At 29.1% G+C, this 57,671-nt stretch carries 38 protein-coding genes and 3 tRNA genes (2 of these 41 only partly in view); 23 read left to right on the forward strand and 18 right to left on the reverse strand.

The window, feature by feature from the left end; genetic code table 11:
* A protein-coding gene (locus KI686_RS08905; RefSeq protein ID WP_237588925.1) for an AAA domain-containing protein crosses the window boundary here: on the reverse strand, nt 1-696 show its start. Its footprint begins 2,280 nt before the window's first position; 696 of the gene's 2,976 nt are visible here — the first part of the coding sequence; its start codon is at nt 694-696; its stop codon lies off the left edge, out of view.
* Between the two features lie 408 nt (nt 697-1,104).
* Between KI686_RS08905 and KI686_RS08910 the strand changes: the two genes are divergently transcribed.
* The 5 genes from KI686_RS08910 (at nt 1,105) to KI686_RS16840 (ending at nt 5,354) form a co-directional block, all read left to right on the forward strand.
* The gene (locus KI686_RS08910) at nt 1,105-3,408 is read left to right on the forward strand and encodes an Lcl domain-containing protein (protein ID WP_237588926.1); all 2,304 of its coding nucleotides are present in this window, start codon (nt 1,105-1,107) and stop codon (nt 3,406-3,408) included.
* Nucleotides 3,409-3,528: 120 nt separating this feature from the next.
* Complete coding sequence (locus KI686_RS08915; protein WP_237588927.1) at nt 3,529-3,960, forward strand: thioredoxin family protein; 432 nt, start codon at nt 3,529-3,531, stop codon at nt 3,958-3,960.
* Nucleotides 3,961-4,121: 161 nt separating this feature from the next.
* Nucleotides 4,122-4,727 (forward strand): hypothetical protein, encoded by a 606-nt coding sequence (locus KI686_RS08920; RefSeq protein WP_237588928.1) that lies wholly within the window; start codon nt 4,122-4,124, stop codon nt 4,725-4,727.
* Between the two features lie 153 nt (nt 4,728-4,880).
* Nucleotides 4,881-5,033 carry an SRPBCC family protein gene (locus KI686_RS16835; protein WP_306665752.1) on the forward strand — a complete coding sequence of 51 codons (153 nt, stop codon included), beginning with the start codon at nt 4,881-4,883 and terminating at the stop codon, nt 5,031-5,033.
* A 93-nt stretch (nt 5,034-5,126) separates the two neighbouring features.
* Nucleotides 5,127-5,354, forward strand: coding sequence for an SRPBCC family protein (locus tag KI686_RS16840; RefSeq protein ID WP_306665753.1), 228 nt, complete (start codon nt 5,127-5,129; stop codon nt 5,352-5,354).
* A gap of 73 nt (nt 5,355-5,427) precedes the next feature.
* Here the strand turns inward: KI686_RS16840 and KI686_RS08930 are convergent.
* The 4 genes from KI686_RS08930 to KI686_RS08945 all read right to left on the reverse strand — a co-directional run bounded on the left by KI686_RS08930 (nt 5,428) and on the right by KI686_RS08945 (nt 7,868).
* A tRNA-Arg gene (locus tag KI686_RS08930) sits at nt 5,428-5,501 on the reverse strand.
* A gap of 30 nt (nt 5,502-5,531) precedes the next feature.
* Nucleotides 5,532-5,606 (reverse strand) — tRNA-Pro (locus tag KI686_RS08935).
* A 14-nt stretch (nt 5,607-5,620) separates the two neighbouring features.
* Nucleotides 5,621-5,704 (reverse strand) — tRNA-Ser (locus KI686_RS08940).
* Between the two features lie 100 nt (nt 5,705-5,804).
* Nucleotides 5,805-7,868 carry an HD family phosphohydrolase gene (locus tag KI686_RS08945; RefSeq protein ID WP_237588929.1) on the reverse strand — a complete coding sequence of 688 codons (2,064 nt, stop codon included), beginning with the start codon at nt 7,866-7,868 and terminating at the stop codon, nt 5,805-5,807.
* A 134-nt stretch (nt 7,869-8,002) separates the two neighbouring features.
* Between KI686_RS08945 and KI686_RS08950 the strand changes: the two genes are divergently transcribed.
* Nucleotides 8,003-9,178: an acetyl-CoA C-acyltransferase gene (locus tag KI686_RS08950; RefSeq protein WP_237588930.1), complete on the forward strand. Its 1,176-nt coding sequence runs from the start codon at nt 8,003-8,005 to the stop codon at nt 9,176-9,178.
* 26 nt (nt 9,179-9,204) lie between these two features.
* Nucleotides 9,205-9,975, forward strand: a complete 771-nt coding sequence (locus KI686_RS08955) for a C40 family peptidase (protein WP_237588931.1) — start codon at nt 9,205-9,207, stop codon at nt 9,973-9,975.
* A 65-nt stretch (nt 9,976-10,040) separates the two neighbouring features.
* Here KI686_RS08955 and KI686_RS08960 read toward each other — a convergent pair whose 3' ends face one another.
* On the reverse strand, nt 10,041-11,285 hold the full coding sequence (locus KI686_RS08960) for a tetratricopeptide repeat protein (RefSeq protein ID WP_237588932.1): 1,245 nt from the start codon (nt 11,283-11,285) through the stop codon (nt 10,041-10,043).
* Nucleotides 11,286-11,310: 25 nt separating this feature from the next.
* Nucleotides 11,311-13,815 (reverse strand): DNA gyrase subunit A, encoded by a 2,505-nt coding sequence (gene gyrA, locus KI686_RS08965; protein WP_237588933.1) that lies wholly within the window; start codon nt 13,813-13,815, stop codon nt 11,311-11,313.
* A gap of 273 nt (nt 13,816-14,088) precedes the next feature.
* On the opposite strand from gyrA, the gene KI686_RS08970 reads away from it, so the two are divergent.
* The 11 genes from KI686_RS08970 to KI686_RS09020 all read left to right on the forward strand — a co-directional run bounded on the left by KI686_RS08970 (nt 14,089) and on the right by KI686_RS09020 (nt 35,136).
* Nucleotides 14,089-16,656, forward strand: a complete 2,568-nt coding sequence (locus KI686_RS08970) for an ATP-dependent Clp protease ATP-binding subunit (protein ID WP_237588934.1) — start codon at nt 14,089-14,091, stop codon at nt 16,654-16,656.
* Between the two features lie 114 nt (nt 16,657-16,770).
* Nucleotides 16,771-17,907 carry a DmpA family aminopeptidase gene (locus KI686_RS08975; RefSeq protein ID WP_237588935.1) on the forward strand — a complete coding sequence of 379 codons (1,137 nt, stop codon included), beginning with the start codon at nt 16,771-16,773 and terminating at the stop codon, nt 17,905-17,907.
* A gap of 121 nt (nt 17,908-18,028) precedes the next feature.
* Nucleotides 18,029-21,844: a two-component regulator propeller domain-containing protein gene (locus KI686_RS08980; RefSeq protein WP_237588936.1), complete on the forward strand. Its 3,816-nt coding sequence runs from the start codon at nt 18,029-18,031 to the stop codon at nt 21,842-21,844.
* Nucleotides 21,845-22,021: 177 nt separating this feature from the next.
* The gene (locus KI686_RS08985; RefSeq protein WP_237588937.1) at nt 22,022-24,991 is read left to right on the forward strand and encodes a SusC/RagA family TonB-linked outer membrane protein; all 2,970 of its coding nucleotides are present in this window, start codon (nt 22,022-22,024) and stop codon (nt 24,989-24,991) included.
* Nucleotides 24,992-25,002: 11 nt separating this feature from the next.
* Entirely contained in the window at nt 25,003-26,748 is a 1,746-nt protein-coding gene (locus tag KI686_RS08990) for a RagB/SusD family nutrient uptake outer membrane protein (protein ID WP_237588938.1), read from the forward strand.
* 98 nt (nt 26,749-26,846) lie between these two features.
* The gene (locus KI686_RS08995) at nt 26,847-27,959 is read left to right on the forward strand and encodes an alkaline phosphatase (protein ID WP_237588939.1); all 1,113 of its coding nucleotides are present in this window, start codon (nt 26,847-26,849) and stop codon (nt 27,957-27,959) included.
* A gap of 6 nt (nt 27,960-27,965) precedes the next feature.
* Nucleotides 27,966-29,765: an alkaline phosphatase gene (locus tag KI686_RS09000; protein ID WP_237588940.1), complete on the forward strand. Its 1,800-nt coding sequence runs from the start codon at nt 27,966-27,968 to the stop codon at nt 29,763-29,765.
* 261 nt (nt 29,766-30,026) lie between these two features.
* On the forward strand, nt 30,027-31,562 hold the full coding sequence (locus KI686_RS09005) for a GH3 family acyl-acid amido synthetase (RefSeq protein ID WP_237588941.1): 1,536 nt from the start codon (nt 30,027-30,029) through the stop codon (nt 31,560-31,562).
* A 4-nt stretch (nt 31,563-31,566) separates the two neighbouring features.
* Complete coding sequence (locus KI686_RS09010) at nt 31,567-32,934, forward strand: NAD-dependent succinate-semialdehyde dehydrogenase (RefSeq protein WP_237588942.1); 1,368 nt, start codon at nt 31,567-31,569, stop codon at nt 32,932-32,934.
* Between the two features lie 167 nt (nt 32,935-33,101).
* Nucleotides 33,102-34,364, forward strand: coding sequence for a putative DNA modification/repair radical SAM protein (locus KI686_RS09015; RefSeq protein ID WP_237588943.1), 1,263 nt, complete (start codon nt 33,102-33,104; stop codon nt 34,362-34,364).
* A 1-nt stretch (nt 34,365) separates the two neighbouring features.
* The gene (locus tag KI686_RS09020; RefSeq protein ID WP_237588944.1) at nt 34,366-35,136 is read left to right on the forward strand and encodes a TIGR03915 family putative DNA repair protein; all 771 of its coding nucleotides are present in this window, start codon (nt 34,366-34,368) and stop codon (nt 35,134-35,136) included.
* Between the two features lie 5 nt (nt 35,137-35,141).
* On the opposite strand, the gene KI686_RS09025 is transcribed toward KI686_RS09020, so the two are convergent.
* Nucleotides 35,142-35,702, reverse strand: a complete 561-nt coding sequence (locus KI686_RS09025) for a hypothetical protein (protein WP_237588945.1) — start codon at nt 35,700-35,702, stop codon at nt 35,142-35,144.
* Between the two features lie 113 nt (nt 35,703-35,815).
* On the opposite strand from KI686_RS09025, the gene KI686_RS09030 reads away from it, so the two are divergent.
* Both KI686_RS09030 and KI686_RS09035 read left to right on the forward strand, forming a co-directional pair.
* Entirely contained in the window at nt 35,816-38,962 is a 3,147-nt protein-coding gene (locus tag KI686_RS09030) for a cytochrome c biogenesis protein CcsA (protein ID WP_237588946.1), read from the forward strand.
* A 127-nt stretch (nt 38,963-39,089) separates the two neighbouring features.
* The gene (locus tag KI686_RS09035; RefSeq protein WP_237588947.1) at nt 39,090-39,605 is read left to right on the forward strand and encodes a DUF2892 domain-containing protein; all 516 of its coding nucleotides are present in this window, start codon (nt 39,090-39,092) and stop codon (nt 39,603-39,605) included.
* A gap of 113 nt (nt 39,606-39,718) precedes the next feature.
* Here the strand turns inward: KI686_RS09035 and KI686_RS09040 are convergent, their stop codons facing one another.
* The 7 genes from KI686_RS09040 to porU all read right to left on the reverse strand — a co-directional run bounded on the left by KI686_RS09040 (nt 39,719) and on the right by porU (nt 49,696).
* Nucleotides 39,719-41,197, reverse strand: coding sequence for a LysM peptidoglycan-binding domain-containing protein (locus KI686_RS09040; protein WP_237588948.1), 1,479 nt, complete (start codon nt 41,195-41,197; stop codon nt 39,719-39,721).
* A gap of 137 nt (nt 41,198-41,334) precedes the next feature.
* A complete protein-coding gene (gene guaA, locus KI686_RS09045) occupies nt 41,335-42,870 on the reverse strand; it encodes a glutamine-hydrolyzing GMP synthase (protein WP_237588949.1) in 1,536 nt (511 codons plus the stop codon).
* Nucleotides 42,871-42,963: 93 nt separating this feature from the next.
* Nucleotides 42,964-44,028 carry a 3-oxoacyl-ACP synthase III family protein gene (locus tag KI686_RS09050; RefSeq protein ID WP_237588950.1) on the reverse strand — a complete coding sequence of 355 codons (1,065 nt, stop codon included), beginning with the start codon at nt 44,026-44,028 and terminating at the stop codon, nt 42,964-42,966.
* Nucleotides 44,029-44,171: 143 nt separating this feature from the next.
* Complete coding sequence (locus tag KI686_RS09055; protein WP_237588951.1) at nt 44,172-44,555, reverse strand: group III truncated hemoglobin; 384 nt, start codon at nt 44,553-44,555, stop codon at nt 44,172-44,174.
* 11 nt (nt 44,556-44,566) lie between these two features.
* The gene (gene cdd, locus KI686_RS09060) at nt 44,567-45,049 is read right to left on the reverse strand and encodes a cytidine deaminase (RefSeq protein WP_237588952.1); all 483 of its coding nucleotides are present in this window, start codon (nt 45,047-45,049) and stop codon (nt 44,567-44,569) included.
* Nucleotides 45,050-45,129: 80 nt separating this feature from the next.
* Nucleotides 45,130-46,266, reverse strand: a complete 1,137-nt coding sequence (gene porV, locus KI686_RS09065; protein WP_237588953.1) for a type IX secretion system outer membrane channel protein PorV — start codon at nt 46,264-46,266, stop codon at nt 45,130-45,132.
* Between the two features lie 40 nt (nt 46,267-46,306).
* On the reverse strand, nt 46,307-49,696 hold the full coding sequence (gene porU / locus KI686_RS09070) for a type IX secretion system sortase PorU (protein ID WP_237588954.1): 3,390 nt from the start codon (nt 49,694-49,696) through the stop codon (nt 46,307-46,309).
* Between the two features lie 202 nt (nt 49,697-49,898).
* Here porU and gldJ point away from each other — a divergent pair, with 202 nt between their 5' ends.
* Both gldJ and KI686_RS09080 read left to right on the forward strand, forming a co-directional pair.
* On the forward strand, nt 49,899-51,560 hold the full coding sequence (gene gldJ / locus KI686_RS09075) for a gliding motility lipoprotein GldJ (RefSeq protein ID WP_237588955.1): 1,662 nt from the start codon (nt 49,899-49,901) through the stop codon (nt 51,558-51,560).
* A 65-nt stretch (nt 51,561-51,625) separates the two neighbouring features.
* Entirely contained in the window at nt 51,626-52,882 is a 1,257-nt protein-coding gene (locus KI686_RS09080) for a UDP-N-acetylmuramoyl-tripeptide--D-alanyl-D-alanine ligase (protein WP_237588956.1), read from the forward strand.
* Here KI686_RS09080 and KI686_RS09085 read toward each other — a convergent pair.
* Entirely contained in the window at nt 52,875-53,726 is an 852-nt protein-coding gene (locus KI686_RS09085; protein WP_237588957.1) for an N-acetylglucosamine kinase, read from the reverse strand. The two genes, KI686_RS09080 and KI686_RS09085, sit on opposite strands and share 8 nt — an antisense overlap.
* 160 nt (nt 53,727-53,886) lie before the next feature.
* Here KI686_RS09085 and KI686_RS09090 point away from each other — a divergent pair, with 160 nt between their 5' ends.
* The gene (locus tag KI686_RS09090; RefSeq protein WP_237588958.1) at nt 53,887-54,624 is read left to right on the forward strand and encodes a tyrosine-protein phosphatase; all 738 of its coding nucleotides are present in this window, start codon (nt 53,887-53,889) and stop codon (nt 54,622-54,624) included.
* Nucleotides 54,625-54,675: 51 nt separating this feature from the next.
* Here the strand turns inward: KI686_RS09090 and KI686_RS09095 are convergent, their stop codons facing one another.
* Both KI686_RS09095 and KI686_RS09100 read right to left on the reverse strand, forming a co-directional pair.
* Nucleotides 54,676-57,045, reverse strand: coding sequence for a GumC family protein (locus tag KI686_RS09095; RefSeq protein ID WP_237588959.1), 2,370 nt, complete (start codon nt 57,043-57,045; stop codon nt 54,676-54,678).
* A 3-nt stretch (nt 57,046-57,048) separates the two neighbouring features.
* Nucleotides 57,049-57,671, reverse strand: the 3' portion of a protein-coding gene (locus tag KI686_RS09100; protein WP_237588960.1) for a polysaccharide biosynthesis/export family protein. The gene runs 178 nt beyond the window's last position; the window shows 623 of its 801 coding nt (coding positions 179-801); the start codon falls outside the window, past its right edge; it ends in the stop codon at nt 57,049-57,051.

Below are 57,671 nucleotides of genomic sequence, written 5' to 3' on the forward strand. Positions count from 1 at the left end.
TAGTTCTTCGGTTTCATTAATTAAATTTTCATACAAGAAAAGGATACTTTTTGCCGCAGATATCTTAGAACTTCTAGCAAAATAAGTAACTTTATGGTTGGTTGTGTAACTTTCTGTTTTATAATTACCTATATTTTGATAAGTAATTTCAGAAAAAATCATGTTTACATATTCCCAATAAGTATTCCATGCAATGCCTTCTTCATCTTCTGGTTCGGGTTTTTCTAAATCTCTGGCTTCTGAAATAGTTTCTATGGATGAAAAAATAAAACCATTTCCCACCTCTGCAATTGGATCTAAATAATTACGTACAATTAATGGAAATAATTCTCTAGGAGCAGATAATTGCCCAGAACGATTTACCCTTGCTGTTATCCAAAAGGGATAAATTATCTTTTCTTTAAAATTAAGATCATTGGTTTGATACTCTAACTGAAAAGGTGCAATTATAATTTCTGCATCAAACACTTTATGCCAATTAGGACTCTCTTTTTTACTAATCCCTTTTAATCTATTAATTCTTTTCTCTTCAACATCTAACATTTCTGTAGCATTTTTAGAGCTAATAGTTCCGGCACTTAAATCTGAATAATTTTGATGAAATAAGTTTTTAATTCTAGAAATGTCAACAGCCAAGTTTTCACTATCTGTTAAACTGTTTTTATAATAATTTAACCAGTTTTTTACGTTACTCATGTATTTTTAGAATTCTTTTCTTAGTAGTTTTTCAAAAAAAAATGAGTGCGAATATAGACTTTTAGATGTGCATTTATACGAATTTTAGTGGCTATCTTTTCTCTAAAATTAAGATTAAAATATTAGTTACTGAGAGTTAAGTTTTTAATCTTTAAAAAAAAAATCAGACTCTTAAAAAAAGTAATTTTAAACACCAATAACTAATAAAAAGTTTTAAAAATTAAAAAGCAAACATCAAAAGAAGGCTTGCACATTACTTTACTTATTTAAAGAAATAATAACGGACACAATAATACAAAGTAATAATCTTCTGAAAAATTATTGATTTTAGAAAAACTTCAAGGACTATTTCCCTACTAAAATTAAACCATTTAGAAAAAAAAATGTCAAACAAACAAAATATTTAAAATGAAAAAATCCTTTTTTTTAATAATAATTTGTTTTTGTTCACAACTTTTTTCTCAAAAAAATAACAATAATTTATCTGCTACAATAATTGGTTCGGGCTCACCTAAATTTAACATAGAACGTTCTGGTCCTTCTGTACTAATATCTTACAAGAACACTAAAATTTTGGTAGATATGGGTAATGGCACTCAAGCCAACTTAAACAAATTGAACCTAAGAATTAAAGACCTAGATGGATTACTTTTTACGCATCATCATTTAGATCATAACGAAGAGTTTGCCCCAATTTTTATTCAATCGCTACTTGGCGGTAACAAAACAACTATTGCTGGCCCAAAACAAACTACTTCAATTATTAACAACATCTTAGACATTTACAAAGAAGACATTAATTATAGACTATCAAAATCAGAAAGAACTTTAACGGATGTTAAATCTAATTTTACTGCTAAAAACCTAACAGAAAATACTTCTTTTTACATTGGAGATGTTAAAATTACTTGCACGCCAGTTAACCATACTATTGCTACACTTGCTTATCGTTTTGATGTAGGAAATGAATCTATAGTGATTTCAGGAGATTTAACTTATTCTAAATCTTTACCTACTTTGGCAAAAAATGCCGATTATTTAATTATAGATTCTGGTGGTGCTATAGAATTAGGTAAGAAAAGAAATACCAAAAGGAACAACACTAAAAACAGCCATAAAACAACCCAAAAAGCACATGTTAATTTAGCTGAAAGCTCTAAAATGGCTAAAGACGCAAATGTTAAAAATTTAGTTTTAACTCATTTCAATTTTACTAATGTTGATGAAAAAGCGACAACAACTGAAATCAATAAAAATTATTCTGGCACGATTATATATGGAGAAGATTTAATGGTTTTACCTCTTAAAGAAAATTACAAAACAAATAGTAATTCAGCTTTAAAATATAACTATCCAGTTGTAGATACTGGCGTAAAAGATTATTATTCTAACACCGAAAAAATAGAGAAGCCATCAGTTGGAGATTCTTTTTACGGACAAGACGCTAATTATAATGGTAATCAGCCTTCATACACCAACAATGGAGACGGTACAGTAACAGACAATGTTACAGGTTTGATGTGGGAACAAGATATGGGAACAAAAATGACACTTGAAGAAGCCATTCTAAAAGCAAAAAAATCTGAATTAGGAGGTTATAATGACTGGAGGGTCCCTACCATTAAAGAGCTTTATTCTCTTATACAATTCACAGGAAAAGTAAAAGGACCAAATGCCATAGAGATGTTTATTGATACAAATTATTTTAATCAACCGTTAGGGAATAGTAAAAAAGGGGAACGAGAAATTGATGCGCAAACATGGTCTTTAACAAAATATGTTGGCAAAACAATGAGAAATGATGAAACTATTTTTGGTGTAAATTTTGTTGATGGTAGAATAAAGGGTTACCCAAAATACAATCCAAAAACAGGCGTGAGTAATAAAATGTATTTCCGTTTAGTACGTGGAAATACCAATTATGGAAAAAATAATTTTATTGATAATAAAGATGGTACTATAACTGATTATGCTACAGGTTTAATGTGGCAAAAAACTGATGATGGTATTGGTAAAAATTGGGAAGAAGCTCTATCTTACTCCGAAAATCTAAAATTATCAGCCTATTCAGATTGGCGTTTGCCCAACGCAAAAGAACTTCAAAGTATTGTAGATTACACACGTTCCCCGCAAACAACCAATTCACCGGCAATAAATTCTATTTTTGAATCTACTCAAATCAAAGACCCCAAAGGAAATCTTGAACAAGATCCATTTTATTGGACCAGCACAACACATTTAGATGGAAAAAACCCTTATGCAAGTGCTGTTTATATTGCTTTTGGGGAAGCACAAGGACAAATGAATGGTAGATTAATGGATGTTCATGGTGCTGGCGCTCAAAGAAGCGATCCAAAAAGTGGAAATAAAATGGATTACCCTGAATATTTTGGTCCACAAGGCGATGTTAGATATGTTTATAACTATGTAAGATCTGTCAGAAATATTGATATCACTAAAAATATGGAGACTACACAACAATCAGTAAAAAAGACCAAACAAACACAGAAAAATCGACAAAAAAATAATAGTCAGCGTTCACAAAATACAGCTCCTTCTTTTGAAAAAATGCTAAAAAACATGGATGCAAATAACGATGGTAAAATCTCTAAAGCTGAAGTAAGAGGTAAATTAAAGGAAAACTTTGATAAACGAGATAAAAACAAAGATGGATATATTACAGAAGAAGAATTAACAAGAACTAATAAATAAAACTGTTTTATCTATTACTAATTCTCATTTACTTTCTAAAATCCTTGTGTATTTTTTATCTGTTTTTATTTACTAAATTAGTAGATCAAACATAACAACTAACCTATTACAAGTATAAAAATGAAAATACTAATAAATATAACATTATTACTATTTTTTATTCAAGTTGTAAATACTCAAGAAGTTCTAGTAACTAAAGAATGGAAGGAAGCAAAAGAATTGGCTAAAAAAGAAAATAAACAAATTTTAATAATTCTGACCGGAAGTGAATGGTGTATACCATGTAAAAAAATGGACAAAAAGGTAATTAAAAATCCTGAATTTGAAAACTATGCTGAACAAAACCTAGTTATATTTCTGATTGACCTTCCTGGTGGCGGACTTGTAATAAACAGTAAAGTTTATCAAGATTATGAAAAATTTAAAAACAAATACCAATCTAACACATTACCTTCTCTAATACTAACGAAAAGTGATGGAACAAAAATTAAAACCTTAAAAGGGAAAATGTATAGAATAGAAAATGTAATGAAACAATTAAAGCAAAAGTAAGATACCTATACTAACATTACATATTAATAATTAGCTAATACGAGCTCAATTATAAAAAACTATACCTGTTTTATATTAATAATTTATTTGCTAAATTATCTGCTCTAATACGCTATAAAACTTAAATAGAAAAACGTTTCAAACTCTAGCTAAACAAACTGATGAACTTCATAAAAAACCTCTTTGCAAAACAGAAAAAAAATGATATTGAAAACTTTATTGTTGTTACTTTAAACGACAAAATTATGCCTCTAGACAGAGGTGAAATCTACGAAGACCCTTTAGATGAATTTCTTAAGGCAAATGAAATTGGAGAAGTAACCGGAGGTGGAACAATGCAATTAAAATCTGGAGAACTTGAATACTCTGACTTAGAAATTAAACTAAATTCAATTGAGATTGATGAAAACAATATTCTGTTAATAATCAAAAAACTTGAGGAACTTGGAGCCCCTAAAGGGTCTAAGTTAGTAATAGAAAAAACCGACAAAGAAATAACATTCGGAAAAAAAGAAGGGTTAGGTTTATACATTGATGGCCAGAATTTAGAACCTGAAGTTTACAAAAACTCAGATATTAACTTTGTTATTTCTGAAATAAAAAGATTGACTAACGACAGTTCTGAAATCACAAAATATTGGGAAGGAGAAAGCGAAACTGCTCTTTATTATTATGGAAACTCTTATACAGAAATGAAGCAGTCTATTATAGAATTTATAAACTCTTACCCGTTATGTAAAGGTGCAAAAATTAAACAAATTGCATAAAGTCAATCTTCAAAACAACATTTAATTAATAGCTAGTTAAAACCAATTTACTGAAATTCTCTAAAATTTTATATTTGGAATTTTTTATTAAACTTCATAATTAAGCAGACAACAATTAACTGTACATAAAATTGCTAATACTTGCACTAAAAAATGCCGAGAATAGAAATTAAAACAGAAATAAAAGCTGACATAAATATAGTTTTCGACTTGTCTAGAAGTATTGATTTACATAAAATATCAACTAAGCATACAAATGAAAAAGCTATTGCAGGAAAAACAAATGGGTTAATAGAAATAGAGTAAAGTGTTACTTGGAAAGCAAAACATTTTGGTATTTATCAAAATCTGACTTCTAAAATTACAGAATATAAACGACCAAAATATTTTGTAGATGAAATGGTTAAAGGAGCCTTTTCTGAATTTAAACATGAACATTACTTTAATAAATCTAATAACGGAACTTTAACGACTGATTTTTTTGATTATAAATCTCCTTTAGGAATTTTAGGAAAATTAGCAGACAAACTATTTCTAAAAAAATATATGATTGAATTACTGACAGAACGAAACCGAATTATAAAAGAGTTTGCAGAATCCGAAAAATGGAAAGAAGTTATAAAATAAAAAATTTAGCCCCTATTTCACCCCCTTAAAAACAAAAAAGTCTTCAAAACCAAATGGTTAAGAAGACTTTAAGTGAGCCCTGAAGGATTCGAACCTTCGACCGCCTCCTTAGAAGGGAGGTGCTCTATCCAGCTGAGCTAAGAGCCCGTAATTTTTAAGTTGTTACGACCAACTGTGTCGGGGTGGCAGGATTCGAACCTGCGACCTCCTCGTCCCAAACGAGGCGCGATGACCGGGCTACGCTACACCCCGAATTAAGTATTTTGCGGAGAGACAGGGACTCGAACCCTGGCGACAGTTACCCGTCGACAGATTAGCAATCTGCTCCATTACCACTCTGGCACCTCTCCTTTTAATGAACTTAATACATTTCTTTAAATGCGAGTGCAAATGTAATACTAGAATTAGATTTTACCAAAATTTTTCTTACTTTTTTTTAATATTTTTTTTCTACTCTGGGTATTCAATTCTTAGATGATAAATATTCATCAATTTTTTCTTGATCACTTTTTTTATAATCTCTATTTCTCTAAACGTAATATCAGAATTTAAAAATTGATTATCAGCCATTTGCTTATCAATTATTTTATCAATTAAATCACTTATAGATTGTGCTGTTGGTTTTTGTAAACTTTTAGATGCTGCTTCTGCAGAATCGCACATCATTAAAATTGCTGTTTCTTTAGAGAAAGGAATTGGCCCTTGATATTGAAATTTTGTAATATCTACTTCTGCATCGGGGTTTTGTTCTTTTTCTCTTATATAAAAATAATAAGTAATGCTTGTACCGTGGTGTGTTCTAATAAAATCGATAATTCTGTCTGGCAAATTGTATTTCTTAGCCAACTCTACCCCTTTTATTACATGGTCTGTAATAATTTTAGAGCTATCTCTAGGTGGTAAATCATTATGAGGGTTTACACCTGTTGATTGATTTTCTGTAAAATACATTGGATTTAATATTTTACCTATATCATGGTACAAAGCACCTGTTCTTACCAACATAGAGTTGGCGCCTATTTCATTAGCTGCTGCTTCTGCTAAATTTGCCACTTGCATAGAGTGTTGAAACGTACCGGGTGCTTTTTCATTTAATTCTCTTAAAAGTTTTGTATTTGTGTTAGATAACTCTAATAAAGTAACATCAGAAACCAATCCAAATACTTTTTCATATATATAAATAATAATTATTGATAAAAAAGACAACAATCCATTGGCCGCAAAAAGCATAAAATACGTCCAATTTATTTGAGATACATTTCCTTCTTTAATAATTGAAAATGCAAAATAAGTTAGCATATAAATTAAGGTAATTTGCGCTACAGAGATAAACAAATTAGCTCTTTTATATAGTTCTGTAACGGTAAGAATAGTTACTATACCTGCTATAATTTGTAAATAAATAAACTCAAAACTATCAGGTACAATATACCCTAATAATAACACGGTTAAAACATGAGCAAAAAAGCCTAAACGTGCATCAAAAAAAGCTTTTAAAACTATGGGTAGTATTGTTAAAGGAACAATATATAAGTATTCTGAATTGTATTTTATAACCAATGTTTGTATAAAAATCATTGAGAATACATTAAAAAATATAAAAGTAACTTTGTTATTATTCTCAAATATTTCTAATCTATATTTTTTTAAAAATAATAAAAGTGATAAAAGTGCTAAAGCTACCAATATGGTGTACCCTAAAATAATCCAATTATAATTAGAGTTTGTCCAAACTTGCGATTCAGATTCACTTTTTAGAGAATTTAAAATTGCTAGTTTTTTACCTTCAACAATGTCTCCTTTTAAAATTATTAGTTTACCAACTTCTACTTTTCCTTTTGTGTAAGAAATATTTTTAATTTCATTTTCTATCATTCGATTTGTAAAATCTTCATCATAAAAAATATTTGGTTTTATAATTTCTGATAAAAGATTTAACATCAATCGACGTTCTAAAACGTTATTAATTTTATCTACATTATCTTTAATCATTTCTAAAACTTGGTATGGAGTTAGAAGGTTTTTAAAAATAACATCTTTTACCTCGTTTCCTTTTCTTATAGAAACTAAATCGTTAGTGTTTGTTATTTTATCTTCACTGATAGCTTGTAAAAAACCAGAGTTATAAATTTTATTAATTAAATTTTCTCCAAATTCTTTTAGATTTTCACGCTTGTTTACATTTAGCGTATCAGCATCTATTAGCTGTGCTAATTTAGTTTTGTAATTATTTTTTACAGCTAGCTCTACATCTAAATTCTGAGAGAAATACAATCTAGCATTTGCAGTAATTTCTTTCTTTTCTTTAACTATTTCTGCTTCCGTTTTCTGTATAGCAAAATCGAAAGGAGCGTATAAATTATCGTATTTCCATAACTGTCCATTACCATATTCATATTTAAACTGTCCTCCTTTAGGAAACAAATAAACAATTGCTATTGTGGTAATTAAAAATAAAATTACCTTATAAATAATAGCATTATTTTGGTATAATTTATTTACAAAATTGTTCATATTTTTACATCTTCTATATACAAACTTACCATAAAAATTTTAGGCGGAAAATTCAAATTGAATAATAAAACTTAAATTGATTAAAATTAGTTAATTTAGCACACAATTTTAGATTAAGCAAAAGCACAATATTTATGAAAGAAGTAGTTATTATCTCTGTTGCAAGAACTCCTATTGGAAGTTTTATGGGAAGTTTATCTACAATTTCTGCTCCTAAATTAGGAGCAATAGCCATAAAAGGCGCCCTAAAAAAAATCAATCTAAACCCTAATTTAGTTGATGAAGTTTTTATGGGAAATGTTGTTTCTGCAGGATTAGGACAAGCTCCTGCAAGGCAAGCTGCCATTTTTGCAGGAATACCAGATACAGTACCTTGTACAACTGTTAATAAAGTTTGTGCATCTGGTATGAAATCTATTATGTTAGCTGCACAATCTATTGCTTTAGGAGATGCCGAAATTGTAGTAGCTGGCGGAATGGAAAACATGAGTGCTATACCACATTATCAACATGCTAGAAAAGGCAATAAATTTGGGGCAATTACCCTAGAAGATGGTATGCAAAAAGATGGGCTTGCAGATGCTTATACCCATGATGCAATGGGTGTTTTTGCTGATATTTGTGCTACCGAATATAATTTTTCTAGAGAAGATCAAGATGATTTTGCCATACAATCTTATAGCCGTTCTGCAACGGCATGGAAAGAGGGTAAATATAATGATGAAGTTATTTCTGTAGAAATTCCTCAAAGACGTGGAGAACCCATTATTTTTTCTGAAGATGAGGAATATAAAAATGTTAAAATAGAAAAAATTCCAACTTTAAGACCTGCTTTTACAAAAGATGGTACTGTAACAGCTGCCAATGCATCAACAATAAACGATGGTGCTGCTGCCTTGGTTTTAATGTCTTTAGATAAAGCCAAAGAGTTAAACTTAACGCCTCTTGCTAAAATAAAAAGTTTTGCAGATGCTGCACACGAACCAAAATGGTTTACAACGGCACCTTCTAAAGCTTTACCAAAAGCTTTAGCAAAAGCGAATATATCTATAGATGATGTAGATTATTTTGAACTAAATGAAGCCTTTTCTGTGGTAGGTTTAGCAAACATGAAAATTTTAAACATTGCAAACAATAAGGTAAATGTAAATGGTGGCGCCGTTTCCCTTGGACATCCTCTTGGTGTTTCTGGAGCCAGAATTGTTATTGCATTAACTTCTATTTTAAAACAAAAAAATGCTAAAATTGGTGCAGCAGCAATTTGCAACGGTGGTGGCGGTGCAAGTGCTTTAATAATAGAAAGAATTTAATTACTAAAAAAACTCAATAGAACTTTATGCTTTATGGCATTTGTAATTTAAGTATTGTTGCTCTTAGAGTAACACCTTTAAACTCATCAGAAATGATAAGCCAAGTATTATTTGGCGAAACTTTTAAAGTTATAGAATCTGAAAAAGAATGGAGTAAAATTTGTTTAAGTTTTGATAATTGTGAAGGATATATAGACAATAAACAATTTGAATATATTACTGAAGAACTTTACACGAAAATAGTATCGTCTAAATCTTATTATTCTGCCGAAATAATAGATTTTATAACAAATAACAAAAGTGAGTTAACAACCATTCCTTTAGGATCTAACCTACCTTTTTACAACAACAATCAACTTAAAATAAATACTAAAAACTATATTTTTGAAGGAGCTGTTGCTTCTGAAAAAAAAACAAAAAGTGATATTTTAAAAACTGCTTTTAATTTTTTAAATACTCCTTTTTTATGGGGAGGAAAAACTCCTTTTGGTATAGATTGTTCTGGTTTTACACAAATGGTATACAAACTTTGTGGCCATAATCTTTTTAGAGACGTTAAACAACAATCTAATCAGGGAGAAGTTCTAAGTTTTATTGAAGAAAGTGAAGCTGGTGATTTAGCTTTTTTTGATAATGATGAAGGAGAAATTATACATGTAGGTATTTTATTAAATGACTACCACATTATTCATGCTCACGGTAAAGTAAGAATAGATACCTTAGACCATAGTGGTATTTTTAATGCAAATCTTCAAAAACATACACACAAGTTAAGAGTTATTAAAAAGATTATATAATAAAAAATCCGAAACAATTAAGTTTCGGATTTTCTATTACCTTATTATATATGTAAGGTTAAGATTTATTGATCTCTCATTTCTTTAAAAATTGGTCTTAAAGCATCTGCTTTTTCTTCCATTTCTAAAGTATCATAAAGATTTAAAAGAGTTCTAACAGTGTCTAAACTTCTACTTAAAGAATCTGCTTTTTCTAAATATGGAAGTGCTTTTCTATAAACTTCTTTTTGTTTTGCTTCTAATTCAGTATATTTTTTATTGTTAGATAAGTTTTGATTCATTTCATCTACAATCGCTTTTTCTTCACTTAAAATAGAAATTGCTAAGTTCATATATGCATCTGCATAATCTGGTTTTAACTCAATTGCTTTTTTATAAAAACTGATAGCTTCTTCTGATTTACCTTCATTTGCATTAACAACACCTAAATTAAAAAATAAACTTGGGTTTGTTGGGTCTAACTCTACAGCTTCTTCCATTAACTCTCCAAATTTATCCATCTTTTCTAGTTGAATATACATTTGAGCTTGGTTTAATAAAAGATTAATATCTTTTGGATCGTTTTTTCTAGCTTCTTCTAAAGCTTTAATTGCTAACTCAGGTTTTCCTTGATTAACATAAATATATCCCATATTTTTTATAATGTCTCCTTTTCTTGAAGGCGAAACTTTATCAGATGGAGTTGTATATTTACCAAATTTAATCATATTGTCTCTGTTAGATTTAGTACCTAAATCTTCTTCTTGACCAGTTTCTTTATTAACCGCTATATATTGTGTAGTAATACCTGTGTAACCAACATCTAATAATTCTTTATAGTAGTTTAAAGCAGAATCATAATCTTCATCTAAAGACGCACTAACTGCTGCGTTGTATAAAAATGTAGTATCTGCTGGGCTTAATTTATATGTTAATGCAAAGTTTCCTTTTGCATTTTTATAATCTTTATTGTTGTACTGTTCAATAGCCTTGTTAGAAACAGTTTGTACTAATTCTGCTAATTTTGGCTGTGCTTCTTTAGTATACTTTTGTTTACCTTCTGCTTTTTCAAACGCTACCAATGCATTATAAGCATCAGCTGCTTTTTCTACATTAGACTTACCATAAGAAACTCCTTTTAAATACAAATACTTTCCTTTGTATTTAGGATCCATAGAATCTTCTGATCCTTCTAAAGACTCAATAATAGCTTGTGCTTCTTTAAGCTCTCCTTTTTTAATTGCTTTTTCAGCGGCTTTTAATTCATCTTTTTGCGCATAAGTTGCTAATGAAAGCACACCAAATGTTAACGCCAATATTTGATTTTTCATTTTACTATTTATTAATATTTATTTATTATTCTTTATTATCATCTGAGTTGTTTTCAATTTCTGTGCCATTTTCTAATTCTTCATCAGCATTATCTTCATGAACCACTTTGGCAACAGCTGCAATACTATCATCTTCTTTAATATTTATTAAACGTACACCTTGTGTTGCACGCCCCATAACTCTTAAATCTTCTACAGCCATTCTAATAGTAAGACCAGATTTATTAATAATCATTAAATCGTTAGAATCATCTACGTTTTTAATAGCTACTAAATTTCCTGTCTTTTCAGAAATATTTAAGGTTTTTACACCTTTACCACCTCTATTTGTAATTCTATAGTCTTCTAATTTAGATCGTTTTCCATATCCTTTTTCCGAAACTACAAGAATATTACTTTCCATGTCATTTACAGCAACCATACCTATTACCTCATCATTATCATGTTGTAAAGAAATTCCTCTAACACCAGATGCAGTTCTACCCATAGGACGTGTTTTAGCTTCTTCGAAACGGATAGATTTACCAGAGGCTAGAGCTAACATTACTTGGCTATCTCCTGTTGTTAGTTTAGCTTCAAGTAACTCATCACCCTCTTTTATAGTAATAGCATTAATACCATTTGTTCTTGGACGAGAATATTGCTCTAAAGAAGTCTTTTTAACTTGACCTTTTTTGGTTGCCATGATTACATAATGACTATTAATGTAATCTTCATCTTTTAGATCTTGTGTTACTAAGAAAGCTTTTACTTTATCATCTTGTTCTATATTGATAAGGTTTTGCATTGCTCTACCTTTGGTGTTTTTACCACCTTCTGGTATTTCATAAACACGCATCCAAAATACTTTTCCTTTTTGGGTAAAGAACAACATGTATTGGTGATTTGTACCTACAAATAAATGTTCTAAGAAATCTTCATTTCTAGTAGTTGCTCCTTTTTGACCTCTACCTCCCCTATTTTGAACTTTATATTCATCAAGATTTGTACGCTTTAAATATCCTGCATTAGAGATTGTTACGACCACTTTTGTATCAGGAATCATGTCTTCTATACGCATGTCTCCACCAGCATATTCTATAACAGATCTACGCTCATCACCATATTTATCCTTTATCAATAATAACTCATCTGTAATTATTTGATAACGTCTTGGCTCATTGGCTAAAATATCTTTTAAATCTGCTATTGTTAACATGATTTCGTCGTATTCTGCACGTAATTTGTCTTGTTCTAGTCCAGTTAATTGACGCAAACGCATTTCTACAATTGCTTTGGCTTGTATTTCTGTTAACTCAAAACGTTCTATTAACTTTTCGCGAGCTTCATCTGCATTAGAAGATCCTCTAATAATAGCAATCACTTCGTCAATATTATCAGAAGCTATAATTAAACCTTCTAAAATATGTGCTCTTGCTTCTGCTTTTTTAAGTTCAAACTCGGTTCTTCTAACAATTACTTCATGTCTGTGCTCTACAAAATAATGAATTAATTGTTTTAAGTTTAATTGCTCTGGCTTACCATTTACTAAAGCAATATTATTTACACTAAATGAAGTTTGTAATTGTGTGTATTTAAATAATTTATTTAAAACAATATTAGGTATCGCATCTCGTTTTAAAATATACACAACACGCATTCCGTTTCTATCAGATTCATCACGAATATTGGCAATACCTTCTAGTTTTTTATCGTTAACAAGTTCTGCAGTTTTTTTAATCATTTCTGCCTTATTAACCTGATAAGGAATTTCTGTAACTACAATACACTCTCTTCCCTTAATCTCTTCTATAACAGCTTTAGCACGCATTACAATACGCCCACGACCTGTATGAAAAGCATCTCTAACACCATCATAACCATAGATAATTCCTCCTGTAGGAAAATCTGGAGCAGAAATATGTTGCATTAACTCATCTATTTCAATATCTCTATTTTGAATATAAGCAACTGTACCATTAATAACTTCTGTTAAGTTATGAGGTGCCATATTTGTAGCCATACCTACTGCAATACCTGAAGCTCCGTTAATTAATAACCCAGGAATTCTTGTTGGTAAAACTGTTGGTTCTTTAAGAGTATCATCAAAATTTAAAGTGTGATCTACAGTGTCTTTTTCAATATCAGCTAACATTTCTTCTGATATTTTTTGCATTCTAACCTCGGTATAACGCATTGCTGCTGGTGAATCTCCATCAACAGAACCAAAGTTCCCTTGACCATCAACCATCATATAACGTACACTCCAATCTTGAGCCATACGTACCATAGAATCGTATACAGAAGTATCTCCGTGTGGGTGATACTTACCTAAAACTTCTCCAACAATTCTTGCTGATTTTTTATAAGACCCAGTTGCTTTAATCCCTAATTCATGCATACCATACAAAACCCTTCTATGTACTGGTTTTAAACCATCTCTTACATCTGGTAATGCTCTTGAAACAATAACTGACATCGAATAATCGATGTATGCAGCTTTCATTTGCTCTTCAATGTTAATCGGAATTAACTTTTCTCCGTCTGCCATATATCTTTCTTATTAAAATTTAATCATTTTTTTAAAACAAGGCAAGATACTATTTCTCCCACTTTTTACAAAGGTTTAGGCTCTGTAATTAAGTTGAGTTATCAACATTTTTTCTCAATTTTTAACACTATTTTATTTGGCTGATTTCCAATAGTTTTCTACCTTAGTGTATTAGTCAAACTGTCAGTTTTTTACCATTGGCATCTTTTTTGTAATTAAGTACAAAAAAAAAGGACTAAATTTACAACACATCAATTATAGATAGAAAGAAATATGGACGATAATTTTTCACCAAAAGTTAGAGATGTTATAACTTTCAGTAAAGAAGAAGCGCTACGATTAGGGCATGAGTTTATTGGAACAGAACATCTTTTATTAGGCTTAATAAGAAAAGGAGAAGGCAAAGCAATAGAAATTTTAACAACATTTGATGTTGACTTAATACTATTACGTAAAAAATTAGAGCAACTAAACCCTGCGAATCCAACTTTTACAGAAAGTACTAATAAACCTAGCTTACGATTAACAAGACAAGCAGAAAAAGCACTAAAAACAACTTTTTTAGAAGCTAAATTATATCAAAGTGAATCTATAGATACAGCACATTTGTTGTTGTGCATTTTAAGAAATGAAAATGACCCTACAACAAAGCTAATTCACAAATACCATGTTAATTATGATGAGGCTAAAAGCCTTTACAAACAATTGCATGTAGATGATATTGACACAGAAGATTTACCTACAAACCCAATTGCAGAAACTCCTTCTGATGATGAATATCCATCAGAAAAACAAAATCCTTTTGGACAACCTCAAAAAGGAAAAACTGTAAAAAAATCTAAAACACCTGTATTAGATAATTTTGGTAGAGACTTAACAAATTTAGCCGAAAACGGAAAACTAGATCCTGTAGTTGGTAGACAAAAAGAAATTGAACGTGTTTCGCAAATATTAAGTAGAAGAAAGAAAAACAACCCAATGTTAATTGGAGAACCTGGTGTTGGTAAATCTGCAATTGCAGAAGGTTTGGCTTTAAGAATTGTAGAGCGTAAAGTTTCTAGAATTTTATTTGACAAAAGACTAGTTTCTTTAGACTTAGCTAGCTTAGTTGCGGGTACTAAATATAGAGGGCAATTTGAAGAACGTATGAAGGCTTTAATGAATGAGCTAGAAAAGAATGATGACATAATTCTTTTTATTGATGAAATTCATACAATTGTTGGTGCTGGTGGAGCAACTGGTTCTTTAGATGCTTCTAACATGTTAAAACCTGCTTTAGCAAGAGGCGAAATACAATGTATTGGTGCAACTACGTTAGATGAATTTAGAACTAACATAGAAAAAGACGGAGCATTAGAACGTCGTTTTCAAAAAGTAATTGTAGAGCCTACTTCTGTAGAAGAAACCATACAAATTTTACATAACATTAAAGCCAAATATGAAGAACATCACCATGTAAATTTTACAGATGATGCTATTAATGCTTGTGTAAATCTAACAAACCGTTATATGACTGATAGATACCTACCAGACAAAGCTATTGACGCTTTAGATGAAGCTGGTTCTAGAATTCATATTACAAATATTGTGGTTCCTCAGCAAGTTTTAGAGTTAGAAGCTCAATTAGAAATTATAAAAGAACGTAAAACAAAAGCAGTAAACGGCCAAAAGTATGAAGAGGCAGCTAAACTTCGTGATGACGAAAAAAATATGGAAGCTGCTTTAGATTCTGCTCAAAAACAATGGGAAGACGACTCTAAGTTAAATAGAGAAATTGTTACAGAAGACAATGTTGCAGAAGTTGTTTCTATGATGACAGGTATTCCTGTAAACAGAGTTGCAGAAGCAGAAAGCCATCGTTTACATGAGTTACCTGGCTTAATAAAAGGAAAAGTAATTGGCCAAGATGAGGCAGTTACTAAAGTTGTAAAAGCAATACAACGTAATAGAGTTGGTTTAAAAGATCCTAACAAACCTATTGGTTCTTTTATTTTCTTAGGTCAAACAGGTGTTGGTAAAACACAATTAGCTAAAATTTTAGCTAGAGAATTATTTGATTCTGATGATTCTTTAATTAGAATTGACATGAGTGAATATATGGAGAAGTTTGCTATTTCTCGTTTAATTGGTGCACCTCCTGGTTATGTTGGATATGAAGAGGGTGGACAATTAACAGAAAAAGTAAGAAGAAAACCTTATTCTGTAATCTTATTAGATGAGATAGAAAAAGCACATCCAGATGTGTTTAATATGTTATTGCAAGTTTTAGATGACGGACATATTACTGATAGTTTAGGACGAAAAATTGATTTTAGAAACACCATTATTATTATGACTTCTAACATTGGTGCTCGTCAATTAAAAGACTTTGGTGGTGGTGTTGGTTTTGGTACAGCTTCTAAAAAAGAACAAGCAGATGCACATGCAAAATCTGTAATTGAAGGCGCTCTAAAAAAATCTTTTGCACCTGAGTTTTTAAATAGAATAGATGATGTAATTGTATTTAATGCGCTAGAAAGAGAAGACATTCATTCTATTATAGATATTGAGTTAGATAAATTATTACATAGAATATCTAATTTAGGCTATACTTTAAACTTAAGCGAAAAAGCAAAAGATTATATTGCTGATAAAGGTTTTGATAAAAAATACGGTGCAAGACCTCTTAAAAGAGCTATTCAGAAATATATAGAAGATGCTTTGGCTGAAGAAATTGTGAACTCTAAATTAAATGAAGGAGATACCATTATTATGGATTTTGATGAAGAAAAAAACAGACTCACAATTAATATTACCAAAGGAGAAAAGAAGAAAGAAACTCGAACAGAAACAGAGTCTTAAAAATAAAAAATCCCAAACAAATTTGTTTGGGATTTTTTTTTACCTATCAACTAGCATTAGATATTATTTTATTTCTAAAAAAAACTAATTTCGCTAATATCAATTACAAACAAAATGAATCAGCACAAAATATTAGCCATATTATTTATCTTTATTTTTAACATTGTATTTTCTCAAAACAAAAGAGCTAGAGATTACGGAATTAAAATAGGAGTTTTAAAAACTGGTAAATTAAACGCCATTACAGATGTTAAAGGTGTAAAAGTTGGTCATACAACACTTATAAAAGGAGACAGTATTAGAACCGGAGTTACTGCAATACTTCCTCATTCTGGTAATATATTTCAATCTAAAGTTCCGGCCGCAATTTATTTAGGTAACGGTTTTGGTAAATTAGCTGGTTATAGCCAAGTAAAAGAATTAGGTAACATAGAAACGCCAATTATTTTAACAAATACACTAAGTGTACCAGAAGCTTCTAACGCACTTATTACTTACACGCTAAAACAAAAAGGAAATGAAAACATATTTTCTGTAAATCCTATTGTTGGTGAAACTAACGATGGATGGCTAAATGATATAAGAGGCAGACATGTAAATGAAAAACATGTTTTAGCTGCTATTAATAATGCTAAAGAAGGAACTGTAGAAGAAGGTAATGTTGGTGCAGGTACTGGTACAATTTGCTTTCAATATAAAGGAGGCATAGGAACATCTTCTAGAATAATACCCAAAAAATTTGGAGCTTATACAGTTGGTGTATTGGTACAAACTAATTACGGAGGTGTTTTACAAATAGATGGTGTGCCAATAGCTAAAGAATTAGACAATTATCCTAGAAGTTACACTTATGATGTTGATGGTTCTTGTATGATTGTTGTTATGACAGATGCACCTCTTAGCGCTAGAAATTTAGAAAGACTTGCAAAAAGAGCCATAATGGGTTTAGCCAAAACAGGTGGTATCGCTTCTAATGGTAGTGGCGATTATGTTATTGCAGTATCTACAGCAAAAGAAAATTTTATTCCATATCGTAATGAATCTATGTTTCTAGATAAAAAAGAATTAAAAAACGGTGCTATAACTCCACTCTTTTTAGCCGTAATAGAAGCAACAGAAGAAGCCATTATAAATTCTCTTTTTGCAGCCAAAACAATGACAGGTAGAGAAAATCACACAAAAGAATCATTACCTATTGATGATGTTATTAAAATTATGAAAAGAAATAACAGAATAGATACCTCAAAATAATTCCTCTTTTATCTTTTTAAAAACTTTACTTTTTTACTTAACTATTATTGTCTTTTAGTTAACACTCCATTTATGTTTAAGTAAACTTACTATTGTACGCTTGTAGGTTAAAAAACCCAGCATGACAAGAGTAACCTACATCGTTTTTTTTATATTAATACAAACATTTGGACAAGAAATTAAATTTGAAAACTTTACAGTAAACAACGGTCTTTCTAATAATTCTGTAAGAGATATAGAAAACGATATTAATGGTGGTTTATGGATTGCTACTTGGGATGGTTTAAATTATTTTGATGGTTACAAATTTACCATCTTTAAAAACGACATAGATAATAAAAACACCATTGCAGGTAATTTTATCACTAAAATAAAAAGGGATATAAAAGGCAGAATATGGATTATTACTGAGGATAAAAAAATTAGCAGATATATAGGTAATAAAAAATTTAAAAACTTCACTTTTAAAGAAAAGCCAACTGATATTTCTATTTCTAAAAACGGTAACATTTTAGTCTACACGTCAATTAATTGTTACGAATTTATTTCTGGTCAGTTTATAAAATCCGAAAAAACAAATGATGTTTCTGAAACAGCAACTTTAAAAAACATTCTCTTACTCAGGTATCCGCATCTTGTTATTAATGATGTTTTAAAAGACAAAACTGGTAATATTTGGTATGCAACTCTTAAAAATGGCTTATTTATCATTAAAAATAAATTAGACAAAACCAATAATTACCATATAGAAAACTACCTAAAAGACCCTTACTCTTCTACAAGCTTTAACAGCAACGAAATAGAAACTTTACACGAAGATCTTTTTGGCAACATTTGGCTGGGCGCAAAAGATGGCGGAATTTGTATGGCTTATTCTAATTCTGATAAAATTCTTTCTGTTTCACCTCATCCTTTAGAATCGCCAAACATTCCTAACGAAACATTACGAGCAATTACCAAAGGTTTAGATGGTAAACTTTGGCTAGGTTATTATACAAAAGGACTATATTCTTATAATTCTGAGTCTAAAAATTACAAGAAATTTATCATTAAAGAAGCCATTCATCAACCAGATTGGAAACGTATTCGCTCTTTATTTACTGCTTCTGATGGAACAATTTGGGTAGGAACTTATGCAGGTATTATTAAAATAATGAAAAATGGATCTTATATTTTATACAATGCAGATGATTATTTAAAATTACCTAATAATCGTAATTATTCTATTTATGAAGATGATAAAAAACAATTATGGATTGCTTGTTGGGGAGGTGTTGCTAAATTTAATTTAGACAACAATAAATTTGAAGCTTTTAATGGACAAGAATTACTAACAAAATATCATATAAGAGATTTAAAATTCTTAGATAATGAACTCATTTTAGCCACTGAAAACAATGGATTACAAATATTAAACATCAGTAAAGGAAAGCTACAAACAATTGAAGTACAAAAAGAACTTTCTAACTACCATAAAGAAGAAAAAATTGTAAACTCTAATAATAAAAAAGTAAAATTAATAGATTTAAAAAATGGAGAACTACAAACCATTAATACTCAAAAAGGTATTTTAAGCAATAGTACTTATGCTGTTTATAAAGATAAACACACTGGTTATTATTGGGTAGCAACTCTGGGCGGTTTAAGTGTTTTTGATAAAGAAAAAGGCATCATAAAAAACATTACAGAAAAAGAAGGCTTACCAAGTCAGCTAGTTTATGGTATTTTAACCAATAATAAAGAAGTTTGGGTTAGCACAACAAAAGGTATTGCTGTTATCAATAAAAATAATTTTGCTGTAAAAGCATTTTATCCAAAAGGTGGTTGGCAAGTTTCTGAGTTTTCTGAAGGTGCTTATTATCAAGACGCAAAAGGAGATTTATATTTTGGCGGAATTAATGGTTTAAATTATTTTAACCCTAACAACATTCAATTTAATAACACTAAAGCTAAACTTAAATTATTGGTAGATTATAATGAGAATTTTGATTCTAATATTGTAAAACAACACAATCAAAATCATATCGACATAGATTTAGTACCAATTTGTTTTCCTTTAAAAATTGAAAAAAAAATATATTACAAATTAGAAGGACACGATAATAATTGGATTTTATTAAACGTTAATAATGAAATAAGTTACAGTAATCTTACTTCTGGCAAGTATACTTTTTTAGCTAAAGAAGGTAAAAATGGCAAAACTGAACTTCTTTTTTCTTTACAAGTAAAAAAACCATTTTACCAAACTATTCTTTTTTACATCTTACTAACTACATTAATTTTAATTTGCGCAATTCTATTTATTTACGTTAAAAACAAAGCTGCTATTGCACAGCAAAAAAAGTTAGAAAATAAAATTATAGAGAGAACAAAAGTTATTGAAAATCAAAAAAAAGACTTACAAACCATTAATAATAAGTTAGATGAAAAAAATAAAGAAATTTTACTTCAAAAAGAAAAATTACTAGAACTACACAACAATTTAAAAAACGAAGATTTTGAAATAGAAAAATTTAAAACTTTTGTCTTATCAGAATTTCAAGATCCTATTTCTAAAATTATAAAAAAAACAAATTCTTTAGCTGATAGTTCAGAAAACAAAAAAGAGATTCTTCAAGAATCCAATAAATTAGTCACGCTAATTTCAGAATGGAACTACTTAAGTCACATCAAAAATATTGGTCCAATAAAAATATCTGCCGTTCATCTATTTCCGGTTTTAAAGAAAAGTATCAGTAAATTAGAAAAGTCTTTACATAATAATAAAGTTGATTTTAATTTTAACATTGACACCAATATTAATTGGGTAGAAATTGATGTTTTACGCTTTAGATTAATGTTGCAATACTTATTCAATGACATTAGTAAATACTCAGATAAAGGAAGCAAATTAGATGTAAATATTAATTATAAAAACTCTAAATTAATTATAGAAATTGCTTCTAATAGTAGTCTTTTAATAAACAACTGGTATAGTGTTTTACATTACAGCCCTTATTTTAAAGCCTTGCAAACATTATTGATTGATTTAAAAGGCGAGTTTAATAATAATGACTTAAAATCTAAATTTAAAATTGCTTTACAAATACCTGTTACTTCTATTGATACAAATAACAAGCAAATAGAAACCATTTCTTGGAAATATTTTAAAGAAGAAGAAAATTTATCTAACGATAAAAAAAATGTTTTAATTTTTAGTGATGAAGAAAATTTTACAACTGCAAATCAAATCTTAGAGCATAATAATTACAATTTAATTTTCGAAAACACTGCAAGTAATTTAAATTCTGCCACAAAACAGATTTCTTTTAATATCATTGTTTTATATCAAGTAAATTTTTCTAAAGAACTTTTACATTTTCTAAATAATTCTGATGAAATACAAAGAAAAAAGATTCCTTTAATATACATATCCGAAGACATCAATTACGAATTAAGAGAGCAGTCTATAGAATTTGGCATAGACACTTTAATACAGCTACCTGCAAGCGAATCTTTTATTCATAAAAAAATGGATTCACTTATCAATAAAAAACAAATTTCTACAGAAGAAAATCAATTTCAACAAAAAATATTTGACATTTTAACAAACAAAGATCAAGTATTAACTGCCAATGATAAATTACTAAAAAAGAGTTTAGAAATTATTAAAAGTGAAATACATAATGCTGCCTTTAATGTAGAAATGCTAGTAGACTTATTAGATATTTCTAGAGTAAAATGCTACAGATTATTTAAAGAAAACTTAAAACAATCTCCTTCTGATGTAATTATGTCTTTAAGACTTCAAAAAGCAGAGGTTTTACTAAAAGCTAACAAATTAAACATTTCAGAAATTAGTTTTGAGTGCGGTTATAACGATCCTAAATACTTTGGTAAAGCATTTAAAAAGCATTTTGGTAAAAGTCCTAAAGAATTTAAAGAACAATTTAATTAATTACTTTGTTACTATAGGATTTTCTTAATGTTAGCGAATTGTTACTGTAACAAAAGCACACCTAATCTGTTTCTTTTTTATACCAATTTGAACGTTTTATCCACCTTACAGAAACAAAAACACCACTAATAGGGTTTTTGGCAGACTACTTTTATGTCAACCAAAAACTTAAATTAAATGAAAAAATTTTACTTATTATTAGTACTTGCCATAAGTTGCTTATCTTATACTAATGCGCAAGTTCAAGTATCAGGAAACGTGATTTCTGATGCAGATGGCATACCAATACCTAATGTTTCTGTTGTTTTAAAAGGACAACCAAACAAAGGTACAACAACAGACTTTGATGGTAATTTTGTTATTGAATTAAACCAAGAAAAAGGTACTTTAATATTTTCATATTTAGGATACCAAACAAAAGAAGTTGCTTATTCTGGCAATCAAAATTTACAAATTAGTTTACAAGAAACAGCAAACTCTTTAGATGAAGTGGTAATTGTAGGTTATGGATCTCAAAAAAGATCTGATGTAACAGGTGCAATTTCATCTGTAAAAAGTGAAGATTTTAACAAAGGTGTAGTTGCAAATGCAGGACAATTATTACAAGGTAAAGTTGCCGGTGTAAATGTATCTTCTTCTAGTGGAGAGCCTGGTGCAACACAAGATGTTGTTATTAGAGGTGTTGGTAGTTTACGTTCTGGTACTACTCCACTTTACATTGTAGATGGTTTTGCTTTAGATAATTCTGGTAACGGCGTTGCTTCTAATCCTTTAAACTTTATAAATCCGCAAGATATAGAAAGTATAGAGGTTTTAAAAGATGCGTCTTCTGCCGCAATTTATGGTTCTAGAGCTGCAAATGGTGTAATTGTAATTACAACCAAAAAAGGAAAGAAAGGTAAAACAAAAATAAACTTAACTCTTTCTAGTGGTTTTTCTTCATTGGCTAATAAAGTTGATGTTTTTACTGCTGATGAATTTAGAGCAAATGTAAACGCTGTAAATGGTACTTTAATTGATGGAGGAGCGGCTACAGATTGGCAAGATGAGCTAACAAGAGCTGCTGTATCTAAAAACATCAACTTTTCTATGAGTGGTGGTACAGAAAACTCTTCTTATGCTGCCTCTATTGGAGTAGATGACCAAGAAGGTATTCTAAGAAACAGTAATTTAAAACGTTACTCTGGCCGTTTAAACTTAACTCAAAAAGCTATAAATGATAAATTAAATGTAACTTTTAATTTAACAGCTACTAAATTAGATAATACAAGACCAAACTCTAGCTCTGTAGTTGGTAAAATGTTAAGCTTAAATCCTACAGATTCTCCTTATGAAAATGGCGTTTTAAAAGGAAATTTAAGTAATGATATTTTAAATCCTTTTATAGAAGAAACTATTTATGGAGACTATACAAACAATAACAGAATTTTAGCAAATATTTCTCCTTCTTATCAAATTATAGATGGTTTAACTTACAAATTAAACGTTGGTGTAGATTATTCTATTACAGAAAGAGATGTACAATACATGCCTTATGCTACAGAAACGAATACAACTTTAGGTAGTGTAAATACAGCTACAACAAAAAACAGTAATACGCTTGTAGAAAACACGTTAACGTATAACTTATATAAAGAAAAAAGTAGTTTTACTTTCTTATTAGGGCATTCATATCAACAAACAGAAGTAAGTCAGAAACAATTTTATTTAGAAGGTTTTCCTGATAATGGTGTAGAGCCAAGATACCAATTAGAAACTGCAAATCAGCAAACAATACAATCTGCGTATGCAACTATAAATGAGTTACAGTCATTTTTTGGTAGAGTAAATTATACTTTAGACGATAAATATTTGGTAACTGCAACAATGCGTGCAGATGGATCTTCTAAATTTGGAGAAAACAATAGATACGGATATTTTCCTTCTGTTGCCTTAGGATGGAACATCAGTAAAGAAAGCTTTTTAGCAAATTCAGATTACATCAATAACTTAAAATTAAGAGCAAGTTGGGGACAAACAGGTAGTCAAGAAATTCCTTCTAAAATAACTCAAGCAAGTTATACAGAAAGTAATACAGATAACAACACCTATCCGTTAGATTCTAGTGCTTCTGATCTAAGTGGTTACCCTTACGGATCTATATTTACACGTTTGGCAAACCCAAATATTCAGTGGGAAGTTTCTACACAAACCAATATTGGTTTAGATTTTAGTTTGTTTGATAATAAATTAACTGGTACTGTAGATTATTTTAATAAAGTAACAGATAATATTTTACTAGAGGTTTCTCCTACAGATCCAATTGTTCCTGTTTCTAGTTACTGGACAAACATTCCTAATATGGAAATAAAAAATACAGGTGTAGAAATTGCCTTAGATTACAATAATTATGTAAATGATAATTTTTCTTACAACATTGGTGGTAATATTTCAATTACTAAAAACCAAGTAAATAACTCGCCATATAAAATACTAACAACTGGTTCAGCTCAAGGTTCAGGACAAACAGGTGCTACTATTAACGGAGTTTTAAATGGAGAGTCTATCGGAGCTTTTTACATTCAAGAGTTTATAGGTATTGGTGCAGATGGTTTAAATCAGTTTGCAGATTCTAACAACGACGGAGAAATTTTAGATGATGATCGTATTGTTGCGGGTAACGCTTTACCTGATTATATCTACGCTTTCTATTTAAACTTTAACTATAAAAACTTTGATTTAGGACTAAACTTTAACGGAGCTGGTGGTCATAAAATATATAACCACGTTGCCATGTCTTCATTTAACAAAGGTAACTTAGCTAACTCTTTTAACACAACAGATAGAGCAATAGAATATTTAGATGAATCTGCAACCAACTCTAATTTAGTATCTACAAGGTATTTAGAAAATGGAGATTTCTTAAGATTAAACAACGCTACTTTAGGTTATAATTTTACATCAGAAGCATTAGGTCTTGGTGATAACATTAAAAATCTTCGCCTATCAATTACTGGGCAAAACCTATTTGTTATTACAGATTATAGTGGTTTCGATCCAGAAATTAATACAGGAAGCCCTGTTGGTGGTATTCAAACTTTTGGTATCGATTATTTCAGTTACCCAAAAAGTAGAACAATCCTTTTAAGTCTAAATGTAGAATTTTAATAAGACAACAAATGAAAAATAGAATAAAAAATACAGTACTTGCAATTAGCTTAATATTTTTATCTAGCTGTAGCGATTTAAAAGAAGAAGTTTTAGACGAATCTTTATCTGGTAGCGGACAAGCAGAAGCTATTAGCGGTGCTATAGCACCTGCATACGGACAAATTGCTTGGACGTGGAGACACACCAATTATTACGGATTACAATTAATACCGAGTGATGAAGCTATTTTACCTTACAGAGGTGGAACCGATTGGTACGATGGTGGTAAATTTTTAGCAGCACACACACATTCTATTACACCAACAAACGATTTAGTTAAAAGTGCATGGACAGAGCTTACCATAAATATCTCTAGAACCGTAACTGCAATTGAGGTTTTAACACCAATGGCAGAAGAAGGTAATACAGAAGCAGAAAGCGCTTTATATGAAATGAAGGCTTTAAGAGCATATTTAAACATGTTAACTTTAGATAGCTGGGGATTGGCTTTTAAAAAAGAATCTTCTAATGTAAATTCAGAAATTTTAAGAGGACAAGATGCTATCGATTATATAGAAAGCGAATTATTATCTGTTGTTGATGTAATAAATACAGACAAAGGTCCTGGTAGAATGACACAAGCTGCAGTTTGGGGATTTTTAGCAAGATTAAATCTAAATGCTGCTGTTTATAGAGATCCTTACGGAACTCCTAATTTTACAACAGAAGATATGGATAAAGTTATTGAGTATACAGACAACATTATCAACTCTGGTCAATTTTCTTTATCACCAGAATATTTCGATTTATTTAATGATGACAACAACAGTAATCCAGAACTTATCTTTGCTTTAGATCAAAGAGGTGTTTTAAAGAATGAACATAGCCGATGGGCATATTGGTCTTTACCAGGTTCTATGTTTCCAAGACCAGAGTATACAAGCGCAGATGGTACAGACGGACCAGCAATTACATCCGATTTTTACCAAACTTGGGTAAATGCGTATGGTAGCACAGATCCTGCAGATGCAGACCCAAGATTTCTTCAAAAAAACACACAAGAAGTTGCTTATGGTTTAGATGACCTTACAGGACTTTCTCCTTTAAATGATGAAGATCATTATTACTGTGTTTCTGCAGAAGATTTTGAAATTGATAGAGGTATTTTAAGAGGTGTAACTTGGGCAGCTAGAAAAGATGAAAACGGTGCTTTTTATACTTGTGATGATGGTTACAGAATTTATCCTATAAAGCAAATAAAAGGAAATGGTACTGATAAAAATGTAGACTATGTAAACCTTACTTTAAATGTAGATTTTACAAACGAAGGAAGAGCACACCACACCGGTTACAGAGTTTCTAAATATCAATTTAGCCACACCTCTAATAACGGAAACAATTATAGTAGTGTAGATTTAGTATTAATGCGTTATGCAGAAATTTACATGATGCGTGCAGAAGCACTACTAAGAAAAGGTGATAATGCAGCTGCTTTAGCAGATGTAAACATGGTAAAAACTTCTAGAACAGCTAGAGAACCTTTACCAACTGCACTTTCTAGCATAGATATAGATATTTTATATAGAGAACTTGGTTTTGAGTTTTATTGGGAAGGTTTAAGAAGAACCAACCAAATACGTTTTAGCCATTACGAAGATTCTTGGACAGAAAAAACAGATACAGACGTAAATAACAGGTTATTCCCTATTCCACAAGTAGCAATAGATGGTGCCTCTAACACCCCTGGTTATTTAGAACAAAATAAAGGTTATTAGTTTTTTATTGTTTTATGTTTAAGGGAGCTCTTCTTATAACAAAGAAGCTCCCTTTTCTTTATAAATAACAACAAATAACATTTCAATTTTTTAAAAGAATGATAAAAAAAACAAAAATTATATTGCTAATCTTAACAGCTATTTCTTACATAGGTTGTAAAAAAAGCAATATAGAAACCACACAAGAAGAGCCTTTAAATATTATACTTATGGTTGGTGATGGTATGGGACTTGCACAAATTTCTACAGCTTTTTATTTTGGTGAAGACACTCCTAATTTTGAACAATTTAAAAACATTGGTTTTATAAAAACGCCTAGTACAAGCCATACAATTACAGATTCTGCTGCTGGTGCAACAGCTTTTTCTACAGGAGAAAAAACTTACAAAAGAGCCATCGGTATGTCTAAAGATAGTTTGCCTTTACCAACCATTTTAGAAACTTTACAAAAAGAAGATTATCAAACTGGTTTGGTAAGTTTAACGCCTATTACACATGCAACACCAGCTGCTTTTTATGCGCATGTAAAAGACAGAGATTTACATGAAGACATTGCTTTAGATTTTATAAAATCTAATGTAGATTTTTTTGCTGGCGGTGGATTAAAACATTTTAAAAGAAGAACGGACAAACAAGATTTGTATTCAGAATTATTAGCAAAAAACTATAAACTAGACTCAGTTAAGCTCTCTAAATTTAACATTAATAAAAAAAATGGATATTTATTAGCAGAAGAAGGTTTACCTTCTAAAACAGAAGGTAGAAATAGTTTTTTACAAGATGCTACACAATTAGGTTTAGATTATTTTACAGAAAAAGGAAAACCTTTCTTTTTTATGATAGAAGGCTCTTATATAGATTGGGGCGGTCATGCAATGGATGCCGAATTATTAAAACAAGAAGTTTTAGATTTTGATAAAACAATTGGTGTTGTTTTAAAATATGTAAAAAAACACCCAAATACGCTTTTAATTGTTACAGCAGATCATGAAACTGGTGGTGTTAGCATTGGCAAATCTTATGTAATCGATGAAGAAACAGGAGAAAGATCTGAAGAAGCAGACAGCGTTTCTATCAATTTTAATAACGACCAACATAGCGGAACTTTAATTCCGGTTTTTGCAAAAGGAAAAGATTCAGAACGTTTTCAAGGAATTTATGAAAACAATGAAATCTACCATAAAATTCTAAATGCAATTCATCATAAATAAAAAATAATGAAATATAATTTTAAACTAATTTTGGCCTTAATTTGTTTTTTAACAGGTCTAAACAACAATATTTTGGCTCAAAAAGAAGCCATTATTCATTCTCATAATGATTATAACCAATCTGTACCTTTTTGGAATGCTTTTGCAAACGGAGCAACTTCTTTTGAAGCAGATATTTTTCTAAAAGATAATCATTTATATGTCGCTCATAATTACGAGGATATTTCTGCGTCTAAAACCCTAGAAACCTTATACTTAAAACCAATAGAAACGGTTTTTAACATGGAGTATAAAAAGGACAAACAATTAATCCTTTTAGTCGATATTAAATCCGATGCTATTAAAACCCTAAATAAACTTGTTGAAATTTTAGAAAAACACCCTAAAGTAATCAACAATAAAAACATCAAAATTATTATTTCTGGCAACAGACCTAAAGCTTCAAATTATGTAAAGTATCCAGATTTTATCTTTTTTGATTATCAAGAATTAGAAACTGAGGTTTCATCAGAAGTTTGGAAAAAAATTGCGATGGTTAGTTTAAATTTTAAACAATTTTCTGAGTGGAATGGAAAAGGAAGATTGACACATGATGATGAAAAAAGAGTTGCTGATGTTTTAGCAAAAGCCGATAAAACCAACAAACCTTTTCGTTTTTGGGCAAGCCCAGATTCTAAAAGAGCCTGGAGGGTTTTATCAGAAATGGGTGTCGATATTATTAATACAGATCATCCTTTTAAGTGTGTTAGTTATTTTAAATCTTTACCTAACAGATTGGTAACTTCTACTACTTTTTCTAAGGTTTACAAACCAACATTTAACAAAGATCAGCAAGGTTTTCCTGTTAAAAACATTATCCTTTTAATTGGTGATGGAAATGGTTTGGCTCAAATATCCTCTACTGCATTGGCTAATAATGGTGCTTTATCTTTAACTCAATTAAAAAGTATTGGCTTTATAAAAACACAAGCTGCAGACGATTTTACAACAGATTCTGCTGCTGCAGGTACAGCTTTAGCAACTGGTGAAAAAACAAATAATAGAGCTATTGGTACCGATGTTGATAGAAAACCTTTAAAAAACATTACAGAAATTTTAAATAAACAAGGTTTTTCTACTGCTTGTATTACTACCGATGGAATTTTAGGTGCAACGCCTGCTTCTTTTTATGCACATGCTATAGATAGATCTGATGACGCTGTTATCTCTAAAGACTTAATCAACAGTAAATTGAATCTTTTTATTGGTGGTGGTTCTGTTGCTTTTAAAAACACAAACATTACAGATCATTTTAAAATTCTTAAAAACATTACAGATTTAAAAGAATCTACAGAAAATAAAGTAGGAATTTTTATGTCTGAACATGGCATGAAATCTATTACAGATGGTAGAGGAAGTGTTTTAGCAGAAGCAACAAAAACAGGGTTAGATTTCTTAAAAAAGAAAGAAAAACCGTTCTTTTTAATGATTGAAGCTGCAAAAATAGATCATGCAGGTCATTCTAATGATACTGCAGGTATTTTAGCAGAATCTATAGATTTTGATAAAGCCATTACAGAAGCTTTAATTTTTGCAGACAACAACCCAGAAACGCTGGTTATTATTACTGCAGATCATGAAACTTCTGGCTTTAGCATTCCGCAAGGAAATGTAAAAACTCATCAAATAGAAGGTTATTTTGCTTCCTATGATCATACAGCTATTATGGTTCCTATTTTTGCTTACGGAGCTAAATCTAACGAATTTCAAGGAGTTTATGAAAATAATGAAGTCTTTCATAAAATAATGAAAGTATTAAATAAGTAAGCTTTTAATCAAAACTAAATAAAAAACCCCAAACATATGTTTGGGGTTTTTTATTTAAAAATAGATGTTTTTAAGCCACAAACTGACAATGTTTATTAAGTAATAATAAAGTGCAAAACAAATTAGCTTTATAATTATAAATATCATTTATTTTTAAAAGTTACATAAATACTTATTAATTCTCATTTGAATTAAACAAAAACTGAATAGAGTTAAACTTAACCTTATTCTATTAGCATCTTTGTATAAAACAAATAAAAAATGGCAATCTTAGGAAATATAATAAAAGGAATTATCAATTTAACAGATACTTTTGCATCAGAAATTAATCATAAAGAAGCACAACAAAAAGTTTTATCAGAATTATTAGAAACTGCTAAAGAAACTCAATTTGGGCAATATTATCATTTTGAAGAAATTTTAAATAGTGATAATTTACAAACTGAATTTTCAAAAAAAGTACCTTATTTTGATTACAATTCTTTAAACGAAAAATGGTGGAAAAAAATTCACGAAGGAGAAGAAAATGTAACTTGGATTGGTAACCCTTCTTATTTTGCATTAAGTTCTGGTACAACAGGTAAATCTAGCAAAAGAATTCCTGTTACAGATAGTATGATTGATGCAATTAGAAGCTCTGGTATAAAACAAGTTACTTCTTTAAATAATTTTGATTTACCAGCAGATTTTTTTGAAAAAGACATTATGATGCTTGGTAGTTCTACAGATTTAGATGAAAAAGAAGATCATTTAGAAGGAGAAATTAGCGGAATAAGTGCTAGTAATATTCCTTTTTGGTTTAAAGGTTATTACAAACCTGGCGAAGAAATTGCTAAAATAGATGATTGGGATAAACGTGTACAACACATTGCAGAAAATGCCAAAAGTTGGGATATTGGTGCTTTAAGTGGTATTCCGTCTTGGATAGAATTAATGCTACAAAAAGTAATTGAACATCATAAATTAAATAACATTCACGAAATCTGGCCAAACTTACAAGTTTACACCTCTGGTGGAGTTGCATTTGGGCCTTATGAAAAAAGTTTTAAAGCACTTTTAGGCAAACCTGTTACAATTATAGATACTTATTTAGCATCCGAAGGTTATATTGCCACACAAGTAAGACCAGAAACAGATGCAATGCAATTAAATACAGAAAATGGTATTTATTTTGAATTTGTACCTATGAATCCTGATTATATTAATGAAGATGGTTCTATAAAACAAAATGCGCCTGCTTTAACTTTAGATGAAGTTAAAACTAACACAGATTATATTTTAATAATAAGTACCGTAAGTGGTGCTTGGAGATATTTAATTGGTGATACAATTGAGTTTACTGATGTAGAAAGAGCAGAAATTAAAATTACCGGACGAACAAAGTTTTTCTTAAACACAGTTGGTTCTCAATTATCTGTTAATAAAATGGATGACGCTATTCAACATTTAGAAGAAAAATTTGCTACTCAAATAACAGAATACACCATTTGTGCAAAAAGATTTGATGATGGTGAGTTTTATCATTCTTGGTATTTAGGTTCCGATTTAAAAGCAGACAATTCTAAAATTGTTGAAGCTTTAGACAACTTTTTAAAAGATGCTAATAAAAATTACAAAGTAGCAAGAAGTAAAGCTTTAAAAGGTGTAAAAGTTACCCTAATTCCTGTAGAAATTTTTCATGATTGGAATGATAATAACAAGAAAAAAGGTGGACAAGTAAAAATGGAACGTGTTATGAAAGAAGCTAAATTTGCAGAATGGGAAAGTTTTGTAAATAACATCATTTCTAAAAAATAAAAAAATGCAAACAACAATATCAATAAATCCTACAACGGAAAAAGAAATAGCTAGTTACAATAGAATTTCTATAAAAGAGACAGAAAATAAAATTGTAATTGCAAACAAAACATATCAATCCTGGAAAAAAACTAGTTTTAAAGAAAGAGCAATTTTAATGCATAAATTAGCTGATATTTTAGAAACTAACAAAGAAAAATACGCACAAATAGCTACAGAAGAAATGGGTAAAATAATTACTCAATCTGTAAAAGAAATAGAAAAATGTGCTTTGGTTTGTAGGTATTATGCAGATAATGCAGAAAAATTATTGGCCAATGAAACTATAAAAACAGAAGCATCTAAAAGCTATGTAACTTATCAACCTTTAGGTGCTGTTTTAGCAATTATGCCTTGGAACTTTCCTTTTTACCAAGTAATTCGTTTTGCTGCACCAGCACTTATGGCTGGTAATACCACCGTTTTAAAACATGCATCAAATGTACAAGGTTGTGCTTTTGCTATTGAAGAAGCTTTTAATAAAGCTGGTTTTACTAAAGGATGTTTTACCAACTTAAACGTAACATCAGATAATATAGAACCAATTATAGAAAACAAAAATATTGTTGCCGTTACTTTAACTGGTAGCGAACCTGCTGGTAGATCTGTTGCAAAAATTGCAGGAAAAAACCTTAAAAAAACTGTTTTAGAATTAGGTGGTAGCGATGCTTACATTATTTTAGAAGATGTAGATTTAGAAAAAGCTACAGATTTAGCCACTTTTGGTAGATTACAAAACAACGGACAAACTTGTATTGCTGCCAAACGTTTTATAGTTTTAGAAGAAGTTTATGATTCTTTTCTAGAGCTTTTTATAAAAAAAATGAAAAAAGCTAAAATGGGAATTCCTACAGATAAAGACACTTATTATGGCCCTATGGCTAGAATTGATTTAAGAGATGAAATTCATCAACAAGTAGAAAAAACAATTAAACAAGGAGGAAAACTACTTTTAGGAGGAAAAATTCCGGAAAGAAAAGGCGCTTATTATCCTGCAACAATTTTAGCAGATTTAAAACCAGGAATGACAGCTTTTGATGAAGAATTATTTGGACCTGTTGCATCTGTTATAAAAGCAAAAGATGAAAATGAAGCGATAGAACTTGCAAATAACTCTACATTTGGTTTAGGTTCTGGTGTAATTACTAGTGATAAAAATAGAGGCGAAAAAATTGCATTGCAATTAGAAGCTGGTAATAGTTTTGTAAATAAATTAGTAGCATCTGACCCAAGAATGCCTTTTGGCGGAATAAAAAATAGTGGGTACGGAAGAGAACTTTCAGGGTATGGAATTAAAGAATTTGTAAATACAAAATCTATTTGGGTAGATTAAAAAAGAATTACCTAATAATAAATACATTACACAAAATCCAATTGATAAAATTGGATTTTTGTTTGTTAAAATACATTTTATTGATAAAAAACTTTAATTATTTTGTAAATTACATCACTATTTTTTTGCTAAAAAAAATCATTTAAAAAACTAATAAACGGCACTTTATGTCTTTTTCAAGAACACTAGAAAAACTTAAAATACTTGCAGATGCTGCTAAATACGATGTTTCATGTTCTTCTAGCGGAAGTAAAAGAACAAATACAAACAAAGGTTTAGGAGATGCTACAGGCATGGGTATTTGTCATTCTTATACAGAAGATGGACGTTGTGTTTCTTTGTTAAAAATATTATTAACCAATCATTGTATTTTTGATTGCGCATATTGCGTAACCAGAAAAAGTAACGATGTTAAACGAGCTGCTTTTAAAGTACAAGAAGTAGTAGATTTAACCATCAATTTTTATAGGAGAAATTATATTGAAGGTCTTTTTTTAAGCTCGGGGATTTTTAAAAGTGCAGATTACACAATGGAACGTTTAGTTGCCGTTGCAAAAAAATTACGTTTAGAAGAAAACTTCAACGGCTATATTCATTTAAAATCGATACCTGGCGCATCTGACGAGTTAATGAGAGAAGCTGGTTTATATGCAGACCGATTAAGTGTAAATATAGAAATACCTACCAAATCAGGATTACAACTATTAGCTCCGGATAAAAATTTTGAAGACTTTATAAAACCAATGAATAAAGTTAAAAATGAAATTATTCAATACAAATCTGAAAAGAAAATTATAAAAAGTACGCCAAAATTTGCGCCTGCAGGTCAAAGCACTCAAATGATTGTTGGTGCTAGTGGAGAAAATGATTTTCAGATTTTAAAAACAGCAGAACATTATTATAAAAATTATAATTTAAAAAGAGTTTATTATTCTGGATATGTACCAATAAGCCTAGATAGTAGATTACCAAAAATAGGTACAGAAGTACCAATGCTAAGAGAAAACAGACTCTATCAATCTGATTGGTTAACGCGTTTTTATGGTTTTCAAACCAATGAAATTGTAAATTTAAAGCATCAAAATTTAGATTTAAATATAGATCCTAAGTTAAGTTGGGCTTTAAGAAACTTACACGAATTTCCGGTAGATGTAAATACTGCCGATAAAAGAATGTTGGCCAGAATACCCGGCGTAGGCATGAAATCTGTAGCCAAAATTTTAATGGCTAGAAAATACAGAAAATTAAATTGGGAACATTTAAAAAAAATAGGAATTGCTTTTAATAGAGCGCAGTATTTTTTAGTTTGTAACAGCAATCATTTTGAAAGAAGAGATTTAACAGCCGATCAATTAAAGGCAATTATCTTAAAAAACTCTAAGAGTAAATATGATAAAATGTTAAGTTCTCAACTAAACTTATTTTCTTAAAATGACAGAAAAAACACTTATTTATGATGGCTCTTTCGAAGGTTTTCTAAGTTGTATTTTTTACATTTTTGAACACAAATTAAAAAACGAAACTATTCAAAACAAATACAATACACAAAAATCATTATTTACCGATAACGAAGAAATATACACAGATAAAGAAAAATCAGATAGAGTTTGGCAAGGACTAAAAGCAAAAACTTCATCAATTACTACTACAAAAATTTATTATGCTTTTTTAAGCGAACAATTGGGTATCGAAGATATTTTATCAACTTATATTAAGTACATATTTAATAGCTCTACTAAAGTAGATACAGATTTTACACATCCATGTGTTTTAAAAACATCTCAAATTGCTAAAAATGTAAGTAGAGAAAAACACAGAATGGAAGCTTTTGTAAGGTTTAAATTAACCAAAGACGAAATTTATTTTGCCAATATTTCTCCAGATTTTAATGTATTACCACTTATATCTAAACATTTTAAAAGCAGATATGCAGATCAAAAATGGGTTATTTTCGACATCCAAAGAAATTATGGTTTGTATTATGACTTACATAAAGTAGAAATTATACAAATGAATTTTCCGAAGAATTTTGATTTTTCTAAAACCGATGCTAACTTTTTTGCTGAAGAAGAATTCGAATTTCAAAAATTATGGAAAAACTATTTTACAAGTACCAATATTACAGAAAGAAAAAACATGAAATTACATGTTAAACACATTCCTAAACGTTATTGGAAATATTTAAGCGAAAAACAACCTTAATTATATCAAGCTGTATTTGCCTGATTTCTCTCTTCAACCAACACCATAATTTCTTCTGGTGATAAATAATATCTTTTAATTCTTTTTTTATACACTTCAGAAATTTGTGCATTGTTTAAAATAAAATTTTTAGTTTCTAAAATATAACGTTCCATATTATGTTTTACTGCAAAATAATCTGCAGCTCTTTCTGCAGCAACAATATGGTTATCAGATAACAAATATTTAATACCAAATAAAATTAAATTCAATTTACTTCTATCTTGATAATCCATAATATGTCCTAATTCATGGCCAATCCATCCTATAAAAACATTTCTAGGAACATCTTTTGTAAAAAACTCTTTATCAGAAATTTTAATCTTTTCACTTATTAAAATTAAATATCTTCTATTTTTTTTAGATTTAAAAAAACTATCAAACGTAGGCCTAGCTTGCATTGTAGATTTTTTTATTTCTTTTTTAAACTTAATTTCTATATGAATATTTTTTAACTCTGGATAATAGTTTAATGCTACTTTTACTTCTTCTTCTATCGATTTTGGGATTATATGATATTTATGCATAAAAATTTAAGATTTTTTTAAAACTTTATTACATAAATATAAAGCTATCTAGAAGTTCATTTGTGCTTTTATGCTTAAATTTGTTGCTCTTTTAAAACCACTTAAATTTAAGGATGAAAAATATTTTCAATCTACTGTACTCAACACGTTTAATGGCTATTTTATTTTTCCTTTTTGCAACTGCAATGGGTATAGCTACATTTATAGAAAATGATTTTGGAACACAAACCTCTAAAGCTTTAGTTTACAACACTTGGTGGTTTGAGGCTATTATGATTTTCTTTGTTATCAATTTTTTTGGAAACATATTTAGATACAAACTATACAAAAAAGAAAAATGGGCTGTACTAATGTTTCATGGTGCATTTTTATTTATTATAATAGGCGCAGGTGTTACAAGATATGTTGGTTATGAAGGTATTATGCTAATTAAAGAAGGAGAAACTACCAATAAATTTTTATCGGAAACTACTTACTTAAACGCTATTGTAGATGATGGAAATTTACAAAAACCAGAAATTAACGAGCCGATTTTACTTTCTGCTTGGGGTAAAAACTCTTGGTCTTATAAAGATAACTTTAACTCTAATGGCGTACAACAAGAATTTAGTATAGATTTAGTTGATTATATACCTTGGGCTGAAAAAAAATTAGTTGAAGATGAAAACGGTGTAGACCATTTATTTTTTGTAGAATCTTCAGAAGGAACTCGTCATGAACATTGGATAAAAAAAGGAACTCTACAAAATATTCATGGAGTTTTAGTTGGTTTTGACGCTGCAGACAACAATGCTTCTATCAATTTTACAAAAATTGATGGTAATTTAAAAATGGTTACTAAAGATGATGGAGATTGGTTTAGAATGGCTGATCAAAAAAGAGGAACAATTACCAAAGATTCTATTCAAAATTTTCAATACTTAACGTTGCATAATGTTGCTGGTTTACAATTTGTTGTACCAAAGCCTGCCGAAAAAGGAATTATGAAAACGGTAAGCGGACCAAAAGATGATAAAAAATTAGATGTAATTGTTTTAGACGTAACTAGTAATAATGAAACTAAAAGAATCGAATTAACTGGTGGAAAATACAATTCTGATGGTTCTAAAGAAGTTTCTGTGGGTGGTTTAAATTTTAGAATGCTATATGGCGCAAAAATACTTGAAACTCCTTTTTCTGTAAAACTAAATGATTTTCAGTTAGAAAAATATCCAGGTTCAGAAAGTGCGGCTTCTTATGCTAGTGAAGTTACTGTTATTGATACTGATGAAACTTTTGATTATCGTATTTATATGAATCATATTTTAGACCATAAAGGTTATAAATTCTTTCAATCTAGTTATGATTTATCTGGCCCAGTAGAAGAAACACATCTTTCTGTAAATCATGATTTTTTAGGAATGTTTATTACCTATTTAGGATATTCTCTTTTATACACGGGTTTAATTTGCATTCTTTTTGCTAAAAACACTCGTTTTGATGATTTAAAGAAATCACTAAAAAAAATCAGAAAGAAAAAAATGGCTCTTTCTATTGTAGTGGCATTATTTATTTCTTCTGTTAGTTTTTCTCAAGAACACGAGGCGCATCAACCAAATCAAATTACAAATCAACAAATAGATTCTATTTTAAAAGCTAATTTAGTTGATTTAGAACATGCAGAAAGTTTTAATAAATTGGTAATACAAGATGCCGGCGGAAGAATGAAACCTGCTCATACTTTTGCTTCTGAATTGATTAGAAAAGTTAGTTTTACTGACACTTTTAACGGAATGGAAGCAAGCCAAGTTTTACTTTCTATTATAGAAAACCCAAGACTTTGGTTTGAAGTTCCTGTAATTTATTTAGAAAAAGGAAACACTCAAATTAGAGAAACTTTAAGTTTACCTATGGATGCTAAATATGCTCGTTTATCTGATTTTATAACACCAACCGGAGCTTATAAAATAAAAGACAAAGTAGCAGAAGCACAAAAGAAAAATGTACAAAATAAGTTTGAAAAAGATTTAATTAAAATTGATAGACGTGTAGGTCTTTTATACAGTGCAATTGGTGGTGCTATTTTACGTATCTATCCAATTCCTGGTGATGAAAATAATACATGGGTTTCTCAACCAGAAGTTTCTACTGCTGGTTTTAAAGCAACCGATTCTGTTTTTGTTCGTCAATCTTTACCTGTTTATATTCAACTTTTGCAAGAAGGAAAACAAACAAATGATTACTCTAAAGCAAATCAAATTTTAGACGGAATTAAAAAGTTTCAACAAAAATTTGGATCAGAAGTTTATCCTGATGAAAAGAAAATAGATTTAGAAATTTCTTATAATAAAATTCAACCTTTTCAAAAAATTGCAAAGTACTATGGTTATACAAGTGTACTTTTAATAATTTTTGTTTTATGGCAAATTTTCAACTCTAAAAAATGGATTAATAATACGGTAAAAGTATTAACAATAATTATTGTTGGTTTATTTATTGCCCATAATTTAAGTTTAATTTCTCGCTGGTATATTAGCGGAAATGCACCTTGGACCAATGCATACGAATCTATCATTTTTGTTGCTTGGGCAACTATGTTATTCGGGTTATTTATAGGAAGAAAATCTGCTTTAACTATTGCTGCAGCTACATTTTTAGCAGCAATTACATTAGGTTTTGCTCATCAAAATTGGTTAGATCCAGAAATTGCAAACATACAACCAGTTTTAAATTCTTGGTGGCTTTTAGTACATACTTCTATTATTGTTGCTAGTTACGGGCCACTTTCTTTAGGAATGATTCTTGGTGTTTTTGCCTTATTTTTAATGGCATTTACAACCGAAAAGAATAAAAAGAAAATGGACTTAAACATTAAAGAGATTACCATTATTAATGAAATGACAGTTACTGTTGGTTTGGTAATGTTAACTATTGGAAACTTTTTAGGAGGAATGTGGGCTAACGAAAGTTGGGGACGTTATTGGGGTTGGGATCCAAAAGAAACTTGGGCTTTAATTTCTATTATGATTTATGCCTTTATTTTACACATGCGTTTAATTCCTGGTTTAAGAGGAAAATACACTTTTAATTTATGGTCGATTTTAGCTTATTTTTCTATAATGATGACTTACTTTGGTGTTAACTTTTACTTAGCAGGATTACATTCTTATGCAAGTGGAGATCAAGTAATAACGCCAAACTCTGTATTTTATTCTATAGGTTTTGTTATTATTTTAGGTACTTTCTCTTGGTTTAAACATAAAAAATACTACAAGAAGTAAACACAAAAAATTGATATAAAGAAATTTCATTAGAAGAGACAATCCATTTTTACAATAAAAATGTATTTTTGCATTCAACTAAAAAAAATCAACATCTCTAAAATTAGAGAAGACAAACAACACAAAAATGTTTCATAAAAATATAAAATTAGTATTAGCCGCTTTAATAACTGCATGGTCTGTTTATCAATTTGTACTTGGTAATATAATGAATGGAATTTCGCTTCTACTTTTAGCAGGAATTTTCGTTTTATTTTACTTTAAAAATGAGTTTATTTTAATGGCTTTTTTACAATTACGTAAGCAAAACTTTGAAGGAACTAAAAAGTGGTTAGGTTATATTAAAAACCCAGAAGCTGCTTTAATTGTAAAACAACAAGGTTATTTTAACTATTTACACGGAATAATATTAAGCCAAACAAATATTACACAAGCAGAAAAATATTTGCGCAAAGCTGTAAAATTAGGTTTAGCAATGGATCATGATTTAGCAATGGCAAAATTACAATTAGCAGGTATTGCAATGACAAAAAGACGTAAACGTGAAGCTACAAACTTAATGGCAGAAGCTAAGAAGTTAGACAAACACGGTATGTTAAAAGAACAAATGACAATGATGAAACAACAAATGAAGAAAATTTAATTTTATTCTATATTTTACTCATTATTTAATTCAATTAAAAATCCGCTATTTATTTCTAAATAGCGGATTTTTTTTGTGATATATAATTAGATTATTCTTGCTATTACTTGTAGTTATTTTAATCGAACCAAACTTAAATCTTCTTTGTATTGTACTATAAATAATCCGTTGTTATCTACAGATCCAAATAACTTAGTATCATAATCAAACTTAGTTTCTACTCTATAAGAAGCGCCGTCTTTAAAAGTAGCTTCTAACCTGTTACCAGAAGCTAAACGCATTAAAACATCATATGTAATATCAAAACCTTTTGTTGCGTAAAAAGATGGTAAAACATTATTTTTAATATAATATTGTTTGTTAAATAACTGTGTGGTTTTAGAAGATTCATCTACATACTCATCACTTGCGTATGTTAAGTGAACCTTTGCTAATTTTTTATTATCAATTTTATCAAAGGCTTTACCTTTATTAATAGCAAAAACTCTAACATCTGTAGAATCTGGCAAACTAATTAAACTATTAATTGCATCTGCAACTAAAACCTCATCATCAGAAGTTAATACTACCCAATTATTTGTATTTGGTTTTAAAACTTCTAAAAAACGATCTTTTGCAATATATCCATCTCTTGTTTTTAAAACCGAAATATAATTTATAGAATCGTGTTTTTCTAATGATGTTTTTATAACATTGCTAGACATATTTGATGCTGAGCTACCATCACCCACTAAAATTAAATTTCCACTTGTAAAACTTTCGCTTATATAATCTATTAAACCTTTTCTAAAAATGCTTTTATCTGCAGCCGTTTTAATTAATCTAGAAGATTTAAAATTAGATTGATTTTTTGAGTATACAGGAAAAATTACTGGCGTTTTTACATTAGCTGCAACCTTTTCTGCTTCTTCTGAATACAAAGGACCAATAATTACATCGTAATCATTTAGAATATTTTCAGATAAAATTGAGTTTATTTTAGTGTTTTTTCTTTCTGTATCAAAAACATTTAACTCTACATTTAAGCCTTGTTTTTCTAAAGAATCAATCGCAATTTCTGCTCCTAAATATAAATCTGTAACAATATTTGCCAATTTACTCTTTAAAAAAATATCTTTAGATTCTATAGAATCATAATCATTTGCAAGAAAGGGCAATAATAATGCAACCTTTAAAGAATTACTATCTTCTATTACATCTTCATAAATGTTTTTATCAAGACTCTCACCAGCTTCTATATCTTTAATTTTTATAATTTGCCCTGTTTTTAATCCTTCTGATAATTCAGGATTTAAAGCTATCATTTCATCTTTAGAGACATTATAAAAACGAGTTAAACTATAAAAAGTATCTCCTTTTTTTACTTGATAACCAACAAAAAGTTTGTCATTTTCTTCAATTATACCATCTTTAAAATTTAAAGATTCGGTATTATTTGTATCATCTTTTACAACAATACTATTATCTTCTGTGTTAATACTATTACCTTGTTCTGTAACTACCATTTTTTTATTAGGTATAACAATAACAGTATTTACAGGTGGTTTTCTACCAACATCTGGATTTAAAAGCATTAACTCGGTAGTCTTCATATCCAATTTCTTGGCTATACTTCGTAAAGACTCTCCTTCTTTAACTTTATACTGAATGTATTTTTTTTGTTGACCACATGATATAGTAAACGTTAAGATACATAGAAAAACAAAAAACTTTAAATGTTTCATATATTTTATTCCCATTCTATAGTTGCAGGTGGTTTAGAGCTTATATCGTACACAACTCTATTTACACCTTTTACTTGATTTATTATTTTATTAGATGTTTTCTGTAAAAATTCATAAGGTAAATTAACCCAATCTGCAGTCATACCGTCTGTACTTTCTACAGCTCTTAAAGCAACTACTTTTTCATAAGTTCTTTCATCACCCATTACTCCTACAGAATTAACTGGTAATAACATTGCACCAGCTTGCCAAACTTTATCATACAAACCATCTTCTTTTAATCCGTTTATAAAGATAGCATCTACTTCTTGTAATATTCTTACTTTTTCTGCTGTGATGTCTCCTAAAATACGAATACCTAAACCAGGACCTGGAAAAGGATGACGACCTAATAATTCTGGATCAATCCCCATAGAAGCACCAACTCTTCTTACCTCATCTTTAAAAATCATTTTTAAAGGTTCTACTATTTTTAGTTTCATAAAATCTGGTAAACCACCAACATTATGATGACTTTTAATAGTAGCCGAAGGGCCTCCGTTTACAGATACAGACTCTATAACATCTGGATAAATTGTTCCTTGTGCTAACCAAGTAACATCTGTAATTTTATGCGCTTCATCATCAAAAACTTCTATAAAAGCATTCCCGATTGCTTTTCTTTTCTTTTCTGGATCTGTAACACCTTCTAAAGCTTTCAAAAAACGTGCCGATGCATCTACACCTTTAACGTTTAATCCCATTCCTTCGTATTGTGTTAATACACTTTTAAACTCATCTTTTCTTAAAAGACCGTTATTAACAAAAATACAATATAGATTTTCTCCTATTGCTTTGTTTAATAAAACTGCTGCTACTGTAGAGTCTACACCTCCAGAAAGGCCTAAAACAACCTTGTCTTTACCAACGGTTTCTCTAATAGTTGCTACTGTACTTTCTACAAAAGAATCTGGTGTCCAAGTTTGTTCTACTTTAGCAATTTTAACTAAAAAGTTTTCTAAAACTTGTTTTCCATCTGTAGAGTGATATACTTCTGGATGAAATTGAATAGCATAAGTTTCTTCTCCCTTTATTTTATAAGCTGCATTTTGTACATCTGTAGTACTCGCTAACAACTCTCCATTTTCTGGTAATTCTTTTATTGTGTCTGAGTGACTCATCCAAACTTGGCTACCAACAGAAATATTTTCGAAAAAAACTTCATCATTTTTTATATATGATAAATTAGCTCTACCATACTCTCTTGTATTAGAAGGTGCCACTTGTCCGCCAGAAAAATGGGCTAAATATTGAGCGCCATAACAAACTGCTAAAACAGGTTTTTTTCCTCTAATTTCTGATAAATCTGGATGTAAAACATTTTCTCCTCTTACAGAATTAGGACTACCTGATAAAATAATCGCTTTAAATTCTGCTTGATTTTTTGGTGGATGGTTATACGGATGAATTTCACAGTAAATGTTTAATTCTCTTACTCTTCTCGCAATTAGTTGTGTGTATTGCGAACCGAAATCTAAAATAAGTACGTTGTTTTGTTGCATGCGCAAAAATAATATTTTGATATTAGATTTACGATATAAGATGTTAGATTTTTTTTGTAAATTATAATTCGTAAAAAACCAAAGAGAATTTGTTTAAAATCTATAAACAATTGCATTAATATTCATACCTGCACCTACAGAAGCAAAAATAACAACATCTCCTTTATTTACTTCTTGGTTTTCTATTTCTCCCTTTAAAACTAAATCTAATAACGTTGGTACTGTTGCTACAGAACTATTACCTAATTTAGCAATACTTAAAGGCATTACATCTTTTGGTACTTTCTTTTTAAACAATCTAAAAAAACGTTTTATAATAGCTTCATCCATTTTTTCATTAGCTTGATGGATAAATATCTTTTTTACTTCATCTATTTCTACTCCACTTTTATCTAAAGCTAACTTCATAGCAGCAGGAACATTTACCAATGCAAATTCGTAAATTTTTCTACCTAACATTTTAATATAACGGGTATTCTTGTCTTCATTTACATTAAATGAATTTCCGTAATAAAGATAATACGCTTCATCTTTTGCAAATGTTTGCGTTGCATGACTTAAAATACCAGTATTGGTTTCTTTAGTTTCTTCTAAAACACAAGCACCTGCTCCATCACTAAAAATCATTGAATCTCTATCGTGTTTATCTACAACTCTAGACAAGGTTTCTACACCAATTACTAAGCATTTTTTTGCCATACCAGCTTTAATAAACGCTTGTGCCTGTATGGTTGCTTCTATCCAACCTGGGCAACCAAAAAGAATATCATAAGCAACACAATTAGGATTTTCTATACCTAATTGGTATTTAACTCTTGTTGCAATACTTGGTACAGAATCACTCTGTATTGTACCATATTTTATATCACCAAAATTATGAGCTACAATAATATAATCTAATTCTTCTTGATTAATTTTAGCATCTTTAATTGCGTTTTCTGCAGCAAAAAAGGCTAAGTGAGACGAGGTATGTTCTTGCTCTGCATACCTTCTTTCTTCAATACCTGTTATTGCTTTAAATTTTTCAATAATTACATTATTTTCAGAATTAAAAGTAGACCCATCTTCATTTAAAAATTTTTCATTTAAAAAATCTTTATTTTGTTTTTTGATAGAAGGTATATATGTACCAGTCCCTATAATTTTTGATGAACTCATAATTAAAAATTAAGTATTATTTTATTTAAAAAATATCAGCCCTCTAAAGTACAACTTAGCTTACAAATAGAATTTATTTAAAAAAAGCAAAAATGATATTCAAAGTAATTATTTTAAAAACAAAAAGAAAAAGAAATGATATTTTACTTATGATAAACACCAAGCTTAAGCTCCATAACTGTGGCTATTGACTTCGCTCTGTTCTTCATGTTTTGCACATATTCGCCTTCAAAATAGGTATCAATAGTTTTAAATAAATACGATACCCAAAGCACAAAATGTTCTTTTTTAAAGGTTACAAATGCGTTTTTATCTACATGTTTTTTCATCACATTATTCGCATAAGTATTTGTATCAAAAAGTATATCATTCCAAAAATCTGAAATAACATTTAAATGTTCTTCTAAATGATTATTTGCTACAATTTCTTCAAAAAAAGGAATCATTTTTTCATCACTTAATAATTGATCATAAAACTTGGTAATAATTAGTTTTATATCTTCTCTTGATGAAATATCTGGTTTCATAATTTTAAAAACTATAAATAAGAGCTATCAAAAGAAAAAGGCAACAAAGAAAGAAGAGATTCTGTTTTTACAACTTCTCCTAATTCTCCCATAAAAAGTACGGAAAAAGGTTCTTTTTGATTGATTTCGTATTCTGATAATGTTTGTCTACAAGCTCCACAAGGGCCAACTGGCTTATCTACTTTAGAGATTTGTGAACTTGCTGTAATTGCTAATTTTTTAATTTTTATTCCTGGATAAGTAGAACCTGCTTTCCAAATAGCTACTCTTTCTGCACACATGCCAGAAGGGTAAGCTGCACTTTCTTGGTTGTTACCTAAAACAATTTCTCCGTTTTCTAACAATAAAGCTGCACCAACATTAAATTTAGAATATGGAGCATAGGCTTTTTCTCTTGCTTCTATTGCTTTATTCATCAACATTTTATCATCTACAGAAAGTTCTAAAATATCTTTAAATACGATTGCAGATGTTGAAACTTCAATTTTTCTCATAAAAAATCTATTAGTCAAAAAAAGCAGTCTTATTGACTGCTTTAAATTATTGTTATAAACTTACTAAAAATTTTTAACTTTTAATAATATTCAAAAATTTCTCCTAAATCAAAAGATAAAGAAAAACGTAAAGAATTTTCTAACGGATTATTTACATCTGATGAATTAATTAAATAAGATAAATCTACATTTAAAGCATTGGTTTTAAAACCTGCACCTAAAGTATAATATTGTCTATTACCTTTATCTTCACTTTCATGAAAATATCCACCTCTTAAAGCAAATGCGTTGTTGTATAAATATTCTGCACCAAAAGCGTATGTAAATTCTTTTATTTCTTCACTAAATCCTCCTGGAGCATCTCCAAAAGACTGAAAAATACCGCTTACCCAACCTACATTATCATCTTTACCTTCTACTATATTACCTTCGTCATCTCTTGTTGGTGGTGTTGGTACTAATAATTTTGTAAATTCTAGTGTAGTAGAAATTGTGTTATAATCATCTAAAATAAAATCGAAACCTCCACCTAATTTTAAATTAGTTGGTATAAAATCTTCTTCGCCTGGTGTATAAGAAACTTTTGGCCCAACATTACTAATATTAAAACCTAATCTATAAACCCCATTAAAGTTACCGTAATTTTCTTCAAAAGATTGATAATATCCAGAAATATCAACAGCAAATGAATTTATTGGTTGTAATGAATTACCTGATGTACCATTAAATGTTAAATTAGATCTTATATACTTTAAAGAAACACTACCAGAAAAAGTTTCACTTAACTTTAAAGCATAAGCACCTGTAAACACAAGTTCGTTAGGGTTAATTGTTCCGTTAGGGTTACCACTACTATCTGTTAAATCTATCTGACCTAAAGAAAAATATTTAAAATCTGCACCCCAAGCAGCATTTTCTTTAAAACGATTCATATAAGAACCACTACCAACAAAAATATCATCGGTTAAATTACGTAACCAAGGAGAATATGTAATACCCGTTTTTATTTGTCTATTACTAAAAGCCATTTTTGCAGGGTTGTGAAAAATAGAAAAAGCATCTGCAGATGTTGCTACACCTACATCTCCCATACCTCCTGCTCGTGCATCTGGCACAATTAATAAAAACGGTGTTGCTGTTGTTATTGAATTTTCTTGGGCTACAAATTTGGCACTAATTAAGGCACATATTGCAAAACAAATTGCTATTTTTTTCATTTAATTATTATTCTTTTAATATTTTACAAATATCTAATTATTATTGAAGTATTACTAATTTTTCGTATTTCTCTGCAACTAAATTACTGGTTGTAGCTTTTACTCTTAACTTGTATACATAGACACCTTTTCCTATTTTGTTACCAAAATCATCTAAACCATTCCAAGAAATACTTCTTGCTAAATTACCTGTTGTGGTAACATTCTGGTTTATTGTTTTTACTAATTTACCAGAAACCGTAAAAATTTGCACTTGTACTTCTAAGTTTTCGTTAGGTTTATTATGGTTAAACCAAAATTCTGTATAATTTACAAAAGGATTTGGGTAATTTAAAACATTTTCTAAATTTAAAACTGCATCACTAACTACCACAAAATTTAACGTTCTTGTAGATGAGTTATTGTATGTGTCCCAAGCTTTTATTTCTAAAGTATGCGGGCCTACTTCTAAATCTCTTAATTTATAAGTTACTTTTCCTTTTGTGTAATCACCTAATTCTGTTTCGTAAAAATCGTTTAATATTATTGGGTTTGTAGTATCTCCATCTAAAACACCAACAATATCATGATCTACAGCTGTTATAGAAGTATTAATACCGTTATCATCAGACAGAACAGCGATTAAATTAGGAGATGTATTTGTGTTACCTCCATCAATAAAAGATTCATCATTCATATACAAACTTATTTCTGGCGCAGTTGTATCTTCTGGTGCATTTTCATTTATACCACCAACAACTACATCTACATTATAACCTGCTTTGTCTATTAGTGTATTACTTGCATAAAAGCTTAATTTACCTTTTCCGTAAGCTATTTTAATATCTTTTGGTACTACAAAATCAAACTCAAACTCTCCGTTTGTTACCGTAGATTTTCCTCTAAAAATTTTACTATCTTGTACATCAAAAGACATTTTTATACCAAAACCATCATTATCTAAAGTTTCTTTATCTAAAGACTTATCAAAAACTGTTGTAAATAAAGTTCCGTTAAAGTTAGGTAAAAGTGCATTAGAATTATCTGTTACTTCTCCTTTAAAACTAATTTTAGACAATGCTTTTAATGTATCTAAAGGTTGAGAAATACTCTTATTATTCATTTCTGTTATTCTAACATTTGGTTGAGGAATTGCCAATTTCTTTGCAGGATCTCCAAAATAAAAGATAAAAAATTTCTGAGTATTAGAAAATTCGTTTTTAGTTTTTACTAATGATTCTGCAATAGACAAATCTTCTCCATTAAACTGTAATAACACACGTATTAATTGCTCGTTAAAATTTTGACCAACGGAAATATACACTTCTCTTGTTGTGGTAATCATACTTGCAGAACCACCATTTGTATTTAAAAAAGTAAGTTCTCCTGCGGTAATTCTGTTTGGATTATCAAATCTAGAAAAATCGCAAGTAACTGTAATTAAAAGTGGTAGCGTATTAAGATTATTAAAACTTTGTACTTGTGTTTTTTCTAATATTCTTTCTGATGCAAAACCATCTTCTCCTCCATGACCAAAATAATCGAAAATTAAAGTTCCTTTTTCTATAGCATTTGTAATTGCCTCGTTTACTTCTGGATATCTTTCTCCTCCAGATGAATTTTCTTGCACGTAAGAATCTACGTATATTTTATTAATATTAAAAATAGGCTTTGTTACTTTTATTTCATCTGCGATAGACTCTACTCCTTCTTGTAAAATTTCTTCTCCAGTAAGGTCTATATCATCAGCTAAAAGAGTTATTGTATTTCTCCAATCACCATGAGCATTTTCACCGTAGCTAGTTAAAATTTTATCCACCATATTTTTTGCTTCTGTAATTGTAGAAACAGGTATTCTACCAGAAGCAACATCTATTGTATGAGAAGAATACATAGTTCCTTCATTATCATCTAACATTACAAAAAAATCATCTGTAACCCAAGAATTTGCCAAGTTAAAACTGTTTTCAGATAATTTTACCGGTACAATATTATTATTGCCAGATACCCTATCTTTATAATCATAAGAACTGTCTCCAAAAAAACAAACATATTTTAATTTTGTATCTTCTGATGAGTTTGTATTGTAAATGTATTTTATAAAATCTCTAATACCTGTTATATCTTTAGAACCAGAAGCAAATTCATTATAAATTTCATCTAATAAAACTACTTTTGTAGACAAATTAGAATTTTCTTGATGATAATCTGCCAATCTTTGTGCTTCTGTAGAAAGGTCTGAATTTGTAATAATAATGTAATTAATATCTTTTAAAGCATGTAAGTTTTGATTTACAACTTTATTATCTTGAATGATTTGTGGAGTATAAAAATCATCTTCATTTAATAAAACATATTCTTTTAATTCTCCTGCATTATCTTTAAAAACAAAGTTATTAATAGCACTTTCATTCTCTATTATTGTAGGCGATAAATGATCTGACACATCCCAAATTTGGAAAATATTTGTGTTATTTTCTATTTGATATTCTACAACTCCATTTGAATTTGCTTGATCAAAATTTCTAAATGAAATTTGATTTCCGTCTGCAATTAAACTTTTCTCTCCGATAACTTCTATATAATCTAAAAAAGCGGTAGCAGAAGGATTTCCTGCATTATCATAAGTAATAGAAACATCAATTATATCTGATGAATTATTAACATCTATAGATACTTCTCTTGCATTTGCCATTGTTGTTGAGCTGGCTCCAAAAAAAGTTAAAGTAGATGCAGATGATCCGTTTACTACAATAGACATAGAAGAAGAACTTACAGATGTAGAAACGGCTCTAATATTGATTTTTACATCATTATTATTTAAAGCATTAGGAAACGGAATTTTAAAATTTTGAGTATTTACTATATTAAAATCATCATTAAAAAACCACTGCGTTCCGGCTGCTATTAAATTATTTTCTTCTTTTTCATAAAAAGTATAATCATTAAAAGTTGTTAAGAAAACATTTGCTGTACTTGTTATTGGTGTTTTTTGCTGAATTCTTTTACCATCATCTTCTTTTACTGTAATAAAGTAATAAGCTTCATCAGAAAAAATATTTTGTCTATGATTAGCGTCTTTACTTGTAGTATCTACCTGCCAATCATGTGGACCTTTTGCGTAAAATAAAATGTAGTCATTGTTATCAAAAGAACCGTCTTCTTCTCCATTAATATAAATTGCATTTTCTTGTAAATCATTGTATCTAAAATCGCTGTTTAAATCTGGCAAAAGAGTTCCTCCATTACCATAAATAGCAATTTTTTTAGGATTTAGACCATTTGTAGAAATACCAATGTTTTGCAATAAATTTTTATCTATCTTAAAAACACCCGTAGTATCTACAGAAAACTTGTACCAATCACCTGTATTAAGCACAGAATTAGTGTCTTGAGCATTAACACCATAAATAAAGAAACCTAAAAAAAGGGTTAAAAAATATTTTTTCATAATAGTATTCAAATAACGCAAATATTTTATACATATTTTAGCTCTAACAAAGATAAATTATACTAAAAATAAAAACTTATCGTTTTATATAAAGTAGGCTTAAAAACCTAGTGTTAAAAACACCATTTTACTTGTTTGAATGGAGAATTATTGTAAATTGCATCGCTATAATAAAAACCTAAAACTAATTTTTAATTAGGAAATGAAAAACTTTTTTAAAATATCTTTAATTGCACTTTCAATTTTAACAATTGTTAGTTGCAGTAAATCCACTTCAGAAACTTCAAAACTTACAGGATTGCCATTTAACAATCCTAAATATGGTAATTATATTAGAGGAAATGAAACTGCAGGACAAGAAGTTCCATTAGGAATGGTTGCTGTTGAAGGTGGTTCTTTTACAATGGGGCAGGTACAGGATGACGTTATGTTTGATTGGAACACAACCCCTAAGAAAATGCATGTTCGTTCATTTTTTATGGATGAAACAGAAGTAACAAATTCTGAATATTTCTTATACGTACAAAATATAAAAGATGTTTTTCCTCCTTCTGAAGAAAAATATAAACATATATACAGTTCTGTTTTACCAGATACTCTAGTTTGGAGAAAAAGTTTAGGGAATACAGATATTTTATCTGAAAACTATTTACGTCATCCTGCGTATGCAGATTATCCTGTTGTGGGGGTTAGTTGGTTACAAGCCAACCAATATTGTAAATGGCGTACAGATGCTGTAAACTTAAAAAAGTTAATTGATAAAGGATATCTTAAAAACATATTTGCGAATGATACCATTAGAAACTTTTTTGATACAGATGTTTTCTTAGCAGATTCTGACAATCTTTTTGATGGAGATACAACTATTTATAGAAGAGGAATTAGAACAAGAGGTGTTTCTTCTTCTAAAAACAATTCTTTTAAAGGTAGAAAAATAACAAAAGCTGATGGAATTTTAAGTGAAAACTATAGACTTCCTACAGAGGCAGAATGGGAGTTTGCTGCAAAAGCAAATATAGAAAACAGAGAATATAACAACATTAGAGGTAGAAAAAAATATGCTTGGGATGGTAAATATTCTAGAGAAACATCTAAAAGATATAGAGGTGATCATTTAGCTAACTTTAAGCAAGGGCAAGGTGAGTACAGTGGGTTATCTGGATGGAGTTCTGATGGATCTGATATACCAATTAAAGTAAAATCTTATCCTCCAAATGCATTTGGTTTGTATGATATGTCTGGTAACGTAGCAGAATGGGTTTCTGATGTTTATAGACCAATTATTGATAACGAAGCTAATGACTTTAATTACTTTAGAGGTAATATTTTTACTAAGAAAATGATTAATGAAGATGGTAAAGTTGTTATTTCTAATAGTAATGCAGAAGCAGAATACGATACTTTACCTAACGGAAAGATAAATCCAAAATATTTACCGGGTACTATCAAATATATTCCAATTACAAAAGACGATGTAACCTTAAGAAGAAACTTTATAGTTTCTGATAACACAGATATTGATGATGGAGATTTAAGATCTAGTAGATTTTATGAAGATGAGGAGCAAATAGGTTCTAAACCTAGTATGTATAACTCTCCTCAAAAACCAAAAAAAGTAATAGATCCAGAAACGGGTGAAGAAGTTTTGGTTAATGATACAGAAAAAAGAACTACTCTTATTAGTAACCGTACAAGGGTTTATAAAGGAGGTTCTTGGGCAGATAGAGAGTTTTGGTTAGATCCGGCACAAAGAAGATATCTACCAGAATATATGGCTACAAATTATATTGGTTTTAGATGTGTTACAGATATAGTGGGACCTATGACTAATGGTAAGAAAAAAGCTAGAACAGCTACTAGATAAAATAACTTCTTATAACAACATAACCTCACTGCAAATTATTCAGTGAGGTTTTTTTATTTTAAAAAATGAAAATTAAAGAAATTTATAATTTATATACTAAACATTATCTTGTAGATACAGACACAAGAAAAATTAGAAAAAACACCTTATTTTTTGCTTTAAAAGGAGAAAATTTTAATGGTAATAAATTTGCATTAAAAGCAATTGAATTAGGAGCTAGCTTTGCTATAATTGATGAAGAAGAATATAAAACACATGATAATATAATATTAGTTGACAACGTTTTAAAAACACTTCAAGAATTAGCAAATTATCATAGAAAAAAATTAAATGCAACCATAATAGGATTAACTGGTAGTAATGGTAAAACAACCACAAAAGAATTAATTAATGCTATTTTATCTAAAAAATATAAAACTAGCGCAACAATTGGTAACTTAAACAACCATATAGGAGTTCCTTTAACTCTACTTTCTATGGATACTAATACAGAAATAGGTATTGTAGAAATGGGTGCTAACCATCAAAAAGAAATTGAATTCCTTTGCTCTATTTGCGAACCTGATTTTGGCTATATCACTAACTTTGGTAAAGCTCATTTAGAAGGATTTGGAGGCATAGAAGGAGTTATTAAGGGGAAATGTGAATTATATGATTATCTACAAAAGAATAACAAAACTGCCTTTGTAAACCCTAAAGATAACATTCAGGTTGAAAAAACAAAGAAGATAAAAACGATTCCGTTTAAAGATGATATAAAGCTTAAAGAGGTAAATCCTTTTGTTAAATTAAGTTTCAATTCTGTAATAATTACTAGTAACCTAATTGGTAAATATAATTATACAAATATTACCATTTCTTGTACAATTGGTAAGTTTTTTAAAGTTTCTGATATTGATATAAAAGAGGCTATTGAAAATTATACGCCAGATAATAATCGTTCTCAAATTATAATAAAATCTACAAATAAAATTATTTTAGATGCATATAATGCTAACCCATCTAGCATGAGAGCTGCAATAGAAAATTTTTATCAAATTGAGGGTGAAAATAAAACTGTTATTTTAGGCGATATGTTCGAACTTGGTAAATCAAGTTTAACTGAACATCAAAATATTGTAGAGTATGTTGAAAGCTTAAATTTTAAGAACACTTATTTTGTTGGAGAAATATTTGCTAAAACTAATTTAAATAAGAATATCTTTAAAACTTATAACGCATTGCAAGAACATTTAAAAAACAATCCTCTTAAACATCAATCAATATTGATAAAAGGTTCAAGAGGAATGCAACTAGAAAGGGTTTTACATCTTTTTAATTAATATTGTTCTTATGATATTCTAATAAATTATCAATAGGTCTTTGAATAACGTCAGTAATTTTAAGTTTATTTTCTTCAGCTATATCTTCTAAAATATCTCTAAAATAATGAGCAATAGAACCAATAAAATAAATTGGAGTATCTACTGTTTTATTATATGGTAAAACTCTGTACTTAAAAAATTCTTGAAATCCTTTTTTAATAATTTCTTTAATGTATTCATTCTCTTTAAAATCAAACATAAACTTAGCAAAAGAAGCTAAATACATGTTAGGGTTAGGTTCTCTATATAGATTTTTCTTAATGTAATCTACATCCAACTCAAACTCTTCTTCAAATTTTACTGCTATCTCACTTGGCATTTGTTTATAGAAATAATCGATAATTAATTTTTTTCCAAAATAATTACCGCTAGCTTCATCCATTAAAATATATCCAAGAGATGCAGTAAGCATTTCCATATTTTCACCATCATAATAACAACTGTTAGATCCAGTACCAAGAATACAAACTAATGCTGGCTCTTTGCCTGTAGCAGCATACACCGCTGCTAACATATCTTCTGATATGTAAACCTTTGCATTAATAAAAATAGACTCTAAAATTGCTTTTAAAATCTCTACAGGTTTAGGCGTACCACAGCCTGCTCCATAAAAATGAATCTCTTTAACATCTTCCTTTATATTAATAAGTTGAAACATGTTTATTATTCTATTATGTAATTCTTTTTCTGGTACTATAGCTGGATTTAACCCTAAAGTTCTTACTCTAAAAGCTTCTTCTTTATTATTATTTATAGCAATCCAATCAGCTTTTGTTGAACCACCATCTGCAATTAGTATCATAGTTTTTTGTATTTACTTTCAAATATATTATAAGTAAAACTCTTATACAATACTTTGTTAGTTTTCAATCGTTTTCGTTATTGTAATTTATTTTAATTTTAAAGAGAGCATTTAAAAATGAATTTAAATATTGTAAATTTGTTTTAAATTAAAATAAAATATGATTTTTTTTAAGCCAAAAAAAATTAATCCTTTAGATTTTTTTATCAACGATTTTATAGATATACATTCTCATTTGCTACCAGGAATTGATGATGGCGCAAAGGACTTAGATACTTCTATAGCATTAATTTTAAAAATGCAATCTTACGGTATTAAAAACTTTATAACAACACCTCATGTTTTAGGAGATCTTTACCCTAACACACCTAAAATTATAAACAATAAGTTAGAAGAACTTAAGAACGAACTTAAGAATAGAAATATTAAAGACATTAATATAAGAGCTGCTGCTGAATATATGATGGATGAAAATTTTTCTAATCTGCTACAAAATAAAGATTTACTTACCTTAAAAGATAATTACATTTTAGTAGAAATGTCTTATTTAAGCGCTCCTATTAATCTATTTGATATATTATTCGAAATTCAATTAAAAGGATATAAACCTGTTTTAGCACATCCTGAAAGGTATTTATTTTATCACAATAATATGAATACTTACAATAAGTTAAAAACATCTGGATGCTTGTTTCAATTAAATTTATTGTCTCTAACAGAGCATTATGGTAAAAATGTACAAAAAATATCTAATAAATTACTAGATCAAAATATGTACGATTTTGTAGGTACAGATACACACCACATTCATCACTTAAACACATTAAAGAATATTTGTACAAAAAAAACATTAAAAAAAATTGAACATCTACTCATTAATAATAAGAAATTTATATAATAAAAAAGGAAGCTAAATGCTTCCTTTTTATTATATAAATTTAGCCTTTAACTAGCTAAACACTTTCTTAAACCAAGATTTTTTTTGATTATCTACATACCCATAACCATATCCATAACCATAACCTTTTGTAATATCTGTATCGTTAAGTAAAACAGCCATATTTGGTAATTTTTTCTCTGTATACAACGTTTCTGGTACTACTAACATTCTTTTATCTAAGTAATTTGCTCTAGTTACATACAAGAAGATATCTGAGTACTTAGATATTAATAAAGTATCTGTTACTAAATTTACAGGTGCAGTATCAACAATTATATAATCATACTCTTTTCTTACTTCTTTAAATAATTCTTCTACTCTATCCGTTAATAAAAGTTCTGCTGGATTAGGAGGGATTACACCGGAAGCAATTATATCTAAACCTTTAATTTCTGGTATATTAAATTTTAAATCTTTTAATGATAATTTATTATCTGTTATAAAATTAGTAATACCTTTTCTTTCTTCAATCCCTAAGTAGCTTGTTATTTTAGGAGCTCTTAAATCCATACCCAATAACAAAACTTTTTTATTAGATAAAGATAAAACAGAAGCTAAATTAATCGATATAAAAGATTTACCTTCTCCACTAGTTGTAGATGTAATAAAGATAGTTTTACCTTCTCCTGTACCAGATTTACTCATACTAGGCAACATAAAATCAAGGTTTGTTCTAATTAACCTAAACGCTTCTGCTGTACTAGATCTAACATCACTTTCACCAATAATAATCTTTTTCTTAGAGTCATCATGAGGAATATCTCCTAAAAAAGGTATAGTTGTAGCGTCTTCAATATCTTTACGAGTATGAATTTTAGTATCTAAAAGATTTTTTAAATAAATAATAATTACAGGAATTAACAAAGCTATAAAAATAGCTTTAATATAACTTCCGTTTACGTCTGGTGATACTGCTCCTCCACTATAAGCATAATCAATTATTTTTGCATTAGATGCTGTTACTGCTAAAGTAATAGCAGTTTCTTCTTTCTTTTTTAATAAATAAGAATATAAATTAGCAATAATTTCTTGCTGTCTTGCAATGTCTATAAACTCTCTTTCTAAGCCAGGTATTGCAGATACTTTTTTATTTACTACAGAAGCATATTTGTTTAACTCTTCTAATTGTGCTCGTAATGAAAGAATATGATACTTAACACTTTTTTCTAAATTACTTTTAGATATTGCTACTTCATTCTTAAATTTAATTAAAGCAGGATTCATAACCCCTGCAGATAAACCTAAATTATTTTTTCTATTTACTAAAGAGTTATACTTTATTATAGATTCTGATATACCTAAATCTTTAAGACCTAAATTTGGTGGTAGCGTTTGATCGGAATTATTAGTTATATTTTTCAAAATCCCTTCAGATAACGCCAACTCACTTCTTAACTCAATAATTTGTTCGTTATTACTAGAAGCATTCTCTAAAGCTATTTCTCCTTCTGATGAAAGCCCAGAGATTTTATTTTTTGTTCTAAAGTTCTTTACTGAGTCTTGAATTTTTGATAAATCTTTTCCAATAATTGCTAACCTTTCATCAATAAAATTCTTAGTAATTTCAGAAACTTTACTCTTATCATTTATTGCATCTTGGTTATATTGTTTAACCAATTCATCTAAAAATGCCTCTGCTTTATGTGGTAAAGAGTTAGTAATAGATAAATTAACTACATTAGAACTTTGGCTACTAACATCAACCATTAAAGCTCTTCTGTAAGACTCTACAGTATTTAATTTATTAGATAAAACTACAAATATTCTGTTATTCTTATTATTAACAAAATCTTTAGTTTTAATAACTTTAAAAGCCCCAAAACCTAAATCTACATCTTCTTTAAATTTATGAGATGATATTAAAACATCTTCTGTGTTTTTAATATCAAACTTCTCTTCTCCTTTTAATTCAATAATAAATGAACTATTATTTTTATTTTCTTTTAAAAAGTTTTTGTCATTAAAAACTAATTCAATTGGAGAATTTTTATATAATTCTGTTTTCTTTACTCTTCCATCTATAAAATAAGACAAATTAAGTTGTAAACTTTCTACAACTTTACTTATAATTTTTCTAGACTTTATAATGATAACTTCACTATCAGTATTATTAGAATTTTTTCCTACAAAGCCCATATCAGAAAGAGCTGATAGCTCTTGAGAAATTCCAGAAGACTCATCTTCTTTAATCATTATAGTGGTACTAGCACTATATTGAGGTACTTCGTATCTTAATTTAAGATAAGATAATCCTAAAAATATAATTAAAGAAACAACAAACCATTTCCAATGTATAAGATACTTAAAGATTTCTTCTTTAATATTAAATGTATCTTTCTTTCTTTTTACACCCGATAAATCTTGATTATTTACAGCCATTTTTTACCTTATAATAATAGAAACCATCGTTAATAGAAAACCAGCTATTGTAATAAATAAGCTTGTAGTTGTATTACTAGATGCACTTTGCATACTTGCTGAATTTTGCTCAACATATATTACATCATTTTGCTGTAAGTAAAAAACGGGTGATGTATTGATTGTATTAGATAATAAATCTACTCTATATTGTATTTTCTTATTATTACCTTCTTCTCTTTGTACCATTATATTATCTCTTCTTGCAGAAATTTGTAAATCTCCTGCCATAGCAATAGCTTCTAATATAGAAATACGTTCATTAGGTATTGTATAAGTACCAGGTGTTCTAACGGCACCAAGTATAGAAATTTTGTAGTTTATAATTCTAATATTTATGGTAGGGTCTTTTACATACTGAGGATCTAACTTATCTTTTAACAGTTTAATTGCAGATTCTCTTGTTAAACCTCCTAATTTTATTTCTCCTAAAACAGGAAAATCAATCATTCCTTTAGAGTCTACCAAATAAGATTGTTGACTTTGTGAAGAAGCACCACCTGCTGATGCACCGTTTTCTACAGAAGTAGGTGTACCAGCCATATTAAAAAGCTGTACTGCTTCTGTATCTAAAGACGATATATTAA

The organism is Polaribacter sargassicola, from assembly GCF_021991835.1.
GTDB classification, from domain to species: domain Bacteria; phylum Bacteroidota; class Bacteroidia; order Flavobacteriales; family Flavobacteriaceae; genus Polaribacter; species Polaribacter sargassicola.

Bases quoted from the DNA above. Each gene is read 5' to 3' on its own strand.
- KI686_RS08910 (WP_237588926.1), top strand. From the start codon at position 1,105: ATGAAAAAATCCTTTTTTTTAATAATAATTTGTTTTTGTTCACAACTT.
- KI686_RS08915 (WP_237588927.1), top strand. From the start codon at position 3,529: ATGAAAATACTAATAAATATAACATTATTACTATTTTTTATTCAAGTT.
- KI686_RS08920 (WP_237588928.1), top strand. From the start codon at position 4,122: ATGAACTTCATAAAAAACCTCTTTGCAAAACAGAAAAAAAATGATATT.
- KI686_RS16835 (WP_306665752.1), top strand. From the start codon at position 4,881: ATGCCGAGAATAGAAATTAAAACAGAAATAAAAGCTGACATAAATATA.
- KI686_RS16840 (WP_306665753.1), top strand. From the start codon at position 5,127: ATGGTTAAAGGAGCCTTTTCTGAATTTAAACATGAACATTACTTTAAT.
- KI686_RS08945 (WP_237588929.1), bottom strand. From the start codon at position 7,868: ATGAACAATTTTGTAAATAAATTATACCAAAATAATGCTATTATTTAT.
- KI686_RS08950 (WP_237588930.1), top strand. From the start codon at position 8,003: ATGAAAGAAGTAGTTATTATCTCTGTTGCAAGAACTCCTATTGGAAGT.
- KI686_RS08955 (WP_237588931.1), top strand. From the start codon at position 9,205: ATGCTTTATGGCATTTGTAATTTAAGTATTGTTGCTCTTAGAGTAACA.
- KI686_RS08960 (WP_237588932.1), bottom strand. From the start codon at position 11,285: ATGAAAAATCAAATATTGGCGTTAACATTTGGTGTGCTTTCATTAGCA.
- gyrA (WP_237588933.1), bottom strand. From the start codon at position 13,815: ATGGCAGACGGAGAAAAGTTAATTCCGATTAACATTGAAGAGCAAATG.
- KI686_RS08970 (WP_237588934.1), top strand. From the start codon at position 14,089: ATGGACGATAATTTTTCACCAAAAGTTAGAGATGTTATAACTTTCAGT.
- KI686_RS08975 (WP_237588935.1), top strand. From the start codon at position 16,771: ATGAATCAGCACAAAATATTAGCCATATTATTTATCTTTATTTTTAAC.
- KI686_RS08980 (WP_237588936.1), top strand. From the start codon at position 18,029: ATGACAAGAGTAACCTACATCGTTTTTTTTATATTAATACAAACATTT.
- KI686_RS08985 (WP_237588937.1), top strand. From the start codon at position 22,022: ATGAAAAAATTTTACTTATTATTAGTACTTGCCATAAGTTGCTTATCT.
- KI686_RS08990 (WP_237588938.1), top strand. From the start codon at position 25,003: ATGAAAAATAGAATAAAAAATACAGTACTTGCAATTAGCTTAATATTT.
- KI686_RS08995 (WP_237588939.1), top strand. From the start codon at position 26,847: ATGATAAAAAAAACAAAAATTATATTGCTAATCTTAACAGCTATTTCT.
- KI686_RS09000 (WP_237588940.1), top strand. From the start codon at position 27,966: ATGAAATATAATTTTAAACTAATTTTGGCCTTAATTTGTTTTTTAACA.
- KI686_RS09005 (WP_237588941.1), top strand. From the start codon at position 30,027: ATGGCAATCTTAGGAAATATAATAAAAGGAATTATCAATTTAACAGAT.
- KI686_RS09010 (WP_237588942.1), top strand. From the start codon at position 31,567: ATGCAAACAACAATATCAATAAATCCTACAACGGAAAAAGAAATAGCT.
- KI686_RS09015 (WP_237588943.1), top strand. From the start codon at position 33,102: ATGTCTTTTTCAAGAACACTAGAAAAACTTAAAATACTTGCAGATGCT.
- KI686_RS09020 (WP_237588944.1), top strand. From the start codon at position 34,366: ATGACAGAAAAAACACTTATTTATGATGGCTCTTTCGAAGGTTTTCTA.
- KI686_RS09025 (WP_237588945.1), bottom strand. From the start codon at position 35,702: ATGCATAAATATCATATAATCCCAAAATCGATAGAAGAAGAAGTAAAA.
- KI686_RS09030 (WP_237588946.1), top strand. From the start codon at position 35,816: ATGAAAAATATTTTCAATCTACTGTACTCAACACGTTTAATGGCTATT.
- KI686_RS09035 (WP_237588947.1), top strand. From the start codon at position 39,090: ATGTTTCATAAAAATATAAAATTAGTATTAGCCGCTTTAATAACTGCA.
- KI686_RS09040 (WP_237588948.1), bottom strand. From the start codon at position 41,197: ATGAAGACTACCGAGTTAATGCTTTTAAATCCAGATGTTGGTAGAAAA.
- guaA (WP_237588949.1), bottom strand. From the start codon at position 42,870: ATGCAACAAAACAACGTACTTATTTTAGATTTCGGTTCGCAATACACA.
- KI686_RS09050 (WP_237588950.1), bottom strand. From the start codon at position 44,028: ATGAGTTCATCAAAAATTATAGGGACTGGTACATATATACCTTCTATC.
- KI686_RS09055 (WP_237588951.1), bottom strand. From the start codon at position 44,555: ATGAAACCAGATATTTCATCAAGAGAAGATATAAAACTAATTATTACC.
- cdd (WP_237588952.1), bottom strand. From the start codon at position 45,049: ATGAGAAAAATTGAAGTTTCAACATCTGCAATCGTATTTAAAGATATT.
- porV (WP_237588953.1), bottom strand. From the start codon at position 46,266: ATGAAAAAAATAGCAATTTGTTTTGCAATATGTGCCTTAATTAGTGCC.
- porU (WP_237588954.1), bottom strand. From the start codon at position 49,696: ATGAAAAAATATTTTTTAACCCTTTTTTTAGGTTTCTTTATTTATGGT.
- gldJ (WP_237588955.1), top strand. From the start codon at position 49,899: ATGAAAAACTTTTTTAAAATATCTTTAATTGCACTTTCAATTTTAACA.
- KI686_RS09080 (WP_237588956.1), top strand. From the start codon at position 51,626: ATGAAAATTAAAGAAATTTATAATTTATATACTAAACATTATCTTGTA.
- KI686_RS09085 (WP_237588957.1), bottom strand. From the start codon at position 53,726: ATGATACTAATTGCAGATGGTGGTTCAACAAAAGCTGATTGGATTGCT.
- KI686_RS09090 (WP_237588958.1), top strand. From the start codon at position 53,887: ATGATTTTTTTTAAGCCAAAAAAAATTAATCCTTTAGATTTTTTTATC.
- KI686_RS09095 (WP_237588959.1), bottom strand. From the start codon at position 57,045: ATGGCTGTAAATAATCAAGATTTATCGGGTGTAAAAAGAAAGAAAGAT.